This window comes from Mesorhizobium sp. CNPSo 4670 (assembly GCF_057784235.1).
Genome location: NZ_JBWJFQ010000025.1, coordinates 1 through 56,179, shown reverse-complemented (window position 1 = coordinate 56,179; position 56,179 = coordinate 1). Strand labels below are relative to the sequence as shown.

Here is a 56,179-nt window from a genome sequence, read left to right as displayed (position 1 = left end):
GTCCGTATCGATGAAGACTTCGACGCCGATCCACGCCTTCTGCCGGCCTCCAGCCGGCGCGATTTCAAAACCGTTTCGACCTGGGCCGACGAGTTCACCGACAAGCCAGTGACGGTCGTTTGCCAGAAAGGGCTGAAACTCTCGCAAGGTGTCGCCGCATGGCTGCGCCATGAGGGTATTTCCGCCGAAAGCCTCGACGGTGGGTTCGAAGCCTGGCGTGATGCAAAGGGACTTCTGCTTCGCACCGACACCTTGCCTTCGCGCGACGAAAAGGGCCGCACTGTGTGGGTGACGCGAGCCCGCCCGAAGGTGGATCGCATCGCCTGCCCCTGGCTGATCCGGCGTTTCGTCGATCCTCACGCGATCTTTCTGTTTGTCGAGCCGGCCGAAGTTCTTGCCGTAGCCGATCGCTTCCAGGCCGTGCCTTTCGACATCGACGATGTGTTCTGGAGCCATCGCGGCGAACGCTGCACCTTCGACACGATGATCGAGGAGTTCGGGCTGGAATCCGAGGCGCTCGATCGCCTTGCCCTGATCGTGCGCGCGGCCGACACCGCAAGCCTCGACCTTGTTCCCCAGGCTGCCGGCTTCCTGGCGGCTTCGCTTGGCCTGTCGCGCATGTTTCGCGACGACCTGGAACAGCTGGACGCAGGCATGCTGCTCTACGATGCGTTCTTTCGTTGGTGTCGTGACGCCACTGACGAAACGCACAACTGGCCCGGTGCAGGCGCGGGCAAATCGTCATGAGCACGCTTGTGTCGCAAGATACTGTGGTCCAGCCGCCGGTTGCACCGACCTTCACCGAAGCTATGAAGCTCTGGGCAAAAATCGGACTGCTCAGCTTCGGTGGGCCGGCCGGGCAGATCGCATTGATGCACAAGGAACTGGTCGAGGATCGGCGCTGGATCGGCGAGCAGCGTTTCCTGCATGCGCTGAACTATTGCATGCTGCTGCCTGGCCCCGAAGCGCAGCAACTCGCCATCTATATCGGTTGGCTGCTGCACAGGACGATCGGCGGCCTTGTCGCCGGCATCCTGTTCGTCGTGCCGGGCGCGCTCGTCATGCTCGTCCTGAGCAGCCTCTACGTGCTCTATGGCGACGTACCGCTCGTCGAGGCGCTGTTTTTCGGGGTGAAGGCGGCGGTGCTCGCCATTGTCATCCAGGCCGTGATCCGGATTGGACGGCGTGCCCTTAAGAACCGGGTCATGGTGTCGATCGCGGTCTCGGCTTTCATCGCCATCTATGCGTTGAATGTGCCGTTCCCGCTCATCATCCTGCTTGCGGGCCTGGCAGGATGGCTGGGAAACCGCATTGCGCCGGCGCTGTTTTCCATCTCGGCACATGGCAAGGACGGTGTTGCCGATATCAAGGGTGCGGTCGACCTGATGTTCGAGCGCGGCGAGTTGGCCCACCTCAGGCCGACGAGATGGCATGCGCCGCGCACGATTGCGATCTGGCTGCCGATCTGGTTCGGGCCTGTTCTGTTGATCTGGTGGCTGACCGGCTCTGCAAGCGTCTGGACCGAGATCGGCCGGTTCTTCAGTCTCATGGCGGTCGTCACCTTCGGCGGTGCCTACGCGGTGCTTGCCTATGTCGCGCAGGCAGCCGTCCAGTCCTTCGGCTGGCTCGCTCCCGGTGAAATGGTCGACGGTTTGGGGCTTGCCGAAACGACGCCGGGTCCGCTCATCCTGGTGTTGCAGTTCGTTGGCTTCATAGCAGCGTTCCGCCACCCCGGCTCGCTGGACCCGTTGCTTGCCGGATCGCTAGGGGCGCTGCTGACGTTGTGGGTTACGTTCACGCCCTGCTTCTTCTGGATATTCCTCGGCGCGCCCTATATCGAGGCCCTGCGCGGCAACAAGGCCTTGTCGGCGGCACTTGGCGCGATCACCGCCGCTGTTGTCGGGGTGATCATGAACCTGGCTCTGTGGTTCGCCTTGCACGTCATTTTCCGTGATGTGCACGCGATGGGCCTCGGCATGAATGTGCCGGTGTTTTCGTCGATCGACTGGCGCGCGGCTCTGCTTTCCTGCGCCACCATGATCGCCGTCCTGAAGCTTAGAATCGGCATGCTGCCGACGCTTGCTGGATCGGCCCTTGCCGGTGTCTTGCTGTTGGCGGCAAGTGGCTGACATGCACAACGGCAAAGGCATAAGGCGCGTCGCGTGAACCCGTTTCAATGTGACGCGCTTTAGAGGTCACTGCCTTTGTATTCCGCTTGCGAACCACCTAAGTGGTTTGAAACGGATTGGAACATGATGGCGCCACGACGCTCTTCCCTTGGCTTCCTCGGAATGTTCGGCCGCTCGGGCGACTTGAGGCAGCTCGATGCGGCATTGCGTGGCGCCGACCTTCATCCCGCCCTCGTGCCGGAGGGGGTAAAACTCACCATCGTCAATCTGATGAAGGATCGCTGGCCCGGCGAGCCGCCCACACAAGCTTATCCAGAAGTGGCGCGGCTGTTCAGCTATTGCATCGCTGGCCCGGAAGCCTTCGAGCGATCCAATGGACTTCAGAACAGGCTGGAGGCAGAGCGCCGGATCGAGGCTGCCCTTGAAACCGGCGACAGTTTCGATGCGCAAATCGTGCTGATGACGCTGCACGCCAAGCTGATCGATGCCGAAGTCGTCGAGCGCTATGGGCTGGTTAGCGAGTGATTGTTTTGCGGGGGCCTACCCACCCATGCTGCCACGCGGCAGCTTGATCATCTCGCCAAAGCGGGCGCGCAGCCTGTCGTCGATCAGCTTCGGCACATGGCGCGGAAAGCGCTCGGCAAGCACGCGTTTCTTTTCGATGATCGCCCGCTGCAGGATGTCGGGCCGGCCCTTTTCGTTCCATTCCTTGGGCGAAAAGCGGTCGCCGACGGCCGGATAGAAATATTCGGTCTGCATCAGCCGCAGCGTCTGCTCATTGCCGAGATAGTGGCCCGGACCCTTCAGGCAGACATCGGCGATGGTGTCGATCGACAGCGCCTCGTCGGTCACCTCGATGCCGCGCACGCAGCGCAGGCAGTGGCCGAGCATGTCATTGTCGATGATCAGGCTCTCCAGGCAGAAGCCGAGCAGCGAGGCATGCATGCCGGCCGATTCGTAAACCAGGTTGAGCCCGGCAAGGCCGGCCATCACATCGGTGATGCCCTTTTCATAGCCGGACTGGATGTCGGGCAGCTTCGAATCCGTCATGCCCGCGGCCGAGCCGCCCGGCAGGTCGTAGAATTGCGCCATCTGCGCGCAGGCCGAGGTCAGCACCGCCTGCTCGGCCGAACCGCCTGACATGGCGCCGGTCCTGAGATCCGACACGAACGGCCAGGTGCCGAAGATCGCCGGATGCCCCGGCTTGATGGCATTGACATAGATAAGGCCGACCAGCACTTCGGCCACTGCTTGCACCACCGCACCGGCAATCGCCGCCGGGGCCGTGGCACCGGCCTGTCCGGCCGACAGCAAGAGGATCGGGATGCCGCCTTCGACGCACGCTTCGAGCACGCCGCAGGCGTCCTCGGCGAACTTCATCGGCGGCACGACGAAGCAGTTGGAGTTCGAGACGAACGGCCGGGCGCGGAAATTCTCCTCGCCGCCGGCAATGGCATAGAGCATTTCGAGCGCCGGCTTCACGTTCTCGCGCACCGTGAACGAGGTGCCGACATGCTTCGACGTGCCCATCACGCAGGCGTACAGCGTGTTGAAATCCATATCGAGCGGGTCGGGAATGTCGCGCGGCACCATCGGCCGCTGGAAGAAATGGATGTTGTCGAGCCCCTCGACGAGGCGGGCGGCGTCATAGATGTCCTGCAGCAGCGACTCGCGGTATTCGCGCTTTTCGACATCGACCAGATGCACGGCGGCGCCCGCCGTGCCGTAATGCACGCGCTTGCCCTTGATCAGCATGTCGTGCTTGGGGTCCTGGCCGTGGAGCGTGAAATGCCGTGCCGCTTTCTTGATCGTGTCGAGCACGAGCGCGCGGGGGAAACGGATGCGGCCATCGTCGCCATAGCTGGCGCCGGCCTCGGTCAGCGCTTCGATGCAAGAGGGAATGGCATTGGCGAAGCCAACCGTTTCCAAGAGCGTCAACACGGCTTCGTGGATGCGTTCCTGGTCGTTCTCGGTCAGCGGCCCATAGCTGCCGCCTTCGAGGCCGGCGCGCACCGGCTTGATGTCGTCGGCCAACGGTGCTGCCCGCATGGCGCGGCGCGCTTCGCGCCCGCCGGAGCGGCGCGAACGCTGATCCGCCGCCGCTTCCTGCTTTTCAAGAACTGACATGGAGACACTCCACCTTTCCGAGAAGCAGGGCGCGGCGGTTGGTCCACCATCGGCTGCTCCTTCCCCTTTGTGCCCCGACTATGCCGCCGGCATTGGCACAGCCTATGAGCCAGACGGTCCGGCTGCATATGCCAGAGCTAATGGAGCCGGAGCCACGCTGTGCGGCTCCGGCAAGGGGGGCGGGCGGTGGATCAGGCGGCGGCCGGCCTGCGTCCGGCGGCGGTGGCCAGTTCGCGGATGCCCGGCTCGATGTGCTGCAGCGCGATCGAGGAAATGCCCAGCCGCATGAAACGCGAAGGCTTTTCAGTGCGATCGAAGAAACGATCGCCCGGCTCGATGATGACGCTGCGCGAGGCGGCTGCCTCGGCCAGTCCGCGCGAATCGGTGCCGCGCGGCCCTTCGAGCCACAGCGATGTGCCGCCGGCCGAATCGGTCGAACGCCATTCCGGCAGGAAAGCGGAAATCGCATGGACCAGGCGCTTGCGCCGCTCGTCGAAGGCGCTCGACAGCCGCCGCACAAGTGCCTCGTGATGGCCGAGCGACAGGAACAGCGCGACGGCGCGCTGGTTGTTGGCAGGCGGATGGCGCAGCATGAAGCGGCGCAGCGCCCGGAGTTCCGAGATCAGTCCGGCCGAGGCGACGATGTAGCCGAGCCGCAGGCCCGGAGCCAGCGTCTTCGACATCGAGCCGACATAGACGACGCGGCCGGAGCGGTCGAGGCTCTTCAAGGCCTGCTGCGGCGCCTCGTCGAGAAGCTGGCTGTCATAGCCGTCCTCGATGATGATCTGGTTGTAGCGGTTGGCCCGCGCCAGGAGATCCTGCCGCCGTTCCGCCGACAATGGTACCATGGTCGGGCAATGATGGCTGGGCGTGACGAAGACGAACCCGGAATCATTGGGAATAGAAGTGGTTACGATGCCGGACTGGTCGACCGGCACCGGCTGTATGTCGGCACCCGCAAGGCGGAAGATCGAGCGTGCGTCGGGGTAGCCAGGGTCCTCCATCGCCACCTTGGAGCCCTTGCTCATCAGCAGCGTTGCCAGCATGTAGAGCGCGTTCTGGGCGCCCAGCGTGACGATGATTTCGTCGGGATTGGCGAAGATGCCGCGCCGCGGCAGCAGCCGGGCCTGGATCTGTTCGATCAGCAGCGGATCGTCGCGATCGACCATGTCGGACGCCCAGTTGCGGATTTCGAGCACGGCAAGTGCCATGCGGTTGCACTCGCGCCACTCGGCGGTCGGGAACAGCGCAGGGTCGAACTGGCCGTAGACGAAGGGGTAGGACGACTTGATCCAGTTCTCGTGCTTGGCCGGCGGCGGCATGTCGCTGGCGGCGATCTTGCGGCGTGCCTTCCAGTCGATCTCGTTGGCCTGGTCGGGCGCCTTCTGGTGCGGCTTGGCCGGTGTCGCCAGCACATCGGGATTGACGAAATGGCCACGCCGCTCGCGTGCCACCAGGAAGCCCTGGTCGACGAGCTGCTGGAAGGCCAGCACCACGGTTCCGCGTGCCACGCCGAGTTTTTCGGCCAGGATCCGGCAGGAGGGAAGCGGCATCGAAGCGGCAATCTGGCGGTCGAGAATGGCGGCCACGATGGCTTGGCGGATCTGTGCCTGCAGGGTCTGGCCGGATTCGGCCGAAATCCGGAACAGGCCGGACCATATCGCCGTGTCGTTTCGCTGTGGCATGGAAGATGTTCCTCGATGGCCAACTTTTTTCGCTTGGCTGGACCAGTCGAATGTAACGGTGGCACAAGGGGTTGCGCCAATCAATTTTTCTGATCGTTGGGATTTATGCCAGTGATCCTTCGGCGGAAAATCCGGCACTCCGCCCATCTCGGGACGCGCCTGCATCGTCGCCGCGTGACGATTCGCGTCATCGCCGCGTATTGACCGTACAGAATTCGGCTCACTAGTTTTGGCGCGACGACACGCGCCGGAAACATCCGGTCTGATATGGTGCGTCGAAAACGCCAGGAGTCCCGCCAGTGGATCAGTCAGCCTTCCAGAAACAGCTCGCAGCCTTGCGCGATCATCGCGCCGCGGCGCCAGCCAGCATGCGCCAGGCCTTCGCCGCCGATCCGCAGCGGTTCAAGACATTCTCCGCCACCGATGGCGACCTGTTGCTCGACTGGTCGAAATGCGCGGTCGACGCGCTCACCATGGACCTGCTGGAGAAACTTGCCACGGCAGCCGATCTCGAAGGTCGCCGTGCGGCGATGTTCGCCGGCAAGAAGATCAACGTCACCGAAAACCGTGCCGTGCTGCACACGGCGCTGCGCAACCTGACCGGCAAGGGCGTCACCGTGGATGGCCAGGACGTCAAGGCGGACGTCACTGCCGTGCTCGACGCGATGGGCGCCTTTGCCGATGCCGTGCGCTCCGGCAAGGCAGCCGGCGCCACCGGCAAGAAAATCACCGACATCGTCAACATCGGCATCGGCGGTTCCGATCTCGGCCCGGCCATGGCGACGCTGGCGCTGGCCCCCTATCATGACGGGCCGCGCGCGCACTACGTCTCCAACATCGACGGCGCCCATATCCACGACACGCTGAAGGGCCTGTCGGCCGAAACCACGCTTTTCATCATCGCCTCCAAGACCTTTACCACCGTCGAGACGATGACCAACGCCGAGACGGCGCGCAAATGGGTGCAGAAGGCACTCGGCAAGGAAGCCGTCGGCAAGCATTTTGCCGCCGTCTCGACCGCGCTCGAGCTGGTGGCCAGGTTCGGCATCGAATCGGATCGCGTCTTCGGTTTCTGGGACTGGGTCGGCGGCCGCTATTCGGTCTGGGGGGCGATCGGCCTGCCGGTGATGATCGCGGTCGGGCCGCGGAATTTTCGCGCCTTCCTCGATGGGGCGCATGAGATGGACGAGCATTTCCGCACCGCGCCGGTGCAGGACAACCTGCCGGCGCTGCTGGGGCTGGTCGGGTGGTGGCATCGCGTGATCTGCGGATATCCCGCGCGTGCCGTCATTCCCTATGACCAGCGCCTGTCCCGGCTGCCGGCCTATCTTCAACAGCTCGATATGGAATCGAACGGCAAGAGCGTCACCCTCGAAGGCGTTGCGGTGACGACGCCGACCGGACCGCTGGTCTGGGGCGAGCCTGGCACCAACGGCCAGCATGCCTTCTTCCAGCTGTTGCATCAGGGCACCGATTTCATCCCGGTCGAATTCCTCGCTGCGGCCGTCGGCCACGAGCCAGACCTCAAGCATCAGCATGATCTGCTGCTCGCCAACTGCCTGGCGCAGTCGGAAGCGTTGATGAAGGGCCGCACGCCGGAGGAGGCGCGCGCCCAGATGCTGGCCAAGGGCATGAAGCCGGCCGAGGTCGACAAGATCGCCCCGCACCGCGTCTTCTCCGGCAACCGGCCCTCGCTGACCATCCTCTACCGCAAGCTCGACCCGCGCACCTTCGGCCGGCTGATCGCGCTCTACGAGCATCGCGTCTTCGTCGAAGGCACTTTGTTCAACATCAATTCCTTCGACCAGTGGGGCGTCGAGCTCGGCAAGGAACTGGCCACCGGCCTCTTGCCTGTCGTGGAGGGCAAGGAAAGTGCCGCGAAGCGGGATGCATCGACCGCTGGCCTGGTGGGATACATCCAGCATTTGCGTGGTTCGGAGTGAGTAGTTTGGCAGACATCAAGGGCATATTGTTCGACAAGGACGGGACGCTTGTTGACTTCAACGCGACCTGGCTCGGCATTGCCGACTTCATGGCCATGGATGCCGCCGAGGGCGATCGCTGGAAGGCCGATAGGCTGCTTTCGGCGGCGGGTTTCGATTTCGTCAACAAGCGGTTCAGGCCCGATTCGATCTTTGCCTCGGGCACCAACATGGATGTCGTCGAACTGTGGTTCCCGCGCCTGTCCGACGAGGACCAGATGCTGGCCGTCGCCCGCTTCAACGAAATCACGTCAGTGCAAGGCTCGTCGATGGCGGTGGCGCTGCCCGGCATCGTCGAAACGCTGACAGTGCTGCACAAGCGATCCTACCGGCTCGGCGTCGCTACCAACGATTCAACCAGCGGCGCGGAGAAGACGATGGTCACGCTTGGCGTCGCCCAGCTCTTCGACGCTGCCTATGGCTATGACGCGGTGGCCAATCCGAAGCCGGCGCCGGACACGATCTTCGCCTTCTGCGACCTGACCGGACTGAAGCCGGCGCAAATCGCCATGGTCGGCGACAATCGCCACGACCTGGAGATGGCGCGAGCCGGCGGCTGTGGGCTGGCGATCGGCGTGCTCTCCGGCACCGGCACACCTGAATCGCTGTCGTCGATCGCCGATATCGTGCTGGATTCGGTTGCCGATCTGCCGGATTTTCTGTCGGCGCGGGTCAAGGAAACGATCTAGCGGCCGGATATACCCTCCAAACGGAAGACACCGCTCTTCGGCGCGCTGTCTTTCGTCTGGCCGAAGTCCGGCACCTGGTATTCGGCAAGCAGGCGCAGCCGCGATCGCGGCAGGTAGGCGCGGCCCGGATCGCCGACAAGAACCTCGATACCGGCATCAAGGCAGCGGTCAAGGAAAGGCATGACGCGGTCGGCGACGTCCTGTCCATAAAAGACGTCGCCGGCGGTGACGACATCGACCGCATGCGGCGATCCGCAGGTAATATCCTGCGCCATGACCGTCATCGCAACGCCGTTCGCCGCGGCGTTGAGGCCGATCGCGGCAATGCCGTTACGATCGATCTCCGCGGCGATCACCACGCTCGCCCCGGCCTTTGCAGCGGCGATGCCGACGAGGCCGGAGCCGGCGCCGAGGCCGAGCACTCGGCGACCGGCCACGGTTTGCGGATGGTCGAGTATATAGCGCGCAAGCACCGCGCCACCGGCCCAGGCATAGGCCCAGTAGGGCGGCTGCGGCTCGGGTCCATCTTCGTCCGCCTCGACCGTGTCGTCATCGGCGTCGGAGTTCTGCTGCGGATCGGTAAGCCGCCTCAGGCCACTGGCCGGATGAGGCGTATAAAGCAGTATCTCGGGAAGCGACGGCACCGGGGCGATGCGCATGTTCGCCCTGATAAACTCAGTCGGGTCAGGACGGCAAGGTGCATCTACGGCGGCCAGGCCGTCGGCTGCCGTCATTCGCGCAGCGCCCGCCGCAGGATCTTGCCGACCGGCGTCTTCGGCAGCTCGGTCCGGAATTCGATGTATTTCGGCCGCTTGTAGCCGGTCAGGTTCTCGCGGCAATAGGCAGTGAGCGTCTCTGCGGTCAGCGCCGGGTCCTTCCTGACCACGAACAGCTTCGGCACTTCGCCCGAATGCTCGTCCGGCACGCCGATCGCCGCAACTTCGAGCACGCCCGGATGCATCGCCACCACTTCCTCGAGTTCGTTCGGATAGACATTGAAGCCCGAGACCAGGATCATGTCCTTCTTGCGGTCGACGATCTTGGTGTAGCCGCGCTCGTCCATGAAGCCCATGTCGCCGGATTTGAAATAGCCGTCCTTGGTTATCACCTTGGCGGTCTCATCCGGCCGGTTCCAGTAGCCCGCCATCACTTGCGGCCCCCGGATGCAGATTTCGCCGACCTCGCCAAGCGGCAGATTGTTGCCGTCGTCGTCGCGGATGGCGATCTCCGTCGACGGCAGCGGCAGGCCGATGGTGCCGGTGAAGTCGCTGGCGCTGAACTTGTTGGCGGTGGCCACCGGCGAGGTTTCCGACAGCCCGTAGCCTTCGGTCACCGGACAGCCGGTCAGCGCCTTCCAGCGTTCGGCGACGCCCTTCTGCACCGCCATGCCGCCGCCCAGCGTCAGCACCAGCGGCTTGAAGTCGAGCTTGCGGAAGTCCTCATTGTTGAGCAGGGTGTTGAACAGCGTGTTCAAGCCCGGAAAGATGTGGATCGGATACTTCTGGAGTTCCTTGACGAAGCCGGGAATATCGCGCGGGTTGGGAATGAGCACATTGCGCGCACCTTGCTGCATGCCCATCAGCGCGTTCACCGTCAGCGCGAAGATATGATAGAGCGGCAGGGCGCAGATAAAGTTCGGATGCGCCGGTTTCGGCTTGATCGTATAGGCGTCTTCCATCCACTGCGCGTTCTGCACGACATTGGCCAGCACGTTGCTGTGCAGCAGCGTTGCGCCCTTCGAGACGCCCGTGGTGCCGCCCGTATATTGCAGGAAGGCGACATCGTCGGCCGCCACCTTGGCTGGCTTGAAGGCCACGCCGCCGCCGGCCTTGACGGCCGCGTTGAACTTGACATGGCCGGGCAGCGACCATGCCGGCACCATCTTCTTCACCCGGCGCACGACGAAATTGACGATCGTGCCCTTCAGTCCGCCGAGCATGTCTCCCATCGCGGCGACCACGACATGCTTGACCGTCGTTCTGGAGATGACCGCCTGCAAGGTGCTGGCGAAGTTCTCCAGGATGACGATGGCTTGTGCACCGGAATCCTTGAGCTGGTGCTCCAGTTCGCGCGGTGTGTAGAGCGGATTGATGTTCACCACGACATAGCCGGCGCGCAAGACGGCCATCATCGCCACCGGGTATTGCAGCACGTTGGGCATCATGAGGGCGACGCGTGCGCCCTTTTGCAGTCCCTTCGATTGCAGGTATGCGCCGAAGGCCGCCGACAGCCGTTCGACATCGGCATAGCTGATGGACTTGTCCATGCAGGTAAAGGCGGGCTGGGCGGAAAATTGCTTGCAGGCGGCGACAAGGAAATCGCCGATCGAGCTGTAGGGCAAGGCGCCGATTTCAGCTGGTACGCTTTTCGGATAGCTTTTGAGCCATGGCTTTTCCGGCAGCCCGGCAGCCAGCGCCGTCAGCGCCTCCGGCAATCGCGAGGCCGCGGCCGGCTTCGCCGCCGGTGCGGCCTTCGCCGCTGCAGCCGTCGTCGCGGGCTTAGCCGCGGACGCCGGCTTTCCGACGGCAGGCTTGGCCTGGGCCTTGGCCGCCGGCTTTGCACTTGCCTTCACCGGCACAGGTGCCGCCCTCGGCTTGGCCGCGGCGGCTTTGGCAACGGGCGCTTTCGGCTTGACCAGGCCGACGGCTGCCTTGGGAGCCGCCTTGGCTTTCACCGGCGCCGTCGTCTTTGATGCTTTTGCCACCCGTTCCTCCCTGGATAGTTCTTGTTCGCCCGTGCCACGCTCGCCCCCGAATTCACAGAGACGTCCCCCACTGCCGCCAGGATGTGCTCTATGTATTGCCTCTATCGGCGGCCGTGCAAGTCTTGCCCCTGCGGCAAGGCGGCGAAAGATTTGCCGCCGAAAATCTTTCCCGCCGCCGATACTGCGGGCCGGTGTCATGCCGCATCCTCGGCCGGGCCAAGGCCTGCGCACGACCTGTATCGCCAGATCGGCGATCAATAAAAAAATGCGGTCGTTAACAATCCCGTGAATGGAAAAAACTGCTAATTTTTTCTGCCATTTAGCAAAATCGCGGATTTTTTTCCTGCTTCCCGAGGGGTAAGCAAACGGGGTGTTCCAAAGCCGGAAAAACGGTGCTTATATGCGCGCTTCGCGAGCCTGATAGAGGGGCTTGGAAGAACATCAGGGAGTGCTCAATGAAAAAGAAACTCGCTTTTGCGGCCGCGTTGCTGGCTGCAAGCGTTCTGAGCGGCATGGCCAGTGCGAAGACGCTTGTCTATTGCTCGGAAGCATCGCCGGCAAATTTTGATCCGGGTACGACGACGGGCGGCAACGACTTCGATGCCTCGTCGCGCACCGTCTATTCGCGCCTGGTCGAATTCAAGCATGGCGGTACCGAGGTCGAGCCCGGTCTCGCCGACAAGTGGGAAATCTCGGACGATGGCCTGGTCTATACTTTCCATCTGCATCCAGGTGTGAAGTTCCAGACCACCGACTACTTCAAGCCGACCCGCGACCTCAACGCCGACGACGTCGTCTTCTCCTTCGACCGTCAGTTCAACAAGGCGAACCCGTGGAACGGCGATAAATACCTGCCGAACCTGACCTGGGATTATTACACCGGCATGGACATGCCGAAATATGTCGCCAAGTGGGAAAAGGTCGACGATCTGACCGTCAAGCTGACCCTGACCGAGCCGAACGCGCCCATGCTTGCCAACCTCGGCATGGACTTCGCCTCGATCGTGTCGAAGGAATATGCCGAGCAGCTGGAGAAGTCCGGCAAGATGGCCGATTTCTCGACCAAGCCGATCGGCACCGGCCCGTTCCAGTTCGTCGATTACCAGCTGGATTCGGTTATCCGTTACGCGGCCCATCCGGATTATTTCAAGGGCAAGGAGAAGATCGACGATCTCGTCTTCGCCATCACCCCTGACGCGACCGCCCGCATCCAGAAGGTGCTCGCTGGCGAATGCGACATCGCGCCCTATCCGAATCCTGCCGATATCGGCACGATCAAGGCCAACCAGGACGTGACCCTGATGGATCAGGCCGGCCTGAACATCGGCTACATGAGCTACAACACCACCATCCCGCCGCTCGACAAGCCTGAGGTGCGCCATGCGCTCAACCAGGCCATCGACCGGGAAGCGCTGATCAAGTCGCTGTTCCAGGACGCCGGCGCCACGCCCGCCGAAAACCTGATCCCGCCGACCATGTGGTCGTGGGACAAGGATGTGAAGGCCGACGCCTATGATCCGGATGCGGCCAAGAAGGTTCTGTCCGCTGCCGGGCTCACGGAAATCCAGCTTTGGGCTTCCGATCGCGTTCGTCCTTACAACCCGAACTTCCAGCGCGCCGCCGAACTGATCCAGGCCGACTGGGCCAAGGTCGGCGTCAAGGCCGAGATCGTCAACTACGAGTGGACCAAGTATCGCTCGGAGGGCAAGAAGAAGGACCGTCCCGGCGCCTTCCAGATTGGCTGGACCGGTGACAATGGCGATCCGGACAACTTCTTCGCCACCCTGTTCGCCTGCTCCGCCATCGGCGTCTCGAACTACTCGAGTTGGTGCGACAAGGACTTCGAGGACCTGATCCAGAAGGCCAAGAAGACCAGCGACCAGGCCGAGCGCACCAAGCTCTATGAGCAGGCGCAGGTCGTCTTCCAGAAGCAGGCTCCGGCCTTCCTCCTGGCACACAGCCAAGTCTACGCAGTCGTGCGCAAGAATGTCAGCGGTTTCATGATGGACCCGCTCGGCATTCACCGCTTCGACGGCGTCGACAAAGCCGAATAAGATATTGAGTGGGGCGGCGCTGTAGAGCGCCGCCCCCTTCGCCATGCTCAAATATATTCTTCACAGAATTGCACTTTTGATCCCGACGCTTGTCGGCATCACTATCTGTGCCTTCGCCTTCGTCAGGCTGCTGCCTGGCGATCCCATCCTTGCCATGGCCGGCGAACACGGCGTGGCGCCGGCGCGTTACGAGGAGCTCAAGGAACAGTTCGGCTATAATCTGCCGATCTGGCAGCAATACGCGCGCTATGTCGGCGAGGTCGTGACCGGCGATTTCGGAGTCTCCATCTCGTCCAAGCGCCCGGTGATGGAAGAGTTCAAGATCCTCTTTCCGGCAACGATGGAACTGTCGTTCTTCGCCATGATTTTCGCCATGGCGCTTGGCATTCCGGCCGGCATCTTCGCGGCCGTCAAGCGCGGCTCCTGGTTCGATCAGTCGCTGATGGGCACGGCGCTCGTCGGCTATTCCATGCCGATCTTCTGGTGGGGCCTGCTGCTGATCATCTTCTTCTCCGGTTACCTCGGCTGGACGCCGGTCTCGGGCCGCATCGGCCTGCAGTTCTTCTTCAAGCCGATCACCGGCTTCATGACCATCGACACCCTGCTCTATGGCAAATGGGATGCTTTCCGCTCGGCGCTCAGCCACTTGGTCCTGCCGGCGATCGTGCTCGGTACCATTCCGCTGGCGGTGATTGCCCGCCAGACGCGTTCGGCCATGTTGGAAGTTCTCGGTGAGGATTACGTCCGCACGGCGCGCGCCAAGGGCCTGTCGCCGTCGCGGGTGATCGGCCTGCATGCCTTGCGCAATGCGCTCATCCCCGTGGTCACCACCATCGGCCTGCAGGTCGGCACGCTGCTTGCCGGCGCCATCCTCACCGAGACCATCTTCGCCTGGCCGGGCATCGGCAAGTGGATGGTCGATTCCATATTCAAGCGCGACTATGTCGTCGTGCAGTCAGGTCTGCTTTTGATCGCCCTCATCGTCATGGCCGTGAACCTCATCGTCGACGTGCTCTATGCCGTCATCAACCCGCGCATACGGGCATCGTGATGAGCCAGTCGACCGAAATCGCCCCAATGGCCGCCGGCAACCCTGACCGCCTGACCGGTTTCAGGACCTTCTGGCACTATTTCTCGGTCAATCGTGGCGCAGTGATCGGCCTGTTCGTCTTCATCCTGTTGGTGCTGGCGGCGCTGTTTGCGCCGCTGCTCGCGCCCTATGCGCCCGACATTCAGGACAAGACCGCGTTTCTGAGGCCGCCGGCCTGGCAGGCCGGCGGCAGCACCCAATTTCTGCTCGGCACCGATCCCGTCGGCCGCGACATCCTTTCGCGCCTGCTCTACGGCGCGCGCTTTTCGCTGCTCATCGGCGCGGTCGTGGTCACGCTGGCTCTTACAGGCGGCATTACGCTCGGTCTGTTGGCCGGCTATTTCCGCGGCTGGGTCGACGTCGCGATCATGCGCGTGATGGACCTTATCCTGGCGTTCCCGTCGCTGCTCCTGGCGCTCGTTCTGGTCACCATCCTTGGCCCCGGCCTGTTCAATGCGATGCTGGCCATCGCGCTTGTCCTGCAGCCGCATTTCGCGCGGCTGGTGCGCGCTGCGGTGATGGCGGAGAAGAGCCGCGAATATGTCGTGGCGGCGAAGGTCGCCGGCGCCGGCCATATCAGGCTGATGCTTCGCACCATTCTGCCGAATTGCCTGGGACCGCTGATCGTCCAGGGCACGCTGTCATTTTCCAACGCCATCCTCGAGGCGGCCGCTCTGGGCTTCCTCGGCCTCGGCGCCCAGCCGCCGACGCCCGAATGGGGAACGATGCTCGCTTCGGCGCGCGAGTTCATCCTGCGCGCCTGGTGGGTCGTGACTTTCCCCGGTCTTGCCATCCTCATCACTGTGCTTGCCATCAATCTGATCGGCGACGGTCTGCGCGACGCCCTCGATCCGAAACTGAGGAGGTCGTGATGGCGCTGCTCGATATCCAGAACCTCGTCGTCGAGTTCCAGACCGCTTCCGGTTCTTTCCGCGCCGTTGACGGTGTGTCGCTCCATGTCGACGAGCGCGAAGTGCTGGCGATCGTCGGCGAATCCGGTTCCGGCAAATCGGTGTCGATGCTGGCGGTCATGGGCCTTTTGCCATGGACGGCCACTGTCACCGCCGACCGCATGAGCTTCAATGGCCGCGATCTTCTGAAGTTGAGCCCTGCCGAGCGGCGCAAGATCGTCGGCAAGGACATGTCGATGATCTTCCAGGAGCCGATGGCCAGCCTCAATCCCTGCTTCACCGTCGGCTTCCAGATCGAAGAGGTGCTGCGTTTCCATATGGGTATGGACGCTGCGCAGCGCCGGGAGCGCGCCATCGAACTCTTGACGCAGGTCGGTATTGCCGAGCCGGCGGAACGGCTGAACTCGTTCCCTCACCAGATGTCGGGCGGCCAGTGCCAGCGCGTCATGATCGCCATCGCCATCGCTTGTAATCCGAAGCTGCTGATCGCCGACGAGCCGACCACCGCCCTCGACGTCACCATCCAGAAGCAGATACTCGATCTCCTGGTTTCGTTGCAGGCCAAATACGGCATGGGGCTGATCATGATCACCCACAATATGGGCGTCGTGGCAGAAACCGCCGACCGCGTCATCGTCCAGTACAAGGGCCGCAAGATGGAAGAGGCCGACGTGCTGTCGCTGTTTGAATCGCCGAAGAGCAACTACACGCGCGCGCTTTTGTCGGCGCTGCCGGAGAATGCCGTCGGCGACCGGCTGCCGACCGTTTCCGACATGATGTTCGAGCCGGCGCCTTCGGGAGCCGCCGCATGAGCATCAAGGTCGTCGAAGGCAAGAATATCGTCCGCGACTATCATGTCGGGGGCGGGCTGTTTCGCGCACAGCGCACAGTGCATGCGGTCAAGGGTGTCTCGTTCAGCGTCGACAAGGGCAAGACGCTCGCAATCGTCGGTGAAAGCGGCTGCGGTAAGTCGACGCTTGCCCGCATCATCACCCTGATCGATCCTGCGACTTCGGGTGAACTGTTCATCGACGGCAACAAGGTCGACATCGCCAAGGACGGGCTGAGCAAGGAGATGCGCCGCAAGGTGCAGATCGTTTTCCAGAACCCTTACGGGTCGCTCAACCCTCGCCAGAAGATCGGCGACGTGCTGGGCGAACCGCTGCTGATCAACACCGGCAAGCCGGCCGAGGAACGGCGCGACCTTGCCATGAAGATGCTGAAGAAGGTCGGTCTCGGACCCGAGCACTACAATCGCTATCCGCATATGTTTTCCGGCGGCCAGCGCCAGCGTATCGCCATCGCCCGTGCGCTGATGCTCAACCCCAGCCTCTTGGTGCTCGACGAGCCGGTCTCGGCTCTCGATCTGTCTGTGCAGGCGCAGGTGCTCAACCTGCTCGCCGACCTGCAGGACGAATTCCAGCTGACCTATGTCTTCATCAGCCACGACCTGTCGGTGGTGCGCTACATCGCCGACGACGTGATGGTGATGTATTTCGGCGAAGCGGTCGAATACGGCTCGCGCGAAGAGGTCTTCGCCGACCCCAAGCACAGCTACACCAAGACGCTGTTCGCCGCGACGCCGCGCGCCGACGTCGCTTCGATCAAGGCGAGGCTGGCAAAGAAGACGGCCGCCTGACCGGGCGTGTCGATATTCAGGTGAGGCCGGCCTGCGAATGGCGGCTTCCTGCGCTTCCGGTGCTCACGTACCTTAAGTACGCTCCGTTCCGGTTCTCGGAAGCCACCATTCTCGACTCGGCCTGACCTGAATCTCAACACACCCTGGGCCAAGCCGCTTACGACAGCTTGGCGATGATGGTGCGCAGCGCCTCGCCAAAGCGCCTGATCTCCTCAACCGTGTTGTAGTGGACCAGCGATGCGCGGATGGCGCCGCTGTCCATCGACAGGTTGAGCCGCTTCATCAGCCGCGGCGCGTACATGTGGCCGTCGCGGATGCCGATCTGCATGTCGGCCATTTCCTCGACGATCCGCTGCGGCGACAGTTTGCCGATGTTGAAGCAGAAGGTCGGGACGCGTTCGTTTATGCGGGCTTCCTCGGCGACGCCGTAGATCGTCGCGCCGCAATCCTTGAGCACGCCAAGCATCTCGCGCGCCAGCACCAGCTCATAGTCGCGGATGGCGCCCATGCCGGCGACGATGTTTTCGCGCCGCGAGCGGTTGTTGGATGGCGCCAGATTGCGGCCGATCAGTTCGAGATACTGCACGGCCGCATCCATGCCCGAGACGTTCTCGTAGATGAAGGTGCCGGCCTCGACCTTGTAGGGCGGCTCGTCGGGGATGAAATCCTCGCGGAAGGTCGGCAGCCGCTTCAGCGTCTCGAAGCGCCCCCACAGGAAGCCCATATGTGGCGAGAAGTTCTTGTAGCCGGAACAGACCAGATAATCGCAATCCCAGGCCTGCACGTCGATCAGCCCATGCGGCCCGTAGTGCACGCAGTCGAGGAACACCTCGGCGCCGGCGGCGCGGGCGATCTTGGCAACCGCTGCGACGTCGACGATCGAGCCGATCGAATGCGCTGTGACCGTGCAGGCGACCAGCCGGGTACGATCGGAAACCAGCGGGCGCAGATCGTCGACATGCAAATTGCCGTCTTCGCGCATGCGCCACCATTTGAACTTGGCGCCGGCGGACTCCAGCGCCAGCCATGTGGCGATGTTGGCGTCGTGGTCCATGTCGGTAATAACGATCTCGTCGCGCTCCTGAAGCATCTGGCCGATGCCGAGGCTGACCAGGCGGATGAACGAGGTGGCGTTCATGCCGAAGCAGATTTCGGCCGGGCTGGCGGCGTTTATCAGAAGTGCGACACTCTCGCGGGCGTCGGCGACCGACTGGTCGACGGTGACGCTGCGGCCATAGCGGCCACCGCGCTGCACGTTGTGCGAAACCAGATGGTTGGTCACCGCGTCGAGCACGCTTTGCGGGATCTGCGCGCCGGCGGCATTGTCCATGAAGATGAAATCGCCGGCCCGCTGCAAGGCTGGAAACATGGCGCGGATGGTATCGACGGGGAACGCGGCGGCGCTCGCATGGTCGGTTTGATGTTTGTTCAAGGTCGGCTCCTGCGAAGTTCTTGGCGGGTGGATTGATTTGCGAGGTCAGCGCGTCTTTTCGGTCTTGAAACGTTCTTCAAGCAAGCTGACGAGGCGGACCATCGGCCAGAGGAAGATGAGATAGACGAGTGCTGCGCCGATCAGCGGCGAGGGGTTGGCGTAGAGCGACTGCGCGTTGGTCGCTTCCTTCAACAGTTCCGGCAGCGCCACGGTCGAGGCAAGCGAAGTGTCCTTGAACATCGAGACGCAGTTGCTGGTCATCGGCGGGATGACCACGCGGATCGCCTGCGGCAGCACCACCTTGCGCAAGGTCAAAAGGAACGGCAGGCCGAGCGCCTGCGAGGCCTCGAACTGGCCGCGCGGAATGCTTTCGATGCCAGAGCGGAACACTTCGGCCGAGTAGGCCGACATAATGATGGCGAAGGCCGTCACGGCGGACGCCCAGGACGACAGGCGTATGCCGAGGAAGGGCAGCGCATAATAGATCAGGATCAGGACGACCAGCACCGGGAGGGCGCGGAAGATGTCGGTGTAGCCGACCGCAAGCCACCGCAACGGCTTCGGCGCATAAAGCCGTATCAGGCTGATCGCCAGGCCGATGGGGATGCCGATGCCGATGCTCAAGATGCCGAGCAGCAGCGTGTTCATGAAGCCGCGCAGCAGCGCCGGCAGGCTGGACATGATGACATCGGGATTGAAGAAGGTGTCGATCAGCGACATGGGAGCGTTCCCGAACCGTTTTGCGTCCAGTGACGCCAGAGCAAGACCCGAACACCGAAATCGGCTGCGCCGTACCAAACTACGGCTCCGGGAAGGGCACGAATGAAAACAGGACGTGCCGGCCTTTCGAGCCGGCACGCCTCTGGTCTGTCAGTCGCCGCTCAGGCCTTCGGCAGCGGCATTTCCTTGACGGTCGAAGAATCGGCGGGCGCGTCGCTGCCGAACCACTTCTTGTGGATCGCGGCCAGCGTGCCGTCCTTCTTCATCGCGGTCAGCGCGTCGTTCAGCTTGCCGAGCAGCGGGTGGTCCTTGGTCATCATCAGGCCGTACTGCTCGCCGGTCTTGATGCGCTCCTTGACTGTCAGGTCCTTCATTTTGGTGAAGGAGTACTGCATGCCAGGGATGTCGCTGACGGCCGCATCGACACGTCCGGCGCTGAGATCGAGCAGCAGGTTCTGCTGCGTGTCATAGCCCTTCACGTCGGCGAAGCCGTCGGCTTCCTGATGCCCCTTGACCCAGGTTTCGCCCGTCGAGCCGGACAGCACGCCAACGATCTTGCCCTTGAGGTCGGCTTCGGCCTTGATCGGGCTGTCGGTCTTGGTGGCGATGCCCATGTCGGAATCATAATAGGGCTGCGTGAACGACTGCGACTTCAGCCGCTCGGGCGTGATGGTGATCGACGAGATGGCGACATCGATGCGCTTCGAGGTGGTGGCTGCGAACAATGCCTGGAAGCCGAGGTCGGCGATATCCGTGGTCATGCCGATGCGCTTGGCTGCTTCGTTGACGATGTCGACTTCAAAGCCCTCGAACGTCCCGCTCTCGTTCTTGTACTCGAAGGGCGGGTTGGTCGGGTAGGCGCCGACATTGAGGACGTCGGCGGCATAGGCGGTAGCGGGGCCGGCGGCGATGCCTATGGCGGCGGCGAGAAGCATGAGATTGCGACGGTTCAGATTCATGGTATTCCCTCTGGGGTGTTCCCTCTGGTTGTTGATCGGGCGGGGTTGGCCCCGCACGGTTTCTTGCCGTCCCACCGTCGGCAGGGCGTCAATTCATGGCCGCGACCATGCGGTCGAGCGCGGTCGCTATCTCTTTGCGTTCACGGCACACGCACATCCGCAGGAAGGCCGTTGCCGAACTTCCGAACAGATGACCGGGCGCCAGGCCGACGCGCGCCGTCTCGAGAATCCTGGTGCAGGCGCGCCGTGCGTCGCTCTCGCCCTCCATGGCAAAGAAGGCATACATGCCGCCGCGCGGTTTCGTTGGCAGGATGACGCCTGGAATTTGCGCCAGCCGGTCATAGGCGAGGTCAAGGCCAGTCCTGATCCGCTGCCTGATCTCCTCGACCAGCGGCTCGCCCTGGCGGATCGCTGCAACCGCACCGGCCTGGATCGGCGCGGAGGTGCCGCTGTTGACATATTGCGTCATGGCGCCGAGCTGGTCGGCCACCCCGGACGGATGCGTCAGCCAGCCGATGCGCCAGCCGGTCATCGCCCAGGCCTTCGAGAAGCTGTTAACCGACAGCACCCTGTCGCCATCCTCGGCGATCTGCAGGATGGAGGGCGCAACATCGCCATCGAAATAGAGCCGGCCGTAGACCTCGTCGGAGATGATCCAGATGCCGGTGCGCCGGCTGAACTCGAGCAGCGCACGCATTTCCTCGGCAGAGGCGGTCCAGCCGGTCGGGTTGGACGGCGTCGACAGGAAGATCGCCCGCGTGCGGGCATCGCAGGAAGCGAACAGCCGGTCGAGGTCGAGATGCCAGTCGCCATTGAAGTCGAGCGAGAACGGCCGTGGCTCGCCGCCGATCAAGTGGATGGCGTTGTGGATGTTGGGCCATTGCGGCGCGACATAGACGACGTTGGTGCCGGTATCGACCAGCAGCTCCAGCGCCAGGTACAGCGCCTGCATGCCGCCCGGCGTGACCGTGGTGCGGGCGATCGGGATCGACCGGCCGTGGATGCGCGTCTGGTACTCCGACAGCGCCTCATTCAGGGGGCCATGGCCGCGCATGTTGGGAACGTAGAAGGTCAGGCCTTCATCGAAGGCAGCCTTGGCCGCATCGCGGATGAAAGCGGGCGTCACCATGTCGCCTTCGCCGTACCAGAGCGCGATGACGTCGCCGAGTTCGCGCGCCCGAACGGCGAGGTTGGCGATGTTCTCGGTATGCAGGTCACGGATTTGGGCGCGAATGCCGTCGAAGGCATAGCGCGCGCTGGACGACGACTGGGGCAGCATGAACGACAAGGACTGAAAACCCCTCCCACCCGGAACACCACGATGGACTGCCGCCGGCAAGCCCGTCCGGTATCGCAGTCGCCATCGATCTTGGAATGCTTATCCAAAGCGCGGCGCTTTTCAAGGCGAAAGTTTTAAGCTTAAAAAGTTTGACCGGCCTGTTGCCCGACCAATACGCCTTTTTGCGCTAGCTACGGCCGTCTCGCGCCAGCTCGGCCCGCGCGGCGGCGGTGCCGGCGGCAACGCCCGCGCCGAGAAACATCGTGTCGCTGGCCAGCACGAAGAAGCTGGCGCCGATGGCGGCCCATTGGGAGACGTCCTGCGGTTTTGCGCAGAAGATGCCTGATGTCCTGCCATGCGCAACCGTGACGCCGATGATCCTGCGGATTGCCTCGGTGAGCTTGTCGGCGCCTTTCGGTCCGATCGCATCGATCGACACCGAAAGATCGCCGGGGCCGACGAAGATCACGTCGACGCCATGTACGGCGGCGATCGCTTCGATGTTGGCCAGCCCTTCCGATGTCTCGACCTGGACCGCGACGACGATCATATTATTGGCGCCGGCGAGATATTCGGGAATGCGATAGCCGTAGCCGGCCGCACGGCCGGGCCCGACGCCACGCTCGCCCTGTGGCGGATAGCGCGAGGCTTTGACGGCCATCGCCGCCTGGGCGGCGGTCGAGACGCGTGGGATCAGGACGCCTTGCGCGCCGCTGTCCAGCGCCGCCTGGATGGCTTCCGGCGAATGGCCGGGAACGCGCACCATCGCCGGCACGCGATGCACGTCGGCCGCTCGCACCATGGTCTCGATCATGTCGCGCGAGATCTGGGCATGCTCCCAGTCGATGCAGAGAAAATCGAGGCCGGACTGCGCCATCACTTCGATCGCGACGGGGTGGGGAATAGCGGCAAAGGAACCAACGAGGTTCGTCTTGACGCTACACTTCTGGCGGAACTCGCTCATGCCCGTCCCCTTTCTCGCTCTGGCAGAATCCATATCCGCAAACGACCGTCAGGCGAAGCTATTTCAGGCTTGAAATATTTTCGCGCGGGCCTAGCGTGGACTCTCCCGCCACGAGTTCCGGACATGATCAAAGCGCATCCCCTGCACGGCCCGAACAAACTCAACCTCGGCGTCTTTTCGACCAATGCCGATGGCGGCCTTGCCATCACCGACGTTCCGGAACGCTGGGCGGCAAGCTGGCAGGACAATCTGACGGCGGCCCAGATCGCCGACCGCGCAGGGCTGGAATTCATGCTGCCGATCGCGCGCTGGCGCGGTTTTGGCGGCCGCAACAAGGTGCGCGAATGGTCGTTCGAGACCTTCACCTGGGCGGCGGCACTCGCCATGGCCACCGAACGGATCGGCCTGTTCATGACCGTGCATGTGCCGCTCGTGCATCCGCTCTACGCCGCCAAGGCGCTGGCGACCGTCGACCATATCAGCCAGGGCCGCGCCGGCCTCAACATTGTCTGCGGCTGGAACCCGAAGGAATTCGGCATGTTCGGCACGCCGCTGGTCGAAAAGGGCTACGACCAGGCGGCCGAATGGATCGAGATCCTCGAACGGCTTTATGCTTCGAGCGAGCCTCTAGACTATGAAGGCACCTATTATCGCCTCAAGGAAGCGGTCAGCCGTCCGGCCAGCCTGCAAGTTCCGCGCCCGGTGACGATGAACGCCGCTTTCGGCGGGCCGGGCCGCGATTTCGCCGCCGCCAGATGCGACTACCTGTTCACGACCTTTTCCGAGATGAGCGATGCCGGCAAGCACGTCGCCGACATACGCGAACGCGCCGACAAGGTGGGCCGTGATGTCGGCGTCTACACGGTGGCGCATGTCGTTTGCCGCCCGACGATGGAAGAGGCGCAGGCCTACTACGCGCGCTATGCTGTTGATATGGCTGACCACGACGCGGTCGATGCCCACATGGCCGGCAAGAAGGAATTCTCGCAATCGCACGACCCGCATGCCTATGACCGCTACCGGCAGCGTTTCGCCGGCGGCGCCGGCACCTATCCGCTGATTGGAACGCCGGAAACGATCGCCGCCGACATGGTCGCCATTGCCGAGCAGGGCTATCAGGGGATCGCGCTGTCCTTCGTCAACTACACGCAGGAACTGCCCTATTTCTGCGACCATGTGCTGCCGATTTTGAGGCAGGCGGGCTATCGAGGATAACTCAATCCGGAATAACCAATCGGTTAATCCGGAATGACCAATCGGTTAGTCCGGAATAACGGCTGTGGCCTGGATCTCGACCTTGGCGCGGTCCTCCACCAGCGCCATCACCTGCATGGCGGCCATTGCCGGAAAATGCCGGCCGATCACCTCGCGGTAGGCCTCGCCGATGCCCCGGAGGTTGGCGCGGTATTCGGCCTTGTCGGTGAAGTACCAGGTCATTGAGGTGATATGCTGCGGCCCGGCCCCGGCTTCCGCAAGCACCGCCACGATGTTCTCAAGCGTCTGCCGCACCTGGCCGACGAAATCGTCGGTCTCGAACTGGCACTGCCCGTTCCAGCCGACCTGTCCGCCGACGAAGACGAGCTTGCCGCGCGCCGCGACGCCATTGGCGTAGCCGACTGGTTTTGCCCAGCCTTCCGGCTGCAGAATCTCGTGCATTCAAAACCTCCCGGTAGTCCAAAAACCAAGTCTCAAAATCGAATGCCCGTCAATTTCCTGCCGTCAGGCCGCGCCCATCACCTGTCGCGCAATCACCACCTTCTGCACGTCCGAGGCACCCTCGTAGATGCGCAGCGCGCGGATCTCGCGATACAGACTTTCGACGATATGGCCTTTGCGAACGCCGTCGCCGCCATGCAGCTGTACGGCCTTGTCGATGACCTCTTGCGCCTTGTCGGTGGCGAACAGCTTGGCCATCGCCGCCTCGCGGGTGACGCGCGCGGCACCCATATCCTTGGTCCAGGCGGCGCGGTAGACCAAAAGCGCCGCCGCATCGACGTCGAGTGCCATGTCGGCGATATGGCCCTGCACCATCTGCAACTCGGCCATCGGCGCGCCGAACAGTTTGCGCTCGGCCACCCTTTTGATGCTTTCATCCAGCGCGCGGCGGGCAAAGCCGAGCGCTGCCGCACCGACTGTCGAACGGAACACGTCAAGCACAGACATGGCGATGCGGAAGCCGTCGCCTGATTTGCCGATCAGCGCCGAGGCGGGGAGGCGAACCTGCTCGAACGACAGCCGCGCCAGCGGATGCGGCGCGATCACTTCGAGACGCTCGGCGATGCCAAGGCCTTTGGCATCGCCCGGCACCAGAAAGGCGGAAAGCCCCTTGGCGCCCGGCGCTTCGCCGGTGCGGGCAAAGACGACGTAGAGATCGGCGATGCCGCCATTGGAGATCCAGGTCTTTTCACCAGACAGAACATAGGCGTCGCCGCCGCGGGTCGCCGTCATTTCGGTGTTGGCGACGTCCGAGCCGGAGCGCGGTTCCGACAGGGCGAAGGCGGAAATCGCCTTGCCGGCACGTGTCTTTGCCAGCCATTGTTGCTGCTCGGGCGAGCCGAACAGGCTGAGCGCGCCGGTGCCCAGCCCTTGCATGGCGAAGGCGAAATCGGCCAGGCCGTCATGGCGGGCGAGCGTCTCGCGCGTGATGCACAGCGTGCGCACGTCGAGGGGGCCGGGATTGTCCGTGTCTACAGCCGTCGGCTTCAGCCAGCCGTCCCTGCCGAGCTTGCCCACCAGATCGCGGCAGGCGGCATCGACGTCATGATGGTCGACCGGCAGGTTTTTCGCGCACCATGTCTCCAGCCGCTCGGCCAGTTGGCGATGGCGGTCTCCGAAGAACGGCCAGGAGAGGAAACTCTTGTCAGCCATCAATTGCCCTCGAACACCGGCTTTTCCTTGGCCACGAACGCCTTGTAGGCGCGTTCGAAATCGCGGGTCTGCATGCAGATCGCTTGCGCCTGCGCTTCGGCCTCGATCGCCTGGTCGAGACCCATCGACCATTCCTGGTTGAGCTGCGTCTTGGTGATGCCGTGGGCAAAGGTCGGGCCGGAGACGATGCGCGCCGCCATATCGAGCGCGTCGGCCTCAAGCGAAGCGGCATCGACCAACCGGTTGTAGAACCCCCAGCGCTCGCCCTCCGCTGCCGTCATGGTGCGGCCGGTGTAGAGCAGCTCGGCGGCACGGCCCTGGCCAATGATGCGCGGCAGGATCGCGCAGGCGCCCATGTCGCAGCCGGCGAGGCCGACGCGGGTGAACAGGAATGCGGTCTTGGCCTCCGGCGTGGCGATGCGGATGTCGGAACTCATGGCGATGATGGCGCCGGCGCCGACCGCAACGCCGTCGACCGCTGCAATGATCGGCTTACCGCAATTCAGCATTGCCTTGACGAAATCGCCAGTCATGCGGGTGAAGGCGAGAAGCTCTTTCATGTCCATCTTGACCAGCGGCCCGATGATGTCGTGGACATCGCCGCCGGAACAGAAATTGCCGCCATTGGACAGGAACACCACGGCGTCGATGTCGTCGGCATAGACGAGGTCGCGGAATGTGTCGCGCAACTCGGCATAGGAGTCGAAGGTCAGCGGGTTCTTGCGCTCAGGCCGGTCGAGCCGAACCTTGGCGATCCTGCCCTCGACTTGCCAGAGGAAATGCTTCGGCTCGAGGCCGGCCATCCCGGTCATTCACGTCCCTCCCAGTTGCTGCGGAACGAGGTCAGCATGCCGGTCAGCCGGCGCGCGTCGTCCTCGCTGACCTTGCCCAGCAATTCACCGATCCAGCCTTCATGCGCGGCGGCGATGATATCGAAGGACTTCACACCGTCCTCGGTCAGCCGCACCATCGAGGTGCGGCGGTCGCCATTGCGGCGAGCACGGGCGACAAGTCCCTCTGATACGAGCCGATCGACGATGCCAGTGACATTGCCGTTCGATACCAAAAGAAAGCGCGACAGGTCGCTCATCAGCATGCCTTCCGGCGCGCGATAGAGTGCCGCCATCACGTCGAAGCGCGGCAGCGTCGTGTTGAAGTCCTTCTTCAGGCGCTCGCGCAGTTCGGCCTCGATCGTGCGCGAGGCACGCAGCAGGCGTATCCACAGACGCAGCCGGTCCTTGCCGGGTCCGGTCGGCGCGGGCAGGGGGCCGGCTACCATGTTTCGCCTCCTGAAATGGAAATCGCCTGTCCGGTGATCGACGCCGCGGCATCGCCACACAGCCAAAGTACGGCGGCGGCAACTTCTTGCGGCTGGATGAAGCGGCCTTGCGGGTTGGTCGAGGCAAGGCTCGACCGTGCCTGCTCGGCTGAACGGCCGGTCTTGTCGATGATACGCTGGATGGACTCCTCCAGCATCTCGGTCTCGACGAAACCCGGACACACCGCGTTGACGGTGATGCCGGATTTGGCGGTCTCGGCCGCCAGCGCCCGCATCAGGCCGACGACGCCATGCTTGGCGGCAACATAGGGCGCGACGTAGGCGTAGCCTTTCAGGCCGGCGGTCGAGGCGACGAATACGATCCGACCTGTCTTCCGAGCAGCCATGCCTGCCAATGCCGGCTTCACCGTCAGGAAGGCACCGGTCAAATTGACATCGAGCGTCCGCTGCCAGTCGGCAAGAGTGGTCTTGTGCGCCGGTGTGCTGCCGGCCATGCCGGCATTGGCGACGACGATGTCGAACGGGCCGCGCGCGGCTTCGGCAGTCTCGTAAAGCGACGCCATTGTCGCCTCATCGGTGACGTCGGCGGCAATGTCGAAGATGCGGTCGCTTTCGCTAGCCACCTTGGCGATTTCCGCCTGGCGGCGGCCGCAAATGGTCACGTCGATGCCTGCACCCGCCAGCGCCAGCGCGATGGCCCGGCCGACGCCGGAGCCCCCACCGGTGACCAGCGCATGCTTGCCGGCAATCGTTGCGGCGGCGCTCATACTTTCAGCCCCGCCGCGGCGTCGCGCTCGGCCAGCCGGTAGAGCTGGTCGCGCCCGGGCAGATAGGGATCCGGCCATTTGACGCCACGGTCGCCGAGCGTCACCGCCGCATGCAGCGTCCAGTAGGGATCGGTGAGATGCGGCCGTGCCAGTGCCACGAGATCGGCGCGGCCGGCCATCAGGATCGAATTGACATGGTCCGGCTCGTAAATGTTGCCGACCGCCATCGTCGCCATGCCGACCTCATTGCGGATGCGGTCGGAAAACGGTGTCTGGAACATGCGGCCGTAGACCGGCTTTGCCAATGCCGAGGTCTGGCCGGCCGAGACGTCGCAGATGTCGACACCGGCCTCATGCAGCAGCCGTGCGATCTCGACCGCGTCGGCTGGAGTGACGCCCTCGATGCCGACCCAGTCATTGGCCGAAATGCGCATCGAGATCGGCTTCTCCGCTGGCCAGGCGGCGCGTACCGCGCGAAAGATTTCGAGGGGATAGCGCATGCGGTTTTCGAGTGAGCCGCCATAGGCGTCGGTGCGACGGTTGGTGACCGGCGTGATGAAGGACGACAGGAGATAGCCGTGCGCGGCATGGATCTCGAGCATGTCGAATCCGCAACGATCGGCCATTTCGGCCGAGGCCACGAATTCGTCGCGCACTTTGTCCATGTCGGAGCGGTCCATGGCCTTCGGCACCTGGTTCTGCGGCGACCACGCAACGGCCGATGCCGCCATCACAGGCCAGTTGCCAGAGGGCAGCGGGACATCGGTACCCTCCCAGCCGAGCCGGGTCGAGCCCTTGGCTCCGGAATGGCCGATCTGGGCGCAGATCTTCGCTTCTGTCTCGGCGTGGACGAAATCAACCAGCCGTTTCCACGCCACCTCATGTTCTGGCGCATAGAACCCGGGACAGCCTGGTGTGATGCGGCCCTCGGGACTGACGCAGGTCATCTCGATATAGATGAGGCCGGCGCCGCCCTTGGCGCGTTCGGCATAGTGGGTGAAATGCCAGTCGGTCGGGCAGCCGTCGACGGCCCTGTACTGCGCCATCGGCGAGACGACGATGCGGTTCTGCAGTGTCATGTCGCGCAGCTTGAATGGCGCGAACATCGGCGCGCGGCGCAGGCTGTTGCCACCAGCGCCCGCCTGGCGCTGGAACCATTCCTCCGCGCCGCCCAGCCATGCGGCATCGCGCAGCCGCAAATTCTCGTGGCTGATGCGTTGCGAGCGGGTCAAAAGCGAATAGTTGAACTGCACCGGATCGAGGCCGAGATAGCGCTCGACCTCCTCGAACCATTCGAGCGAATTGCGTGCCGCCGATTGCAGCTTCAGCACCTCGGTGCGGCGGGCATCCTCATATTTGCGGAACGCGGCGTCGAGGTCCGGCTCGGACTCGACATACTCTGCCAGCGCCACCGCACTTTCCAGCGCCAGCTTGGTACCGGAGCCGATCGAGAAATGCGCCGATGCGGCAGCATCGCCCATCAGCGCCAGGTTCTTGTAGGACCAGCGTTCGCACAGCACGCGCGGGAAATTGATCCAGGCCGAACCACGAATATGGTTGGCATTGGTCATCAGTGCATGGCCGCCAAGATGCTTGGCAAAAATGCGCTCGCAGACGGCGATCGATACCTGCTGCGACATCGTGCCGAAGCCGAAAGCGGCCCAAGTCTGTTCGCTGCACTCGACGATGAAGGTCGCGGTGTCACTGTCGAACTGGTAGGCGTGCGCCCACACCCAGCCATGCTCGGTTTTCTCGAAGATGAAGGTGAAAGCGTCGTCGAATTTCTGGTTGGTGCCGAGCCAGACGAACTTGCATTTGCGGGTGTCGATGTCGGGCTTGAAGATGTCGACGAAGGTGTTGCGCGCTTTGGAATTCAGGCCATCGGCGGCAACGACCAGATCATGCGTCTCCATATAGGGCCGGGGATCGGCGATGTCGGTTTCGAACATCAGCTTGACGCCGAGTTCGCGCGCGCGCCGCTGCAGCAGGACCAGCAGCCGCTTGCGGCCTATGCCGCAGAAACCGTGTCCGGTCGAAACCGTGCGCACACCGTCATGGATGACGGCGATGTCGTCCCAGTAGGCAAAATGCTTCTTGATCCAGACGGCGCTGACCGGATCGTTCTTCGACAAATTGTCGAGCGTCTCGGCCGACAGCACGACACCCCAGCCGAATGTGTCGTCGGCGCGGTTGCGCTCGAACACCGTCACCTCGTGCGCGGCGTCCCTCAGCTTCATCGAGATGGCAAAGTAGAGGCCGGCTGGTCCGCCGCCGAGAACCGCAACCTTCATTTGTGCGATCTCCTCTTCGCTCGCTGGCTCCAGTATCGCGCCGGCGGCAAATTATTTCAAGCTTAAAGTTTTATATCGAAATGATTGTCCGGATATCACGAAGGCGCGCTTGCGTGACCTCGCGCAAGCGCGCCGCCCCGATTATTTTTCCGGGTTCTTCGGGCTCCACAGCACGGTCTCGGCGCCTTTCTCGTAAGCCATCCCCGAGGGGTAGCTGATCGCTTCTAGTTGCAGACCCCACGGCGCCTGGAAATAGAGAATGGTCTGGCCGGCGGCCGGCCCTTCGGAAACCGGTATCGGCCCCATGCGCGTCTTGACGCCCTTGGCGTCGAGATAGGCTTTGGCGGCGGCGACGTCATCGACATAGAAGGCGATGTGGAAGCCGCCTATGTCGCTGTTCTTCGGTGTCAGATCCTTCTGGTCGGGCGCGGTGTATTTGAACAGTTCGATGTTCGATCCGGTGCCGCAGCGAACCGTGGTAATCTGCTCGATCACCGCCTTCTTGTCGACGCCCAGCACATCCTGCATGAAGGTGCCCTTGTCGTCGGCGAACGGACCGAACGACATAGCCTTCTTGCAGCCGACCACCTCGGTGAAGAAGTCGACCGCCTGTTTCATGTCGGGAACCGTGATGCCGGTGTGATCGTGGCCGCGCATGCCGGGGATCGAACTGGCGGTGGCAATGCCGGCGCTGCCAAGGATAGCGGCGGTGAGCGCGGCGTTTCGAAGTATCGTCTTCATATCAGTCCTCCTCCATGGGCGGGGCCTGGTCATTTGCCCGTCGCACGTCCGAGGCCCGCTTTTCGGCGTGCGTATGGATTCATGTCGCCTTGGCGGCGGAAGAAATGTCCAGCCAGCCGGCATCGATTTCGGGCAGCGGAATGGCTGCTATCAGGTCGCGCGTGTAGCTTTGCTGCGGATGTTCGAACAAGGCGTCGGTGGCGCTCGCTTCAACGATCACACCTTCGCGCATGACGATCACTTGCCGGCATAGCCTCCGAATGACAGACAGATCGTGGCTGATGAAGGCGACGGTCAGGCCCATCTCGGCCGCAAGCTTCTCCAGAAGGGTGAGGATCTGCGCCTGGGTCGACACGTCGAGGCCGGAGACAATCTCGTCGGCCAGCACGAATTTCGGCGCCAGCGCCAACGCGCGCGCAATACCGACGCGCTGGCGCTGGCCGCCCGACAGTTCGTGGCGATAGCGGCTGGCGAAGCTTTGCGGCAGGCCGACGCGCAGCAAGGCCTCGGCGACGCGGGCCTTCAGATTGTCGCCAAGGCCATTCTGCTTCAGCGGCGCAGCGATGATGCTGGCAATGGTGCGGCGCGGGTTGAGCGACGACATCGGATCCTGGAAGATCATCTGCAGGTTGCGGCGCAGTGGCCTGAGTTCCGGCTCCGGCAGATGCGTGATGTCACGGCCCTCGAAGCTGATGCTGCCGGCGCTGGGTTCCAAGAGGCGCACCAGGGCGCGGCCGAGGGTCGACTTGCCCGATCCGGATTCGCCGACGATGCCGGTCACCGAGCCCCTGGGCAGGTCGAAGTCCAGGCCTTTCAGGATCTCAGCCAGCGGCGCGCGGCCGATCAGCGGCTTCCGTGTCATGTCGGGCAGCGCGACCTTCAGCCCGCGCACCTTGAACAGCGGCTCAGCCATGGGGCCGCCTCCAGGTCTGGTCGGCGGCGGTGATCTCCGCGGCAAGCCCGGCCAGGACCGCCTCGTCCACCGGCCTCAGCGAGGCGAAGGGGTCGGTGTAGCGCGGCGTGGCAGCCATCAGCGCCAGCGTATAGGGGTGCTGTGGGCTGGCGAAGAGAGCTGCAGTCTCGGCCTCCTCCACCACCTTGCCGGCATAGAGCACCGAGACCTTCTGGCTGATCTTGGCGACGACGCCGAGATCGTGGGTAACGAACAGGATCGCAGTGCCGTGCTCGCGTTGCAACTGCACGATCAGCCGCAGGATCTGTTTCTGCACCGTGACATCGAGTGCGGTCGTGGGCTCGTCGGCGACGATCAGCCGTGGTTCGGCGGCGAAGGCGGCGGCGATCAGCACGCGCTGGCGCATGCCGCCGGAAAGCTCGTGCGGGTAGCTCTTCAGCACGCGATCGGGGTCGCGGATCTGCACCTCGTCGAGCAACTGGCGAATTCGGGCATCGGCCCTCTCACCGCTCCAGCCCAGGATCCGCACCAGCCGGTCGGTCATCTGCGAACCGATGCGGCGTGACGGGTTGAGCGCGGTCAGCGGATCCTGCGGGATCAGCGCCGTGCGTGCGCCGATCAGCGTGCGCCTTGCCTTTGGCTGCAGCCTGCCGAGGTCTTCGCCCTCAAGCAGCATATCTCCCTCGACAATGCGCACGCTCGACGGCAAGACGCCAAGCACCGCTTTGCCGATCATCGTCTTGCCGGCGCCGCTCTCGCCAACCAGCGCGCGGACCTCGCCCGGTTGCACGGAAAGCGACACCGAGCGCAGCACGCGCTGGCCGTTCGGCAGCACGGCGCTTAAGTCCCTGATGTCGAGACAAGCGCTCATCGCAGCACCGGGTCGAAACGCGTCTTCAACGCCTCGCCGAACTGGCTGAACGACAGCACCGTCAGGATCAGCGTGATCAGCGGAAACACCAGCACCCACCAGGCCTGGTGGATGGAAATCCGGCCCTCGGCGATGATACCGCCCCAGGTCGGATCGTCGGTCGAGATCGACAGATTGACGAAGGACAGGATCGCCTCGACGATGACGGCGATGCCCATTTCCAACGACAGCAGCGCCACGATCGACGGCACCACATTGGGCAACACTTCACGCAGCATGATGCCGATGCGGCCATAGCCGGCAATGCGGGCATTCTCGACAAAGTCCATGCGCGACTGGCCCATGGTCTCGGCCCGGATCACCCGGCAGAAACGGGTCCAGTCGATGACGGCGATGGCGATGATGACGGAGCTGAGCCCGGTGCCGAGCACGGCGACCAGAAGGATGGCGAACAGCACCGGCGGGAAGGCCATCCAGACGTCGACGATGCGCGAGATGATGCGGTCGGCCCAGCCGCCGAAATAGCCTGATATCAACCCGAGCGTCGAGCCGACCAGGCACGCTGCGATGGCTGCCGCGAAGGCGACAATAAAGGCGATTCGACCGCCGAAGATCAGCCGCGACAACAGATCGCGGCCGAGGCTGTCGGTGCCGAGCCAATAGCCGGGCTCGGCGCCGCTCATCCAGAACGGCGGCAGCCGCTCCAGCATCAGGTCCTGCGCCAGCGGATCCTGCGGCGCGATCAGCGGCGCGAAGATTGCGGCCAGCAGCGCCAGCAGCAGCCAGCCGCCGGCCAGCCACAAGCGGGGGGATACGCCACGCCTCGGAGCGCGCGCCTCATCCATGGCGCAGCCTCGGATTGAGCAGCGCATACATCATGTCGACGGTGAGGTTGATCAATACGAACAGCAGCGCAAAGACCAGCACGATGCCTTGGATCAGCGGCAGATCGCGATTGATGACGGCATCGATCGCCATATTGCCGAGGCCTTCATAGGAGAACAACCGCTCGACGATGACCGTGCCGCCGATCAGGAAGGTGAACTGTACGCCGATCAGGGTCAGCGTTGGCAGGGCGGCGTTCTTCAGCGCTTCGCGCAGGATGACCTGCGTTTCCGAAAACCCTTTGACCCGCGCCAGCACGACATAGTCGAGGTCGAGCACTTCCTTCAGCGACTGTTTCAACAGCTGCGAGATGATCGCCGCCAGCGGCAGTGCCAGCGCAACCGCCGGCATCAGCATGTGTTTGAGGAGATCCCAGGTGAGATCGAAGCGCAGCCGAATGATGCTCTCGGCAAGATAAAACTGGGTGACGAAGGGCAGGTCGAGCTGCGGCGACACCCGGCCGGAAATGTCGAAGATCGGCACCAGCACGCCGAACAGCAGGATCAGCACCAGGCCCCACAGGAAGTCTGGAATGGAAAGTGCTGCACCGCTGGCGATGTCGATGCCGGCCTCGACCGCCGTGCCGCGTTCGCGCGCACCGAGGATCGCGGTCGTGCCGCCGATCGCCACCGCCATCGCAAGGGCAACGATGGCAAGCTCCAGCGTCGCCGGCAGCCGGTTGAAGACAAGACCCAGCACATCCTGCCGCAGCGAGATCGAGGTGCCGAAATCGCCCCTGACAACGCCGGACAGCCAGATGAAGAATTGCTGCACGATGGTCTTGTCGAGCCCGTAGAGCGCGCGCAACCGGGCGATGTCGGCTTCCGTGGCGCCGGGCGGCAGCATCATCGCGATCGGATCGCCCGGAGCAACGCGGATCACGACAAAGACGACGACGGCCACGCCGAACAGCGTCACCAGCATCGTCAAAAGACGGATCAGGAATCTTTGCAGAAGCATGTAAATCTTTGCAGGAGCCCGCTGGCTCGTATGCCGGATAGAAATGCGCGCCGTCTCGATGGACGGCGCGCGGCAATCCCAGGCCGCTATCAGGCCGGGGTCATCAGGGCCGGCAGCAACGCGCCGGAGACATGCTGGACCACGTTGACACCCTTGGCATGCACGATCGGCTGCGCATACTGCATCAGCGGCAGCACGTAGGCCTGCTCGGCGATGTATTTGTCGACCGCCTTCCAGCCGGCAATGCGCTTGGCCTCGTCCTTCTCGCCCCACAGCGGGTTGATCATGTCGATCAGGTCCTGGCTGTCCCACACCGAATGCGGGCTCGGGCCATACATGGCAAAGCCGGTCGAGGTGGTCGGATCGCCGATGGCATTGCCCCAATTGTAGAAGGCGGCCGGCGCCAGCTTGTCGGCGGCGCGCAGTTCGTAGTGCTTGGCGATCTCGTAGACCTCGATCGTCGCCTCGATGCCGACCTTGCGCCACATGCCGACGATCGCCTGGATCATCTCGTAGTCCTTGGGCTTGAAGCCCTTGGTCGTCTGTATGGTGAACTTGACCGGCTTTTCCGGCGAATAGCCGGAGGCGGCGAGCAATTCCTTGGCTTTTTCCGGATTGTGCTCGACCTTGATCGACGCGTCGTAGGCCGTGTATTCCGGCGTCTCAAGCGTGTCGATCGGCTGGCCGTAGCCGCGCAGCAGGCGGTCGACCAGCAGCTTCTTGTCGATCGACATGACGGCTGCCTGGCGGACGTTCTTGTCCAGCATCGCTTCGATGTCATTGAAGAAGATCATGCCGATGTCGGAGACGTTCTTGCAGGTGCCGGCGAGCCCGTCCTTGGCGATCAGCCGGTCATACTCCTCATAAGGGATTTCGAGCGTCACCTGCGAGGAGCCGGACTCGATTTCGGCGACGCGGCTCGCGGCATCGGCAACAAACTTGATCGTCACATTCTCGAAGGCCGGCTTGCCGCCCCAGTAGTGCGGACTGGCCTTCAGCCGCAGGAAGGCGTTCCGTTCGAATTTTTCCACCATGTAGGGGCCGGTGCCGATCGGCGCCTTCTCAAAGCCTTCCGCACCGACTTTCTCGTAATAGGCCTTGGGCATGATGTAGCCGGTCAGGAACGACATCCATTTGAAATACACCGGGTCGAACTGCACGACGTCGCCGGTGATCTTGTTGCCGTCGATCTTGAAGTTGTTGACGTTCTTCCAGACGAACTGGATCGGGTTGCCGGTCTTTTCGTCACCAGCCCGCTGCAGCGACCAGACCACGTCCTCGGCGGTGAACGGCGAGCCGTCATGCCAGGTGACGCCTTCGCGCACCGTCATCATGATCTTCGTGCGGTCGTCGTTCCAGCCCCATTCGGTGAGCAGGCCCGGCGCAAAGGAGAGGTCCGGCTTTTGCGGGATGAACTGGTCGAACACCGACTGGTAGAGACCCTGGATCGTCGGGTTGACGGCCGATGGTCCGGTGGTCGGATCCCAGGACGGCAGGTTGACGTTATAGGCGATGGTCAGTTCGCCGGCGGCCGCCTTGGCCATCTGTGGCAGGCCGATGGCGGCCGCACCGAGTGCCGCGGCACTGTATCCGAGCAATTCGCGTCTGTTGATTGTCATGGTCGTTCCCCTTGTTGGTTTATTGTCTTTGCGCGGCAATCTCAGTTCATCGGTTCAGGCTCTTTGGGCAGCAGCGCCTTGCCCTACTTCACCCGGAAAATCCCAGGGCTCCTACCTCCCGCCAAGTTGTTGCGCGAGCATGTAGCCTGAGGCCGCACCGGTGCCGGCGCCCGGCCATGTCGCGGCTCCCGTGAGATGCAGATTGCCGATTGGCGTGTTCCAGCCGGCAAAACCGCGCGCCGGTCGAAACAGGAAATTCTGCGCCAGATGGTGGCTGCCGCAGACCTGGTCGCCGCCGACGAGGTTCGGATTCTCGCGCTCTAGATCGATGGGCGAAAACACCGCCGGGCCGAGGATCTTGTTGCGCAGGCCGGGTGCGTAGCTCTCGATGATGTCGAGAACGCGCTCGGCGTAGACTTCCTTGACCTGGTCCCAATGCGCGGGCGCGATCTTGCCGGCCGCATCGCCGAGGATTTCGGCGGGCAGCATGCGCACCTGCACCCACAGCACGTGTTTGCCTGCGGGTGCTCGTGTCGGGTCGATCGCCGTCGGCTGGCCGACGACCAGCACAGGCTCGTCCGGCAGCATGCCTGCCATCGCCTGCTGATAGGTGCGCGACATGGCGTCGAGCGAGGGAGACAGATGCACATAGGCAAACTGCCGCAACTCGGCGCCGGCGCGCCAGTCCGGCAGGTCGTCGAGCGCCAGATGGATCATCATCGTGCCGGGTGCGTGGCGAAACTTTTTCATCGCCGTGTCGAAGCCGGCGTCACCCGAACCATTGGACAGCAGCTTGCCGGTCAGCGCGCTTGGCGCCACGCAGGCGATGACTGCCTTGGTCGCGGTATGCGTCTCGCCGGACGCGAGCCGCACGCCGGTCGCCTTGCCGGCGGAAACCGTGATCTCGGCCACCTCGGCACCGGTGACGACCTTGCCGCCTGCAGACATCACCATGCCCGACAGGGCCCGGATGATGGTATCTGCCCCGCCCTTGCCCAGCACCATGCCGAAACTCTGGTTGGCCATCGATTCCAGATAGGGGAACACCGCACCGCCGGCGATGTCGGGCGCGAAGTCGAGATGCATGCCCCAGGTGGCGAGCGTCGCCCGCACATGGGCTGACTCGAAATTTTCCTCCAGCCACGCGCGAGGAGACGACAGCAACAGCCGGCCGGTATCGAGCGCGCCGGACATACCCTTCTTGCGCCACAGGTTCCATGCCGTGCCGGCCAGGGCGCGAGCGGTCATCGGCGATCCCAGAAGCCGGAACAGGTGTTCGGCCTCTGCGGGAAAGGCGGCAACCAGCCTGCGCCATGTCGCGGCATCGGCGGCTGAAAAGGCAGCCATGCGCGCCGCGGTCTTTTCCAGGTCGCTGCTGACGCCGAACCAGCGTCCGTCCTGGAAGGCACTTGCGAAACAGTCGCCGGCCGGTGCGAACTCCAGTCCTTTCCGGTTCAATTCATTTGCATATTTCCGGTGGAACGCCGAGCCGGCAAACAAGCTCAGATTCATCGCGCCGAAATCGTGGCGGAAACCCGGAAGGGTGAATTCGCGGGTCTGGACGGCGCCGCCGATTGTTGCACTGCGCTCGAAAATCCCGGTTTTCCAGCCTTTGAGCGCCAAATGCGCGGCGCATGCCAGACTGTTGTGGCCCGCCCCGACAAAGATGGCGTCGAACTCGCTCACGCCCCGGTCCCATTTCCTTTATGCTTAAAGATAATTGCAGATGCATATGTTTTCGTCTAGTAGGATATTAAGGGCCGAGACGAGCCTTGATCATCATCACGAAAGAGGGAACACAGACCATGGACACCCAAAAACTCCTCGGCGAAGTCGCCGGCCAGCTTCTTTCAGGCGCCATCAAGGTGGTCGACCTGTCGGCGCCGCTCGGACCCGATACGCCGTTGATCAAGCTGCCGCCGGAGCTCGCCGTCGACACGCCGAAGGTCGAAATCCATAGCATCTCCCGGTATGACAAGAACGGCCCGTGGTGGGCGTGGAATTGGCTGAAGCTCGGTGAACATTCGGGCACGCATTTCGACGCACCGCAGCATTGGATCACCGGCAAGGATTATCCAGACGGCGCCACCGACACCATTCCGGCACAGAACTTCGTCGGCCCTGTCAATGTCATCGACTGCTCGAAGGAAGCCGCCGCCGACCACGATTTCCTGCTCACAGTCGACCACGTCAAGGCATGGGAAGCCAAGCATGGCGCCATCAATGCCGGTGAATGGGTGGTGATGCGTACCGACTGGTACAAGCGCAACGGCTCCGAAGCCGAGTTCCTCAACGCCAACGAGACCGGCCCACATACGCCGGGTCCGACGGCGGAAACCATCCAGTTCCTGATCAGCAAGGACATCAAGGGCTGGGGCAGCGAGACGATCGGCACTGACGCCGGCAAGGCCGGTGGCATGGAGCCGCCATTCCCGGCGCATACGCTGATACACAAGGCCAACCGTTATGGGCTTGCCAGCCTCTGCAACCTCGATCAGTTGCCGCCGAAGGGTGCGATCCTGATCGCGGCCCCGCTCAAGATCGAACATGGCACCGGCAGCCCGATCCGCGCGCTGGCGCTTGTTCCGAAGGGCTAAGCGAAAGCGTTTGACGTGAGTCCGCCGGATCACATCATCGTCGGCAGCGGCATCAACGCGTTGGTCTGCGCGGCGATGCTTGGCGGCAAGGGGGCGAAGGTGCTCGTCCTCGAGCGCAATGACCGCATCGGCGGCTGCATGCGCACCGAGGAGATCACCGCGCCCGGCTTCGTCCATGACGTGATGGCAACGACCTTCGTGCTGTTCATCACCTCACCGGCCTTTGCAGCGCTGGGCGCCGACCTTGCCCGGCACGGGCTGGAGTTCTGCCACACCGGCACGCCGACCGGCGTCCTGCGGCCGGACGGCAGCCATGCCGTGCTCAGCACCGATCGAGCCGCCAACATCGCGGCGCTCAATGCCATCGCAGCCGGCGATGGCGACCGTCATGCAGACGATGTCGGTGGCATCGAACGCAATGCCGGTCTGTTGTTCGGCCTGCTCGGGGGCAGCCTGTGGTCCTATCCGACGGCGAAGCTTTTGGCCGGTGACGGCTGGCGGCGCGGCCCGCGCGGCCTTGCCGCCTTTCTCGGCGAAGCGCTGGTGCCGGCGCGCAGCTGGCTCGAAAGCACCTACCAGTCCGAAACCATCCGCGCGCTGTGGGCGCCCTGGGTGCTGCATGCAGGACTCGGACCTGAAGATGCCTTCTCCGGCCAGATCGCCAAGGTCATCGCCTTTGCGCTGGAGGCGGCCGGCGCGCCGATCGTCAAGGGCGGGGCGAAGAACCTGCTGTCAGCCTTCGAGGCGCTCATCATCGAGCGTGGTGGCGTCATCGCCACCGAAGCGGACGTTGCCGCCATCATCCTGGCTGGAGGCCGGGCCACCGGCGTGCGGCTGGCTTCGGGCGAAACGGTCAATGCGAAGAAGAGCGTCATTTGCTCCGTCACGCCGACGCAACTCTACGGCCGGCTGCTCGGCGCCGATGCTCCAAGGGGCGATGCCGAGGCGACGCGAAAATACCGTTACGGCAAAGGCAATTTCCAGATCCACTACGCCCTGGACAGACCGCCGGCATGGCGCGGCGAAGGTCTGGACAAGGTCGCGTTGCTGCACCTGACGCCGGGACTGGATGGCGTGTCGAAAGCCTGCAACGAGGCGGCGCGCGGCATGCTACCAGAGGTTCCGACCATTTGCGCGGGCCAGCCGCATGCGCTCGATCCCTCGCGCTGCCCGCCGGGTAAGGCGATCCTGTGGCTGCAACTGCCCGAGGCGCCGCGCTACATCAAGGGCGATGCCGCCGGCAAGCTGGGGACACCGGCCGATGGCCAATGGACCGAGGCGCTGCGCGAAGCTTATGCCGACCGCGTCGAGGTCATCCTCGCCAGCCATATCGACGGCTTCAAGGACAGCGTCATCGCGCGCCGCGCTTATTCGCCGGCCGATCTCGAAGCGATGAACATCAATCTGGTTGGCGGCGACCCTTATGGCGGCTCGTCGACCATCGACCAGTCGTTCCTGTGGCGGCCGTTCAAGACCAGCCGCAACCACCAGACCGGCATCAAGGGCCTCCACCATATCGGCGCCTCGACCCATCCGGGTGCGGGCCTCGGCGGCGGCTCCGGCTTTCTCCTGGCGGGGAGGCTGTGATGGAACAGAAGGTGGCGGAAAAGCGCCAGCGCATTTCCACCTTGGGGCAGATCGGCCTGCAGCAATTCGCGCCGTATCTGATGAACCGCATCATGGGCCGCTACAACGCCACTTTGCGCGACGATTTCCGCAAACAGGGGCTGACCATTCCGCAGGTCCGCACGCTGGCCGTGCTGTCGGTCACCGACGGCATCACCGTCAACGACCTCTCGGTCTATACGGTGATCGAGCAGTCGACCTTGAGCCGGACGCTCGACACGCTGGAGGGCCAGGGCCTGGTGCGGCGCGAGCAGGGTGTCACCGACAGCCGCATCCGCCATGTGTTCCTGACCGACGATGGCCGCGCCGAGTTCACCCGCGCCTGGCCGGCCATGCATGACGCGTTCGAGGCGATGTTCAACGATATCGACGACGCCGAATATTCCGCGCTCATCGCCACACTTTTGAAGATGCTCAAAAACATTCGCAAGCACGACATCTAGACCTACGCGCCGCCAGCGCTGGCGGTAACGGAAGGGAGAAAGAAATGGCCGAACGGTCTTTTGCCAAGGAAGTCGAAAAGCTGCGGCTCGGCGCCGGTGAGGAATTTGCCGGCGAAGGCATTCTCGCCATTACCAAGGCGCTGCTGCAATGCGGCGTCGGCTATGTCGGCGGCTATCAGGGCGCGCCGATCAGCCACCTGATGGACGTGCTGGCCGACGCGCAGGACATTCTGGGCGAGCTCGGCGTGCATTTCGAAGCCAGCGCTTCGGAAGCCACCGCCACCGCCATGCTGGCCGCATCGGTGCATTACCCGATCCGCGGGGCGGCGACCTTCAAGTCGACCGTCGGCACCAATGTCGCCTCCGATGCGCTCGCCAATCTGGCGTCCGGCGGCGTCACCGGCGGTGCGCTGATCATTGTCGGCGAGGACTACGGCGAGGGCTCCTCGATCATGCAGGAGCGCAGCCATGCCTTTGCCATGAAGAGCCAGGTCTGGCTGCTCGACCCGCGCCCCAATCTGCCGTCGATCGTCAAGGCGGTGGAGGACGGCTTCGAGCTGTCGGAGATTTCCAACACGCCGGTCATGCTGCAGGTCCGCATCCGCTGCTGCCATGTCCATGGCCATTTCATCGCCAAGGACAACAAGCGGCCGCCGATGACGGTGGCCGATGCGCTCGACGCTCCGCGCCGCGACACCGGCCGCATCGTGTTGCCGCCCGCCTCCTTCCTGCACGAGAAGGAGAAGGTGCAGAAGCGCTGGCCGGCAGCGGTGGATTTCATCCGCAAGAACAAGATCAACGAGATGTTCGGCTCGGATCACGGCTCGGTCGGCATCGTCATGCAGGGCGGCATGTACAATTCGGTCATCCGCGCGCTGCAGCGGCTCGGCCTGGCCGACACCTATGGCGATACCGACGTGCCGCTTTACGTGCTCAATGCCGTCTATCCGTTGATCGACGATGAGTTTCTGTCCTTCTGCGAGGGCAAGCAGTCCGTGCTGGTCGTCGAGGAAGGCCAGCCCAACTACATCGAGCAGGCCTTTGCGGCGATGCTGCACAAGGCCGGGCGCGGCACCAGGCTGGTCGGCAAGGAGCATCTGCCGATGGCTGGTGAATACACCGGCCAGGTCATGCTCGACGGCATCGGCGCCTTCCTGCGCGCCGAGGCGCCGCATCTGTTGCCGGGCGAGGTGCGCGCGCCCAACAAGGTCGGCGACGGCGTGGATACCGCCGACCTGATCAACGTCGTGCCGGGCCGTCCGCCGGGCTTCTGCATCGGCTGCCCGGAACGGCCGATCTTTGCCGCCACCAAGCTGGTCGAGCAGGAACTCGGCAAGCACCACATCGCTTCCGACATCGGCTGCCACCTGTTCTCGATCATGCCGCCTTTCGAGCTCGGCGCCACCACCATGGGCTACGGGCTGGGGCCGGCCTCGGCCTCGGCCTTCAATTCGCCAGACGCCAAGCGCCGCTCGATCTCCTTCGTCGGCGATGGCGGCTTCTGGCACAACGGCCTGACCTCCTCGATCGGCAATGCCGTGTTCAACAAGAATGATGGCGTCATCGTCATCGTCGACAATTTTTACTCCGCCGCCACTGGAGGGCAGGATATTCTGTCGTCGCGCGCGGGCAACAAGACCAAGTCGACGAAGCATCCGATCACCGAAGCGGTGAAAGGCATGGGTGTCAAATGGCTGCGCCACATCGACCGCACCTACGACGTGACCAAAATGCAGGACACGCTGCGCGAGGCGCTGACGACGGAGGAGAAGGGGCCGAAGGTTATCGTCGCCTCGTCCGAATGCATGCTCAACCGGCAGCGCCGCGAAAAGCCCCTTGTCGACAAGGCGATCAAGGGTGGCGAGCGCGTGGTGAAGCCGAAGTTCGGCATCGACGAGGACATCTGCACCGGTGACCATGCCTGCATGCGACTGTCCGGTTGCCCGTCGCTGTCGGTCAAGTCGCTCGACGACCCGCTGCGCGACGATCCGGTGGCCCATATCGACCAGAGCTGCGTCGGTTGCGGCAATTGCGGCGAGGTCGCCGATGCGGCGGTGCTCTGCCCATCCTTCTATCGCGCCGATGTCGTGCACAATCCGGGCCGCTGGGACCGCTTGCTCGAAGCGGCGCGGCGCGCCACCATCAGCCTATTGCAGCGCCGCCGCGAAAGCCGGCGCCTGACCTTCGCCGATGCTTGACGCTGTCCCGCCTTTTCGCCCCCGAGCCGGCGCTCACGACGACGAGCGCGTCATCAAGCTCGCCGTGCTGGCGGTCGGCGGCCAGGGGGGCGGCGTGCTGGCCGACTGGATCACCGACGTCGCCGAGCGCAATGGCTACGTTGCGCAATCGACCTCGGTCGCCGGCGTCGCCCAGCGCACCGGCGCCACCATCTACTATGTGGAGATGGCCCGCGACACCGGCCGGCTGCCGGTCTTCGCGCTGTCGCCCTCGCAAGGCGACGTCGACATCCTGATCGCGGCGGAACTGATGGAGGCCGGCCGCGCCATCATCCGCGGCTTCGTCACGCCTGAGCGCACGACGCTGATCGCGTCGTCGCACCGCATCGCCGCCGTCTCGGAAAAGATCGAACCGGGCGACGGCCGTGCGTCCTCCTCGAAAGTGCATGCGACGGCGGAAGCCGCCTCGAAGCGTTTCATCGCTTTCGACATGGAGAAGATCGCCGCCGACAACGGCTCGATGATCTCGGCCAGCCTGCTTGGCGCGCTGGCCGGGTCCGACGCGCTGCCGTTCACGCGCGGAAGCTACGAGCAGGCGATCAGCGCTGGCGGTCGCGGCGCGAAGGCCAGCCTCGCCGCCTTCGGCGCCGCTTTTGACCGTGCGCGCGGCACGGCGGCACCCGCGCAAAAGCCGGCTGAGCCGGCGATTGTTGGATCCGCCCCGGGCGCAGGGCATGTGAGCGGGCCGCAAAACCTGCTGCTAGGCTGGCAGGCCTTGGCCGCCCGCGTCGATGTGATGCCCGAGGCGGTGCGCGACATGGCGCTCAGGGGCCTGAGAAAGGTCGTCGACTATCAGGACATCGCCTACGGGCGCGAATATCTCGACAGGCTGGAGAAGGCCATCGCGCTGGACGGGCCGGATCGCGGATATGAATTGTCGGTCGCTGCCGCAAAGCATCTGGCAAACGCCATGTGCTACGACGACATGATCCGTGTCGCCGATCTCAAGACGCGCTCGACGCGCGACCGGCGGGTGCGCCGCGAGGTCGGCGTCAAGGACGGTTCGATCCTGCTGGTGACCGAATATTTCCATCCGCGCACCGAGGAATTCTGCGGTACCTTGCCGGCTAGGCTTGGCAGCTACATCGAGAGCCGGCCGAAGCTCGCCGGCTTTCTCGCCCGCCGCATCAACCATGGCCGCCGCATCCGCACCGATAGTTTCGCCGGCTTTGCCGCGCTCTGGTTCATCGGCGGCTTGCGCCGCTGGCGCCGCAGCCTGCTGCGTCACCAGGTGGAGACTGCGCATCTCGAACGCTGGTACGCGCTGGCACTCGGCTACGTGCCGGTGGACTACGCGTTGGCCGTCGAAATCCTCAACTGCCGCCGGCTGATCAAGGGCTACAGCGACACCCATCTCCGCGCCCAGTCGAAATTCGACCGGGTGCTGTCGGCGCTCGATCTGGTCAAGGGTCGCCCGGACGCCGCCGACTGGATTCGCCGCCTGCGCGAGATGGCGTTGAAGGACGAGAAGGGTGACATGCTTGATGGCGCGCTGAAGACCGTGGCGACGCTCTGAAGCGAGTTGCATCACACGACGAGCCCTCGCATCGGCTTCACCGCGGCCGAATCGGGAAACACCTTGTCGCCGAGGGCCGCGGCCGAAAGGCCGAACTGATCGGCAAGCAACCCTTTCAGCACGGCCCTGACATCACTGGTCGGCGCCAGGTCGCGTTGCTCGTAGAGTTGAGCCGGCTTCAACCCCGGCCAGTCGGCGATGACGCGCCCGCCCTTGATCGCGCCGCCGGCCAGCAGCACCACGGTGCCGGTGCCGTGATCGGTGCCGACGGTGCCGTTGACCTGCGCTGTGCGTCCGAACTCGGTGATGGTGACGATCGCGGTGTCCTTCCAGCGCTCGCCCAAGCCCTTCTCGAATTCCTCGAAGACGCCGTCGAGGCCGCCGAGCAAGGTGGCGAGCCGGCCGGTCGCACCGCCTTCATTGACATGCGTGTCCCAGCCATCGAAGGCCAGGGCTGCGACGCGCGGCCCGTCGTCGGCCGCGATCAGCCTGGCGGCGCCTCGTGCCGCCTGCCGCATCCCCGCCGCACTGTCGAGGCCGCCCTTCGGCTTCATTGTCTTGCCCATCTTGTCGTCCACGGCCATCCGGTCGGCGTCGAGCCCCTTTTGCAGCGCCACCGCGAGAACCGGGTCGCGGTGCTGGTAGAGATCGAGAACGCGCGACGCGAGCCCGTCGCCGGGCGTCGGCAGCGATAGCGGCGCCCAGCCAAGCACCGGCGCCGCCCCACGGATCACCAGTGGTGTCGACGGCCCGACGGCCAGACCGCCAAGCGTTGCCACACGGTCGCCCGCTGGCAGGCTTCCCAGCGCCCGATTGAGCCAGCCGGTCGTGGCATGGCCGGGACCGGCAAAGCCGCTTTCCAGCACATCCTGTCCATCGAAATGCGAGCGCTCGCGATAGCCGGTCGCGGCCGCATGCACGACCGCCGCCTGGTTATTCCCATACAGCCGCGCAAAAACCGGCATCGCCGGGTTGAGCGCGAAGAAGCCGTCGAGCGGCAGCGCCGCATGCGGACCGCTTAGCGACAAGGCGATGTCGCCATGCAGGCCGGCATAGTCGGGATCGCCGACCGGACCGACCGCCGAGAGCCCGTCCAGTGCGCCGCGCAGCACGATGACGATCAGGCGCGGATCGCGATTGTCGGCGGCACGGGCAAAGCGGGGCATGTAGGCCCAGGCAAACAGCGCGCCGCCGGTCATCAATATCGCGCGGCGGGAGGGATCCGGTGTTTCGCACAGCAGGCTCATGATTTCGTCTCCACGGCAGCGATCTTCGCTGGAACTATCTGCGCTGGAATTCGGGAGCCATCAGCAACAGCGCCAGCCCTTGCTGCTTGGATTCGGCCCTTGCGATCGCTTGCCTCGTCTCCGGTGAGGCGGCAGGGCCGATCAGCGCATCGAGCATGTCGTTGGGATTGCCGATATCCCTAGCCTGCCGCGCTGCCTGCCACGCGATGTCGAGGCGGATCTTCATGCCCTCCGCCGATGCCCAGCCGTCGGCCCCGTCGGGAAAGCCGTTCGGTCCCGGTGGTTGCCACAGCGGCTCGCCCAGCGCGTTGAGCCAGCCGAGCGACTGGCCGGGGTCGTTGGCCGGACCGGGGCCGGTCGCCCTTCGGATGGCGACGACATAGTCGAAGGGCGAACGCATCTTCGCCAAAGGCGTCGACCACGCCTCCGGCATGGCGATGAGGGCGGCGGCCAGCGCCCGCAGATTGCCGTCGGTCTTGGCGAAGACCTTGGCGAGGCGGGCGATTGCAGACGGCGGCGGCGTGTCGGCGATGAAATGGCGGGCCAGCTTGGTGGCGATATGCAGGGCCGTTGCCGGGTGGCGGGCGATATCGTTGAGCGCGGCCTCTGCCTGTCCCATGCCGCCGGCAGGATAGGTCTTGCCGAGCAGCACTGCATCCCCCGGCTCATGTGCGTTTGCGTTGAAGACAAAATTGCCGGGCTCGCCCAGCCGCCCATCGCGCCCGGCCATCGTCCAGCCTGTGAGGATGCGTGCGAAACTGGTGACATCGGCCTGGCTGTAGCCGCTGCCGACGCCGAGCGTGTGCAGTTCCAGGATTTCACGGGCGAGGTTTTCATTGAGCCCGCGCTTGCGATTGCTGCCCGCACGAGAGTCCGGCCCGACCGACTGCTGGTTGTCGAGATTGAGCAGCATCGCCGGATGATGCTCCACCGCCAGCAGCATGTCGGCAAAGCGGCCGAGCACGAAAGGGCGGATGGCCTCCCGCTCGAAGGCACCGGCGCTGGCTTCAATGAGGATGTCCTTCGCCACCGAAACACAGAAATGGTTCGACCAGAAACAGACGAGCCGTTCGACGAAGCCGGCCTTCGCCCAAATGGCCTTGTCGAAGCGCGCCTGTGCTTCCGCCCGGAACAATGTCGCCTCGACCTGCGGCACGACGGGTTTGTCGGTCGGCGCAGGCGCGGGGTGGGCTGGCGTGATCTGGGCGGGCAGGGCCTGTGCGGGCACAGCTTGGGCGCTCGCCGTCGCTGGCTGAGCTGCCGCGGCGGCCATGCGCTCGCGCTGGAGCTGGAAATTTGCCGCCATGCTGACCTGGATGGCCGGCGTGCTGCCCAGCAAGTCGGCATAGGCCGGATCTTCGAGCGAGATCATGGCGATGTCGGCTTGCCGCAGTTCCGCCCTGAGATAGCCGCGCGGGTCGCCGGCCAGCATCTCGCGGTCGCCGGGCCTTGCACCAAGCCCGAAGCGGTTGAATGCGACGAGTACCGGATCTGGCGGCAGGGAATTGGAGGCCGGGACAGTCAAGTCAGCTCTCCATCGCCTGAGCCTCAAGCGCCTGGCGCATGAGGCTCGTTCGAGCCGTTTCGTGCATAGTCAACAGGGGAGGAGGCCGGCACGGAGTGGCCGACCCCCGACGAGCATCCTACCAGTGATGCCGGCGGTGCCAGAAATGGTGCCGATGCCAGGCGTAGAAGGCCGGGCCATGCCGATAGATGTAACGAGGGTAGACCACCACACGATTGGGCACGCAGCGTCCCCAGGGATTGGGATGCCAGCCCGGACCGCAGCCCCAGGCGGCATGCTCGACCAGCGCCGGCGCGGCAAGCGGCGCCATTGGCATCGCCGAGGATGCCGCAGCCGTCGCAACCGTTCCGGTCACGGCCAGAGCCGCGGTGAGCACGTATTTTGTCAAATAATTCATGGCCATACTCCGAAGTGTCCGAGGTTGAAAACCTGCACGCACATGGTCCGGCAGGTCCTGCCCTTCTCCTGTTAAACGGCGTCGTCGGCGTTTTCCGTCGGTCGTCACGGCGATTTTTTTGGCACCGCCGACAGTTGCGACCCAGCGCGTCTGATGAGCCCTTCCGCCAGCACGCGGCGGCCCTCGGCGGAACTTGCCGCCGCGAACGCGACGATGCGCTGCTCAAGCCGCATGCGCACGGTGACGTCGGCATTGCGCGCCCGCTCCAGCGCCGCCGACAGGGCCGTCGCGTCCAGAACCGGCTGTCGCAGCAGGTCTGCCGCCTCGCGCCTGGCTTGCTGGCCGTCGAGGATGACCTGACGGGATTCGCGGCGAACGTCGCGCAGCGCCTCGCGGAACACCGTGCGATCCTGCTCGGGAAGCCGGCCGCCGGCAGTCTCCAGCGAGTAGCTCTGACCTGACTTGCCGCTTCTTATCCAGACGGCCCCGCCGGCAAGCGCTCCGGCCAGGAAGACGTTGAGCACCACCGACAGGATGACAAGGTTTCGGCTCATGCTCATAGGTCTTCCTCGATCGTGTCGCGGTCCGGGCCGGCGTCGCCGAACGCCGTCGCATTGGCATCCAGCACATAGCGGTCCGGCTGGACCTCGGGCGTGACGATGCTCACCAGGGCCAATCCGGCGACAGCGCCGGCCAGGCCAATGCCGGCAAGCCCCAGTCCAAGCCACCAGAACCGCTGACGCCGGCGCTGGGCGAGGTACCGGCCGGCGGCCTGCAGGATGCTGCCGTGCTGGGCCCTGTCGGGGGCGTCGACGCGGTAGCTGTCCAGCAGGGCGTCAAGTCTCCCGGCATGCTGCAAAATGGCCTGGCCAGCCTCGCTCGGCGCAAAGATCGCGGCGGCCACCCGTTCAGCCTCCGGCCATCGCCGCAAGTCACCGCCATAGGCCGCAGCCAGGGCCGCAAAGCGCTTGGCATCCATTGCCATTTCGTTCCTGGACCCTTCAGCCATGGTGTTCCCCTTGCCCATCGGCGCCGCTTGCCCGGTTCTCACTCATCGGCCCCATCCCTGGCCAGGATCGTCTGCAGCGACCGCCGGCCGCGCGAAAGCAGGCTCTCCAGGGCGTCGACGCTGATCTCCAGGGTCGCTGCCGCCTCGACGTTGGACATCTCCTGGTAATAGACCAGGACGATCGCTTCGCGCTGGCGCGGCGCTATGCCTTGCAGCGCTCGTTCGACCCGTTCCGCGTCTTCCTGCGGATGGGCATCGGGAAGTGCGGCCGGGTCGACCATTTCCGGCAGGTCGTCGGTCACCCATTCGCGCTTGCGGCGCAGCCGGTCGTAACAGAGGTTCAGCGTCACCCGGTGGATCCAGCTGTCGAAGCGCGCATTGCCGCGCCGCCAGCCCGAGGCATGGCGCCAGATCCGCACGAAGGTCTCCTGCGCGACATCCTCGGCCTCCGCAGCATCGCCGAGCATGCGCACGGCAAGCGCCAGGATGCGCGGCAGTTTGCGCGCGACGAGCGTCTGCACTGCTGCCGGATCGCCGGCGCCGACGCGGCGAACCAGCTCCTCGTCCGGATCGGCGCTCATCAGCCGGCGCACTCCCGATGTTCATCGCACGTCATTGCCTCTTGGTCATTGCTCCTGCTTGGGAGCGGTTTTGTGGCCCGGCAACTCGTCGGCCGTCAGGACGCCGTCGGAATTCTTGTCCAGCCTGGCAAAGCGCTTGGCGAAGAACGCATCGAGTTCGGCGCGGTCGATGAAGCCGTCATGGTTGGAATCGAGACGCGCGAAGGATTTGACGGGGTCGCCCTTGATGTTGCGCTTGGCCTGAAAGGCTTCCCATTCCAGCAGGCTGATCTTGCCGTCGCCATCCGTGTCGGCAGCCATGATCGCCTTTTCGCGCCGCTTCTGGAATTTGGCCAGCGTGATGTCGGACCTGGCCTTTGGCGTGGCTGGCGCGGCAATCGGCGGCGTCGCGGCAGGCGGCTGCGTCGCCGTCTGGGCGAGAGCCGCTACGGTCAGCAGGCTCAAGGCAGCGGCAAGTATCGGACGGCGTATCATGCGTTGGCGTCTCCGGTTGGCGCGTCGGCCACGGCCTGTGCCGAGGTTACGCTTCGACCGTTAAACGCCGCGACGACGGAAATCCGTCGGTCGCGCGACTCCGTTTCGGAGGCATTTCTTGGATAAAAGGGCTTTGTCGGCGGCCGCAATGATGTGCCAAACCCGGCGCCTCTGCGCTGGACGTGAACCATGCCAGATTGGTGCCGGGCCAAGCGAAACCGCGTCGGCAGGGACCTAGTCTGATTGGTCGGCCGCGACCAGCTGGTCCGGCTTGAAGCCGGCATGTTGCGGGGTCCACACGTCACCCTCGCGGTTGAACCAATGGCACATGAATATGCCTGAGGCCGCGCCGTCGCTGATGGTCATTTTCGGGCCTCCGGACTTCAGCCTGACGACGTCTCCGGTCTTGAAATTGTTGGGCATTTTCGACCTCCATTCAGAGGCTTAGAGTGTCACACCAAACCAGGGCCTCGACAATGGCCGATATGCCTCGCCGGCGCCGCAAGCCTTTGCTCCAGCGGCGGTTCGGCCTTAACCTTTCCGTAAATATTTGGCTGCTACGTGGACCGCGATGGCCTCGTGGCGGAGCGGCTACGCTGGAGACTGCAAATCTCTGAAGCCTCGGTTCGATCCCGAGGCGAGGCCTCCATCCTCACTTACGTGTCCGACAAAGCAGCGAGAGGCCGGAGCACGGGCTTTAGTCCGGTGACGACGCCATTGATTGCTGCTTGAAGGGATGGTGCCGCTTAGGTGACTCGAACACCTGACCCCATCATTACGAATGATGTGCTCTACCAACTGAGCTAAAGCGGCCCAGGAGGCCAGAGCCTCCAAGATGCGGGGGTGATAGACTCAACCGGCGGCGAATTCAAGATGCGACTTGGCAATTCATGCAAGGGTCTATGTGGCCGTCGAAAGCCGTCCGTCGCGTTTGCTCGCCAATCCGGCGCGACGTCAGGCGTGCGGTTCGCTCCCTCCTGCTGGTCAAAATTGCTGAAACACGCTGATTTCGTTGCCGGAACAGCGTCAGAATGGACTTTGCACACCCTGACAAGGCAGAATGCGCCGCTCGCCCGTTGATTGATTGGTCGCCTGCGGCTAACGATCATGGCAAGGTTGGGCAAACGTGCAGAGGGATCCGCTTGGACGCAATCGAAAAGGCGATCCGGAATGCCTTCGAGAAAGGCAATGCCGAGGACCGCGCGTTCCGCGAAAGGGTCTATCGATCGGCTTTTGCCGCGCTCGACCGTGCGCTTCAGGCCAATCCTGACGTGACGGTGGAAGTCGCGATCAAGCGCCGCAAGGCGATACAGGCGAAAATCACCGAAATCGAATCCGAGTATCTGCCGGCGGTGCCGGATGTCGGCCCGCAGGGCGATGCGCCGGCGGTCGAGCTTGGCGGGGACCCGGCTCCTGCGGTCGAGGTGGGTGCGGACCCCGCTCCTGCGGTTGAGACCGGGCAACCGGCATCACCCGTCGTTGTCGTCGACGAGCCCGTGCAATCCGCCTCCGATGCGCCTCGCTCGCGTGTGCTGCCAGTCGTTCCCGACATCATGCCGGACGCCGGCCTTCCCGGCGCGCCGGCCATCGACATGTCTGCTCCCGACTCGGCCGACGCCGCGACGGAAGTGGCGCCCGATCGCGATGAACGGCGCATAAGGGGGCGTCGCCTGCCGCTGACCGCCATCTTCCTGACCGTGACGCTGCTCGCCGCTGTCGGCATTGGCCTGTTCTTCGCCGTGCAGACCGGCGTGTTCAAGACGCAGGCGCAGCTCGACACCGCCCCGCCCGAAGCGCCGCCGACCGTCGAAGGCGACGATTTCACACCGGCCGATGGTGACGCCGGCCCGGCAAAGCCCGGTGCCGCGGACCAGTCGCGTGACTGGATCAACGTGTTTTTGCCGACCGACGCGTCGCATGTCAGCGCCCCGTCGGATGCCAAGGCCGAAGTGATGAAGGACGACACCGGGTCGTTCCTGCGCATCCGTTCCGGCGCCTCCGGCTCGGCGATCAGCTTCGATGTCGGGCAAGGCGTGCTGGAACAGCTCGCCGGCAAGCATGCCGTGTTCGACATCATTGCCCGCTCCGAGGAAGGCAAGGAGACGCAGATTTCCGTCGACTGCAACTTCGGCGAACTGGGCGACTGCGGCCGCAAGCGCTACGCGGTCGGCCAGCAGCAGAACGAATATCTGTTCGACGTGCAGTTTCCCAAGAAGCACCCGGGCTCGGCCGGCACGATCGCCGTCAATTCCGACTTCGACAAGCAAGGCAAGGCGGCGGACATCTACGAGATTCGGGTCTCGGTCGAGCCGTAAGCGCATCCGTGCAGGACAAGTGGCCTAGAGCCGGATGATTTCAGGTCGAATCGACCTGAAATCTGAATCCGCCTCTAAATCAAAGAGATAGAGCATGATGTCGTCCGAAAACCGCTTCACACTTTTCGGCATCATGCTCTAGCGATCGAGCAGCGCCTGCAGCGTCTCGATGCGGTCGGCCTCATTTGCCGGCTTGTCCCAGCGCAGCCGCGAAATGCGGGGAAAGCGCATGGCAACGCCGGATTTGTGCCGGGTCGAGCGGTTGAGGCCCTCGAAGGCGACTTCCAGCACCAGGCCGTTGTCGCGATCTGCCCGTACCGAGCGCACCGGTCCGAAGCGTTCGACGGTGTTGTCGCGGACATATTTGTCGATCTGCTTCAGCTCTTCGTCGGTGAAGCCGAAATAGGCCTTGCCGACCGGCACCAGTTCCTCCTCGCCTTCGCCGCCGGACCAGACGCCGAAGGTGTAGTCCGAATAGAAGCTCGAACGCTTGCCGTGGCCACGCTGGGCATACATCAGCACGGCATCCACCGTGTGCGGATCGCGCTTCCATTTGAACCACGGGCCTTTCGGCCGGCCGGCGACATAGGGCGAGTCCCAGCGCTTCAGCATGACGCCCTCGATGATCGGATGCGGCGGCGCCCGGCGCAGCTCCTCCAGCGCCTGCCAGTCGGCGAAGTAGACGAATGGCGAAAGATCGAAACGGCTCGGGTCGAGCGTTCCGACAAAGGTCTCCAGACGGCCGCGCCGCTCGCGAAACGGCAGCGCGCGCAAATCCTCGCCGCCGATCTGCAGCACGTCGTAGCAGCGCATAAAGGCTGGATATTGCTGCTGCATCTTCGGCGTCACCGTCTTGCGGTTCAGCCTCTGCTGCAGGTCCGAGAAGGTGCCGGTCGCCAGCCGGGGATCGCCGACCAGCAGTTCGCCGTCCAGTGTTGCGGAAAAATGCATGGCGTCGGCGAGATCCGGAAAGGCGCCGGAGACATCGTCGCCGGTGCGCGAATAGAGCCGGCGGATACCGCCTTCGGCGACCGCCTGGACGCGGATGCCGTCCCACTTCCATTCGGCCGCGTAGTCCGCGGGGTCGAGCTTTTCGAGATCGCCGTCGCCGACCGGGTTCGACAGCATGACCGGGCGAAACAGGGCCATCGCCGTATTCCTTGGCTTTTCGGCCTTGCCTTCCAGCCAGGCGAACAGCGCCGTGTAAGGCGGCGACAGCCCATGCCAAAGCTCCTCGATCTCGGTGACGTCGACCTTGCCGAAATCCGCCAGCGCCTGTTTGGCCAGCCGTGCCGAAACGCCGATGCGCAGGCCGCCGGTGACCAGCTTGATGATGGCAAAGCGCGCCGAGATGCCGGCGCTGTCGAGCAGTCCGGCCAGCACCTTGGGTCCGTCGGAGCGGCTTGCCGCTTGCAGCTTGGCGACGACCTCGCCGAGCGTCGGCTCGCGGTTCGGAATGTTTCCGGGCGTCTGCGGCCAGACCAGCGACACCGTTTCGGCAAGATCGCCGACATAGTCGTAGGAATAGCCGAACAGCACCGGGTCCATGCGCTCCGTGACCAGGGTGCGCAGCATCGCCGGCTTGACCGCGGCGATGTTGAGATCGCCGGTGATGGCAGCCAGCGCCAGGCCACGGTCGGGATCCCCCACACTGCGGAAATAGTCGGTCAGCAAGGTCAGCTTGCCGTTACGCGACGGCGTCAGCACCAGGCGATCGAGGAGTTCGGCGAAGCGGTTCATGCCCTCAATCGCCCTCGTCCTCGTAGCCGACCAGATGCAGCGGCCGCGCGGCGATGCCCTCGAGCTCGCACCAGCGCACCAGCGCTTCCTCGCGGCCATGCGTCACCCAGATTTCCTCGGCTCCGGTCTGCTTGATGGTGGCGGTCAGTTCCTCCCAGTCGGCGTGGTCCGAGATGATCAGCGGCAGTTCCACGCCGCCTTGCTTGGCGCGTTGGCGGATGCGCATCCAGCCCGACGCGAAGCACGAGATCGGATCGGGAAAGCGCCGCGCCCAGCGGTCGGCGAAAGCCGAAGGCGGACCGACCACGATGGCGCCCGCGAAATCTTGCTTGCCGCCCTCCACCGTTGCCGGTTCGAGCGTTCCGAGCTCGATGCCCTGGCTCTGGTAATACTCGCTGAGCCTGGCCAGCGCGCCATGGATGTAGATCGGCCTGTCGTAGCCGGCGTCGCGCAACAGCCGCATCACCCGCTGCGCCTTTCCCAGCGCATAGGCGCCGACCAGATGCGAGCGTTCGGGAAACTGCGCCGCCGATTTCAGCAGGCGGGCGATCTCTTCCGTGTCGGGTGGATGGCGAAACACCGGCAGGCCGAAAGTCGCCTCGGTGATGAACACATCGCACGGGATCGGCTCGAACGGCGCGCAGGTCGCGTCTTTCTGCCGCTTGTAGTCGCCGGAAGCGACGATGCGCGTGCCCTGGTGCTCGACCGCGATCTGTGCCGAGCCAAGCACATGGCCGGCTGGATGGAAGCTGATGCTGACACGGTCGAGGACAATCGTCTCGCCGAGCTGTGCGGCTTGCGTTGTGTCGGCAAAACCCTCGCCATAGCGCAGGCCCATGATGTCGAGCGTCTGCCGTGTCGCCAGCACCGAGCGGTGGCCGGAACGCGCATGATCGGAATGGCCATGCGTGATCAGCGCCCGGTTCACCGGCCGCACCGGGTCGATGAAGAAATCGCCTGGCGGGCAATACAGGCCCTCGGGCCGGGGATGGAGCAGGTCTGAGGCGCGCATGATCCCCAAGATAGGATATAATTCCGCTGCGGGAAGCCTGTTGTATGTGACTGCAGACTCCCGCATACAGCACCGCCGGCTCCATCCGCCGACAGGATTCTTCGCCATGAAACCGCTTCAGGCCTCGTCCGGCGACTTGACCGCCGATCGCCGTGCCGATTATGCCGAGATGCTGCATGCTGACGGCGATCATGCTGCGGCGGCGGAATTGCTGCTCGGTGCCCTGGAACTGAAGCCGCAATGGGCGATGGGCTGGTTTCGCCTCGGCGAAATGCAGCAGGCCGCGGGGGCTGCCGACCTCGCCGCGCAGGCTTGGGCGATGTCGCTGCAACTCGATCCGACGGATCGTCAAGGCGCCGCACTGCACCTGCAATTGATCGGCAAGGCGCCGGAGACCGGCGCGCTGCCTAGCGCCTTCGTCGAGACGCTGTTCGACCACTATGCCGACAGCTTCGATGAATCACTGGTCAACAGGCTGGGGTACCGGCTGCCCGAACTGCTCGATCAGGCCATTCGGTCGACAAGGCCGGGCCGCTTCCCGCTGGCGCTCGATCTTGGCTGCGGCACCGGGCTGATGGGGCAAAGGCTGCGGCCGATCGCCGATCGGCTGGAGGGATATGACATTTCGGCCAGGATGCTGAAGCAGGCGCGGGCAAAAGGCATCTACGATTTCCTCGGCAAGGCCGATCTGCGGGATTTTTCCTGTGCCGGCCCGAAAGCCGATCTGGTGGCGATGGCCGATGTCTTCATCTATGTCGGCGCGCTCGACGGCGTGGTGAAGACGGTTGCCGGCTTGCTCGCCGGCGATGGCCTGTTCGCCTTTTCCGTCGAGAGCTTGGTTGGCAATGGCGATTTTGTGTTGCTGCCATCGCGCCGCTACGCGCATTCGGAACATTATGTGCGTGAAATCCTGGCTGCCAACGGGTTTTCGATCCTGTGGCTGGAAACGACCGTGATCCGCCAGGACCGCCGGGAACCCGTCAACGGGTTGGTCGTTGTGGCAGGCAAGCTACCGGGATGAGGCGGCAATCCCCTCCAGTCGCGCCCGCAGATAATCCGTGCTGCGAAAAAGTCTGATTTGCATGCGCGACTGATATTTGCGATCTGGTCGCATCAAGGCGGGATATCAGGAGGAACAGAGTCGATGCGCTGGAACATGATTGTCTTGGCATCTTGCCTGGTGACCGCCGGCTGCGCGGGCAGTTCGATGGCCGAGAGGCAGGACGCCGACATCCAGTCCTCCCTGCAGTATGACAGCGTGCCCTGCGGCCAGCTGCTGGCGCAGCGCAACGCGCTGGCACAGCAGCACAATTTGTCGACGAAGGCGAAGCCCACCTTCTCCAATCCGGCGATGGGCTTCGGCCCGTTCATGCCGGATGTGCGCTCCAAGGCCAAGCAGGACGCCGACAAGGCGACCGGCGAGATGGATGCCATGAACCGGTCGATCGATCGTCGCGATTGCGGCAAGCCAGACCAGCAGAAGAAACTGCTGCCTGGCTAGGATCGGGCGGGCGCCGCTCTCTTTGTTTTGACGCACTCCCCTGAGGGAAAGCGCTACCCGCTTTTCCCGGGAAAACCGTTTCACGCATTTCCTGGAATTGCTTAGAGCGGGATGAGTTGGGGCTGAATCGACGACGGATTCCCTTAGGCGAGCAAATCTGATTCAACCTTCTTGCTGGGCAAGGAGGCCAGCCAGGATGGGCAAGCCTTATTCGATGGATCTTCGCGAACGGGTTGTTGCGTCGGTTGAGCGGGAGGGCCTGTCGCGGCGGCAGGCTGCAGTGCGCTTTGAGGTTGGGATCAGCACCGTCATCCGCTGGGTAAGCCGCTTGCGCGAGACGAGCAGCCTTGCGCCCGGCAAGATGGGTGGGCACAGGCCAAAGAAGATTGCCGGAGAGCATC

52 protein-coding genes and 2 tRNA genes (1 of these 54 cut by a window edge) are annotated in these 56,179 nt (G+C 64.1%); 21 read left to right on the top strand and 33 right to left on the bottom strand.

Annotated features, from left to right (window positions below; all coding sequences use genetic code 11):
• The 3 genes from AC0ZT5_RS30165 to AC0ZT5_RS30155 form a co-directional block, all read left to right on the top strand.
• Positions 1–747 carry the 3' portion of a chromate resistance protein ChrB domain-containing protein gene (locus AC0ZT5_RS30165; protein WP_488499408.1) on the top strand. The gene continues 78 nt to the left of window position 1, outside the view, so 747 of the gene's 825 nt are visible here — the last part of the coding sequence; the start codon falls outside the window, past its left edge; its stop codon occupies positions 745–747.
• On the top strand, positions 744–2,129 hold the full coding sequence (chrA, locus tag AC0ZT5_RS30160; RefSeq protein ID WP_488499407.1) for a chromate efflux transporter: 1,386 nt from the start codon (positions 744–746) through the stop codon (positions 2,127–2,129). Before AC0ZT5_RS30165 ends, chrA begins: the two co-directional genes overlap by 4 nt.
• A 123-nt stretch (positions 2,130–2,252) precedes the next feature.
• Positions 2,253–2,654 carry a hypothetical protein gene (locus AC0ZT5_RS30155; protein ID WP_488499406.1) on the top strand — a complete coding sequence of 134 codons (402 nt, stop codon included), beginning with the start codon at positions 2,253–2,255 and terminating at the stop codon, positions 2,652–2,654.
• A gap of 15 nt (positions 2,655–2,669) precedes the next feature.
• Here AC0ZT5_RS30155 and AC0ZT5_RS30150 read toward each other — a convergent pair whose 3' ends face one another.
• Positions 2,670–4,256, bottom strand: coding sequence for a trimethylamine methyltransferase family protein (locus AC0ZT5_RS30150; protein ID WP_488499405.1), 1,587 nt, complete (start codon positions 4,254–4,256; stop codon positions 2,670–2,672).
• Positions 4,257–4,447: 191 nt separating this feature from the next.
• On the bottom strand, positions 4,448–5,941 hold the full coding sequence (gene pdxR, locus AC0ZT5_RS30145) for a MocR-like pyridoxine biosynthesis transcription factor PdxR (RefSeq protein ID WP_488499404.1): 1,494 nt from the start codon (positions 5,939–5,941) through the stop codon (positions 4,448–4,450).
• 299 nt (positions 5,942–6,240) lie between these two features.
• Here pdxR and pgi point away from each other — a divergent pair, with 299 nt between their 5' ends.
• Positions 6,241–7,884 carry a glucose-6-phosphate isomerase gene (gene pgi / locus AC0ZT5_RS30140; protein ID WP_488499403.1) on the top strand — a complete coding sequence of 548 codons (1,644 nt, stop codon included), beginning with the start codon at positions 6,241–6,243 and terminating at the stop codon, positions 7,882–7,884.
• Positions 7,885–7,889: 5 nt separating this feature from the next.
• Positions 7,890–8,612: an HAD family hydrolase gene (locus AC0ZT5_RS30135; protein ID WP_478351191.1), complete on the top strand. Its 723-nt coding sequence runs from the start codon at positions 7,890–7,892 to the stop codon at positions 8,610–8,612.
• On the opposite strand, the gene AC0ZT5_RS30130 is transcribed toward AC0ZT5_RS30135, so the two are convergent.
• Together AC0ZT5_RS30130 and AC0ZT5_RS30125 are read right to left on the bottom strand one after the other, a co-directional pair.
• On the bottom strand, positions 8,609–9,346 hold the full coding sequence (locus AC0ZT5_RS30130; RefSeq protein ID WP_488499402.1) for a class I SAM-dependent methyltransferase: 738 nt from the start codon (positions 9,344–9,346) through the stop codon (positions 8,609–8,611). The genes AC0ZT5_RS30135 and AC0ZT5_RS30130 overlap by 4 nt on opposite strands.
• On the bottom strand, positions 9,343–11,316 hold the full coding sequence (locus AC0ZT5_RS30125; RefSeq protein ID WP_488499401.1) for a long-chain-fatty-acid--CoA ligase: 1,974 nt from the start codon (positions 11,314–11,316) through the stop codon (positions 9,343–9,345). Before AC0ZT5_RS30125 ends, AC0ZT5_RS30130 begins: the two co-directional genes overlap by 4 nt.
• 455 nt (positions 11,317–11,771) lie before the next feature.
• On the opposite strand from AC0ZT5_RS30125, the gene AC0ZT5_RS30120 reads away from it, so the two are divergent.
• From AC0ZT5_RS30120 to AC0ZT5_RS30100, 5 genes are read left to right on the top strand one after another with little or no spacing between them, the layout of a single operon-like run.
• A complete protein-coding gene (locus AC0ZT5_RS30120; RefSeq protein ID WP_488499400.1) occupies positions 11,772–13,370 on the top strand; it encodes an ABC transporter substrate-binding protein in 1,599 nt (532 codons plus the stop codon).
• A 43-nt stretch (positions 13,371–13,413) separates the two neighbouring features.
• Complete coding sequence (locus tag AC0ZT5_RS30115) at positions 13,414–14,421, top strand: ABC transporter permease subunit (protein WP_457152480.1); 1,008 nt, start codon at positions 13,414–13,416, stop codon at positions 14,419–14,421.
• A 26-nt stretch (positions 14,422–14,447) separates the two neighbouring features.
• Entirely contained in the window at positions 14,448–15,332 is an 885-nt protein-coding gene (locus AC0ZT5_RS30110) for an ABC transporter permease subunit (protein WP_457152483.1), read from the top strand.
• Entirely contained in the window at positions 15,332–16,183 is an 852-nt protein-coding gene (locus tag AC0ZT5_RS30105; protein WP_488499399.1) for an ABC transporter ATP-binding protein, read from the top strand. The genes AC0ZT5_RS30110 and AC0ZT5_RS30105 overlap by 1 nt, the downstream gene beginning before the upstream one ends.
• The gene (locus tag AC0ZT5_RS30100; RefSeq protein ID WP_488499398.1) at positions 16,180–17,010 is read left to right on the top strand and encodes a dipeptide ABC transporter ATP-binding protein; all 831 of its coding nucleotides are present in this window, start codon (positions 16,180–16,182) and stop codon (positions 17,008–17,010) included. The genes AC0ZT5_RS30105 and AC0ZT5_RS30100 overlap by 4 nt, the downstream gene beginning before the upstream one ends.
• A gap of 157 nt (positions 17,011–17,167) precedes the next feature.
• Here the strand turns inward: AC0ZT5_RS30100 and AC0ZT5_RS30095 are convergent, their stop codons facing one another.
• The 5 genes from AC0ZT5_RS30095 to AC0ZT5_RS30075 form a co-directional block, all read right to left on the bottom strand.
• A complete protein-coding gene (locus tag AC0ZT5_RS30095) occupies positions 17,168–18,442 on the bottom strand; it encodes a cysteine desulfurase-like protein (protein ID WP_488499397.1) in 1,275 nt (424 codons plus the stop codon).
• Positions 18,443–18,487: 45 nt separating this feature from the next.
• Entirely contained in the window at positions 18,488–19,162 is a 675-nt protein-coding gene (locus AC0ZT5_RS30090; protein WP_488499396.1) for an amino acid ABC transporter permease, read from the bottom strand.
• A 161-nt stretch (positions 19,163–19,323) separates the two neighbouring features.
• The gene (locus AC0ZT5_RS30085) at positions 19,324–20,121 is read right to left on the bottom strand and encodes an ABC transporter substrate-binding protein (protein ID WP_457152476.1); all 798 of its coding nucleotides are present in this window, start codon (positions 20,119–20,121) and stop codon (positions 19,324–19,326) included.
• Between the two features lie 88 nt (positions 20,122–20,209).
• Positions 20,210–21,400: a pyridoxal phosphate-dependent aminotransferase gene (locus AC0ZT5_RS30080; protein WP_488499436.1), complete on the bottom strand. Its 1,191-nt coding sequence runs from the start codon at positions 21,398–21,400 to the stop codon at positions 20,210–20,212.
• 187 nt (positions 21,401–21,587) lie between these two features.
• Positions 21,588–22,364, bottom strand: coding sequence for an HpcH/HpaI aldolase family protein (locus AC0ZT5_RS30075; protein WP_488499395.1), 777 nt, complete (start codon positions 22,362–22,364; stop codon positions 21,588–21,590).
• Positions 22,365–22,487: 123 nt separating this feature from the next.
• Here AC0ZT5_RS30075 and AC0ZT5_RS30070 point away from each other — a divergent pair, with 123 nt between their 5' ends.
• Positions 22,488–23,579 (top strand): LLM class flavin-dependent oxidoreductase, encoded by a 1,092-nt coding sequence (locus AC0ZT5_RS30070; RefSeq protein WP_488499394.1) that lies wholly within the window; start codon positions 22,488–22,490, stop codon positions 23,577–23,579.
• A 45-nt stretch (positions 23,580–23,624) separates the two neighbouring features.
• On the opposite strand, the gene AC0ZT5_RS30065 is transcribed toward AC0ZT5_RS30070, so the two are convergent.
• From AC0ZT5_RS30065 to AC0ZT5_RS30005, 13 genes are all read right to left on the bottom strand, one after another.
• Positions 23,625–24,020 carry a RidA family protein gene (locus tag AC0ZT5_RS30065; protein ID WP_488499393.1) on the bottom strand — a complete coding sequence of 132 codons (396 nt, stop codon included), beginning with the start codon at positions 24,018–24,020 and terminating at the stop codon, positions 23,625–23,627.
• Between the two features lie 63 nt (positions 24,021–24,083).
• Positions 24,084–25,232: an acyl-CoA dehydrogenase family protein gene (locus AC0ZT5_RS30060; protein ID WP_488499392.1), complete on the bottom strand. Its 1,149-nt coding sequence runs from the start codon at positions 25,230–25,232 to the stop codon at positions 24,084–24,086.
• Entirely contained in the window at positions 25,232–26,044 is an 813-nt protein-coding gene (locus tag AC0ZT5_RS30055) for an enoyl-CoA hydratase family protein (protein ID WP_488499391.1), read from the bottom strand. Before AC0ZT5_RS30055 ends, AC0ZT5_RS30060 begins: the two co-directional genes overlap by 1 nt.
• The gene (locus tag AC0ZT5_RS30050; RefSeq protein WP_488499390.1) at positions 26,041–26,511 is read right to left on the bottom strand and encodes a MarR family winged helix-turn-helix transcriptional regulator; all 471 of its coding nucleotides are present in this window, start codon (positions 26,509–26,511) and stop codon (positions 26,041–26,043) included. The genes AC0ZT5_RS30055 and AC0ZT5_RS30050 overlap by 4 nt, the downstream gene beginning before the upstream one ends.
• Positions 26,505–27,278 (bottom strand): SDR family NAD(P)-dependent oxidoreductase, encoded by a 774-nt coding sequence (locus tag AC0ZT5_RS30045; protein WP_488499389.1) that lies wholly within the window; start codon positions 27,276–27,278, stop codon positions 26,505–26,507. Before AC0ZT5_RS30045 ends, AC0ZT5_RS30050 begins: the two co-directional genes overlap by 7 nt.
• Positions 27,275–29,569 (bottom strand): bifunctional salicylyl-CoA 5-hydroxylase/oxidoreductase, encoded by a 2,295-nt coding sequence (locus AC0ZT5_RS30040; protein ID WP_488499388.1) that lies wholly within the window; start codon positions 29,567–29,569, stop codon positions 27,275–27,277. The genes AC0ZT5_RS30045 and AC0ZT5_RS30040 overlap by 4 nt, the downstream gene beginning before the upstream one ends.
• 141 nt (positions 29,570–29,710) lie before the next feature.
• On the bottom strand, positions 29,711–30,310 hold the full coding sequence (locus AC0ZT5_RS30035; RefSeq protein ID WP_488499387.1) for a VOC family protein: 600 nt from the start codon (positions 30,308–30,310) through the stop codon (positions 29,711–29,713).
• Between the two features lie 79 nt (positions 30,311–30,389).
• Complete coding sequence (locus tag AC0ZT5_RS30030; RefSeq protein ID WP_488499386.1) at positions 30,390–31,223, bottom strand: ATP-binding cassette domain-containing protein; 834 nt, start codon at positions 31,221–31,223, stop codon at positions 30,390–30,392.
• Entirely contained in the window at positions 31,216–32,094 is an 879-nt protein-coding gene (locus tag AC0ZT5_RS30025) for an ABC transporter ATP-binding protein (RefSeq protein WP_488499385.1), read from the bottom strand. The genes AC0ZT5_RS30030 and AC0ZT5_RS30025 overlap by 8 nt, the downstream gene beginning before the upstream one ends.
• Positions 32,091–32,939 carry an ABC transporter permease gene (locus AC0ZT5_RS30020; RefSeq protein WP_488499384.1) on the bottom strand — a complete coding sequence of 283 codons (849 nt, stop codon included), beginning with the start codon at positions 32,937–32,939 and terminating at the stop codon, positions 32,091–32,093. The genes AC0ZT5_RS30025 and AC0ZT5_RS30020 overlap by 4 nt, the downstream gene beginning before the upstream one ends.
• Positions 32,932–33,939, bottom strand: a complete 1,008-nt coding sequence (locus AC0ZT5_RS30015) for an ABC transporter permease (protein ID WP_488499383.1) — start codon at positions 33,937–33,939, stop codon at positions 32,932–32,934. The genes AC0ZT5_RS30020 and AC0ZT5_RS30015 overlap by 8 nt, the downstream gene beginning before the upstream one ends.
• 89 nt (positions 33,940–34,028) lie before the next feature.
• On the bottom strand, positions 34,029–35,558 hold the full coding sequence (locus tag AC0ZT5_RS30010; protein WP_488499382.1) for an ABC transporter substrate-binding protein: 1,530 nt from the start codon (positions 35,556–35,558) through the stop codon (positions 34,029–34,031).
• A 111-nt stretch (positions 35,559–35,669) separates the two neighbouring features.
• A complete protein-coding gene (locus AC0ZT5_RS30005; RefSeq protein ID WP_488499381.1) occupies positions 35,670–37,244 on the bottom strand; it encodes a phytoene desaturase family protein in 1,575 nt (524 codons plus the stop codon).
• 119 nt (positions 37,245–37,363) lie between these two features.
• Here AC0ZT5_RS30005 and AC0ZT5_RS30000 point away from each other — a divergent pair, with 119 nt between their 5' ends.
• Genes AC0ZT5_RS30000 through AC0ZT5_RS29980 form a run of 5 tightly spaced genes read left to right on the top strand, consistent with a single transcriptional unit; the run spans position 37,364 to position 43,977 of the window.
• Positions 37,364–38,155: a cyclase family protein gene (locus AC0ZT5_RS30000; RefSeq protein ID WP_488499380.1), complete on the top strand. Its 792-nt coding sequence runs from the start codon at positions 37,364–37,366 to the stop codon at positions 38,153–38,155.
• A gap of 15 nt (positions 38,156–38,170) precedes the next feature.
• Complete coding sequence (locus AC0ZT5_RS29995) at positions 38,171–39,742, top strand: phytoene desaturase family protein (protein WP_488499379.1); 1,572 nt, start codon at positions 38,171–38,173, stop codon at positions 39,740–39,742.
• A complete protein-coding gene (locus AC0ZT5_RS29990; RefSeq protein WP_095082552.1) occupies positions 39,742–40,224 on the top strand; it encodes a MarR family winged helix-turn-helix transcriptional regulator in 483 nt (160 codons plus the stop codon). The genes AC0ZT5_RS29995 and AC0ZT5_RS29990 overlap by 1 nt, the downstream gene beginning before the upstream one ends.
• A gap of 44 nt (positions 40,225–40,268) precedes the next feature.
• Positions 40,269–42,422: a thiamine pyrophosphate-dependent enzyme gene (locus AC0ZT5_RS29985; protein WP_488499378.1), complete on the top strand. Its 2,154-nt coding sequence runs from the start codon at positions 40,269–40,271 to the stop codon at positions 42,420–42,422.
• A complete protein-coding gene (locus AC0ZT5_RS29980) occupies positions 42,415–43,977 on the top strand; it encodes an indolepyruvate oxidoreductase subunit beta family protein (RefSeq protein WP_488499377.1) in 1,563 nt (520 codons plus the stop codon). Before AC0ZT5_RS29985 ends, AC0ZT5_RS29980 begins: the two co-directional genes overlap by 8 nt.
• Before the next feature lie 11 nt (positions 43,978–43,988).
• On the opposite strand, the gene AC0ZT5_RS29975 is transcribed toward AC0ZT5_RS29980, so the two are convergent.
• The 8 genes from AC0ZT5_RS29975 to AC0ZT5_RS29940 all read right to left on the bottom strand — a co-directional run bounded on the left by AC0ZT5_RS29975 (position 43,989) and on the right by AC0ZT5_RS29940 (position 49,633).
• On the bottom strand, positions 43,989–45,224 hold the full coding sequence (locus AC0ZT5_RS29975; RefSeq protein ID WP_488499376.1) for a DUF1501 domain-containing protein: 1,236 nt from the start codon (positions 45,222–45,224) through the stop codon (positions 43,989–43,991).
• A gap of 34 nt (positions 45,225–45,258) precedes the next feature.
• Positions 45,259–46,749, bottom strand: coding sequence for a DUF1800 domain-containing protein (locus AC0ZT5_RS29970; RefSeq protein WP_488499375.1), 1,491 nt, complete (start codon positions 46,747–46,749; stop codon positions 45,259–45,261).
• A 118-nt stretch (positions 46,750–46,867) separates the two neighbouring features.
• Entirely contained in the window at positions 46,868–47,146 is a 279-nt protein-coding gene (locus tag AC0ZT5_RS29965) for a GCG_CRPN prefix-to-repeats domain-containing protein (protein WP_488499374.1), read from the bottom strand.
• A 104-nt stretch (positions 47,147–47,250) separates the two neighbouring features.
• The gene (locus tag AC0ZT5_RS29960) at positions 47,251–47,706 is read right to left on the bottom strand and encodes a periplasmic heavy metal sensor (protein ID WP_488499373.1); all 456 of its coding nucleotides are present in this window, start codon (positions 47,704–47,706) and stop codon (positions 47,251–47,253) included.
• Positions 47,703–48,125 carry a hypothetical protein gene (locus tag AC0ZT5_RS29955; protein ID WP_488499372.1) on the bottom strand — a complete coding sequence of 141 codons (423 nt, stop codon included), beginning with the start codon at positions 48,123–48,125 and terminating at the stop codon, positions 47,703–47,705. Before AC0ZT5_RS29955 ends, AC0ZT5_RS29960 begins: the two co-directional genes overlap by 4 nt.
• A gap of 68 nt (positions 48,126–48,193) precedes the next feature.
• A complete protein-coding gene (locus tag AC0ZT5_RS29950; RefSeq protein ID WP_488499371.1) occupies positions 48,194–48,736 on the bottom strand; it encodes an RNA polymerase sigma factor in 543 nt (180 codons plus the stop codon).
• Between the two features lie 45 nt (positions 48,737–48,781).
• A complete protein-coding gene (locus AC0ZT5_RS29945; protein ID WP_488499370.1) occupies positions 48,782–49,210 on the bottom strand; it encodes an EF-hand domain-containing protein in 429 nt (142 codons plus the stop codon).
• A 234-nt stretch (positions 49,211–49,444) separates the two neighbouring features.
• Positions 49,445–49,633 carry a YodC family protein gene (locus AC0ZT5_RS29940; protein ID WP_095082538.1) on the bottom strand — a complete coding sequence of 63 codons (189 nt, stop codon included), beginning with the start codon at positions 49,631–49,633 and terminating at the stop codon, positions 49,445–49,447.
• Positions 49,634–49,783: 150 nt separating this feature from the next.
• Here AC0ZT5_RS29940 and AC0ZT5_RS29935 point away from each other — a divergent pair.
• Positions 49,784–49,859 (top strand) — tRNA-Cys (locus AC0ZT5_RS29935).
• Between the two features lie 88 nt (positions 49,860–49,947).
• Here AC0ZT5_RS29935 and AC0ZT5_RS29930 read toward each other — a convergent pair.
• A tRNA-Thr gene (locus AC0ZT5_RS29930) sits at positions 49,948–50,023 on the bottom strand.
• Between the two features lie 329 nt (positions 50,024–50,352).
• On the opposite strand from AC0ZT5_RS29930, the gene AC0ZT5_RS29925 reads away from it, so the two are divergent.
• Positions 50,353–51,525, top strand: coding sequence for a hypothetical protein (locus AC0ZT5_RS29925; RefSeq protein ID WP_488499369.1), 1,173 nt, complete (start codon positions 50,353–50,355; stop codon positions 51,523–51,525).
• Positions 51,526–51,663: 138 nt separating this feature from the next.
• Here AC0ZT5_RS29925 and AC0ZT5_RS29920 read toward each other — a convergent pair whose 3' ends face one another.
• Entirely contained in the window at positions 51,664–53,265 is a 1,602-nt protein-coding gene (locus tag AC0ZT5_RS29920; RefSeq protein ID WP_488499368.1) for a cisplatin damage response ATP-dependent DNA ligase, read from the bottom strand.
• Positions 53,266–53,269: 4 nt separating this feature from the next.
• Positions 53,270–54,277: a ligase-associated DNA damage response exonuclease gene (locus AC0ZT5_RS29915; protein ID WP_488499367.1), complete on the bottom strand. Its 1,008-nt coding sequence runs from the start codon at positions 54,275–54,277 to the stop codon at positions 53,270–53,272.
• A 106-nt stretch (positions 54,278–54,383) separates the two neighbouring features.
• On the opposite strand from AC0ZT5_RS29915, the gene AC0ZT5_RS29910 reads away from it, so the two are divergent.
• The 3 genes from AC0ZT5_RS29910 to AC0ZT5_RS29900 form a co-directional block, all read left to right on the top strand.
• Entirely contained in the window at positions 54,384–55,298 is a 915-nt protein-coding gene (locus AC0ZT5_RS29910; RefSeq protein WP_488499366.1) for a class I SAM-dependent DNA methyltransferase, read from the top strand.
• A 123-nt stretch (positions 55,299–55,421) separates the two neighbouring features.
• Complete coding sequence (locus AC0ZT5_RS29905; protein WP_184877448.1) at positions 55,422–55,778, top strand: hypothetical protein; 357 nt, start codon at positions 55,422–55,424, stop codon at positions 55,776–55,778.
• A 196-nt stretch (positions 55,779–55,974) separates the two neighbouring features.
• A partial coding sequence (locus AC0ZT5_RS29900; protein WP_488499365.1) for an IS630 transposase-related protein occupies positions 55,975–56,179 on the top strand: 205 nt, incomplete at its 3' end.

Bases quoted from the DNA above. Each gene is read 5' to 3' on its own strand.
- chrA (WP_488499407.1), top strand. From the start codon at position 744: ATGAGCACGCTTGTGTCGCAAGATACTGTGGTCCAGCCGCCGGTTGCA.
- AC0ZT5_RS30155 (WP_488499406.1), top strand. From the start codon at position 2,253: ATGATGGCGCCACGACGCTCTTCCCTTGGCTTCCTCGGAATGTTCGGC.
- AC0ZT5_RS30150 (WP_488499405.1), bottom strand. From the start codon at position 4,256: ATGTCAGTTCTTGAAAAGCAGGAAGCGGCGGCGGATCAGCGTTCGCGC.
- pdxR (WP_488499404.1), bottom strand. From the start codon at position 5,941: ATGCCACAGCGAAACGACACGGCGATATGGTCCGGCCTGTTCCGGATT.
- AC0ZT5_RS30130 (WP_488499402.1), bottom strand. From the start codon at position 9,346: ATGACGGCAGCCGACGGCCTGGCCGCCGTAGATGCACCTTGCCGTCCT.
- AC0ZT5_RS30120 (WP_488499400.1), top strand. From the start codon at position 11,772: ATGAAAAAGAAACTCGCTTTTGCGGCCGCGTTGCTGGCTGCAAGCGTT.
- AC0ZT5_RS30115 (WP_457152480.1), top strand. From the start codon at position 13,414: ATGCTCAAATATATTCTTCACAGAATTGCACTTTTGATCCCGACGCTT.
- AC0ZT5_RS30110 (WP_457152483.1), top strand. From the start codon at position 14,448: ATGGCCGCCGGCAACCCTGACCGCCTGACCGGTTTCAGGACCTTCTGG.
- AC0ZT5_RS30105 (WP_488499399.1), top strand. From the start codon at position 15,332: ATGGCGCTGCTCGATATCCAGAACCTCGTCGTCGAGTTCCAGACCGCT.
- AC0ZT5_RS30100 (WP_488499398.1), top strand. From the start codon at position 16,180: ATGAGCATCAAGGTCGTCGAAGGCAAGAATATCGTCCGCGACTATCAT.
- AC0ZT5_RS30090 (WP_488499396.1), bottom strand. From the start codon at position 19,162: ATGTCGCTGATCGACACCTTCTTCAATCCCGATGTCATCATGTCCAGC.
- AC0ZT5_RS30085 (WP_457152476.1), bottom strand. From the start codon at position 20,121: ATGAATCTGAACCGTCGCAATCTCATGCTTCTCGCCGCCGCCATAGGC.
- AC0ZT5_RS30080 (WP_488499436.1), bottom strand. From the start codon at position 21,400: ATGCTGCCCCAGTCGTCGTCCAGCGCGCGCTATGCCTTCGACGGCATT.
- AC0ZT5_RS30075 (WP_488499395.1), bottom strand. From the start codon at position 22,364: ATGAGCGAGTTCCGCCAGAAGTGTAGCGTCAAGACGAACCTCGTTGGT.
- AC0ZT5_RS30070 (WP_488499394.1), top strand. From the start codon at position 22,488: ATGATCAAAGCGCATCCCCTGCACGGCCCGAACAAACTCAACCTCGGC.
- AC0ZT5_RS30065 (WP_488499393.1), bottom strand. From the start codon at position 24,020: ATGCACGAGATTCTGCAGCCGGAAGGCTGGGCAAAACCAGTCGGCTAC.
- AC0ZT5_RS30060 (WP_488499392.1), bottom strand. From the start codon at position 25,232: ATGGCTGACAAGAGTTTCCTCTCCTGGCCGTTCTTCGGAGACCGCCAT.
- AC0ZT5_RS30055 (WP_488499391.1), bottom strand. From the start codon at position 26,044: ATGACCGGGATGGCCGGCCTCGAGCCGAAGCATTTCCTCTGGCAAGTC.
- AC0ZT5_RS30050 (WP_488499390.1), bottom strand. From the start codon at position 26,511: ATGGTAGCCGGCCCCCTGCCCGCGCCGACCGGACCCGGCAAGGACCGG.
- AC0ZT5_RS30045 (WP_488499389.1), bottom strand. From the start codon at position 27,278: ATGAGCGCCGCCGCAACGATTGCCGGCAAGCATGCGCTGGTCACCGGT.
- AC0ZT5_RS30040 (WP_488499388.1), bottom strand. From the start codon at position 29,569: ATGAAGGTTGCGGTTCTCGGCGGCGGACCAGCCGGCCTCTACTTTGCC.
- AC0ZT5_RS30035 (WP_488499387.1), bottom strand. From the start codon at position 30,310: ATGAAGACGATACTTCGAAACGCCGCGCTCACCGCCGCTATCCTTGGC.
- AC0ZT5_RS30030 (WP_488499386.1), bottom strand. From the start codon at position 31,223: ATGGCTGAGCCGCTGTTCAAGGTGCGCGGGCTGAAGGTCGCGCTGCCC.
- AC0ZT5_RS30025 (WP_488499385.1), bottom strand. From the start codon at position 32,094: ATGAGCGCTTGTCTCGACATCAGGGACTTAAGCGCCGTGCTGCCGAAC.
- AC0ZT5_RS30020 (WP_488499384.1), bottom strand. From the start codon at position 32,939: ATGGATGAGGCGCGCGCTCCGAGGCGTGGCGTATCCCCCCGCTTGTGG.
- AC0ZT5_RS30015 (WP_488499383.1), bottom strand. From the start codon at position 33,939: ATGCTTCTGCAAAGATTCCTGATCCGTCTTTTGACGATGCTGGTGACG.
- AC0ZT5_RS30010 (WP_488499382.1), bottom strand. From the start codon at position 35,558: ATGACAATCAACAGACGCGAATTGCTCGGATACAGTGCCGCGGCACTC.
- AC0ZT5_RS30000 (WP_488499380.1), top strand. From the start codon at position 37,364: ATGGACACCCAAAAACTCCTCGGCGAAGTCGCCGGCCAGCTTCTTTCA.
- AC0ZT5_RS29990 (WP_095082552.1), top strand. From the start codon at position 39,742: ATGGAACAGAAGGTGGCGGAAAAGCGCCAGCGCATTTCCACCTTGGGG.
- AC0ZT5_RS29985 (WP_488499378.1), top strand. From the start codon at position 40,269: ATGGCCGAACGGTCTTTTGCCAAGGAAGTCGAAAAGCTGCGGCTCGGC.
- AC0ZT5_RS29980 (WP_488499377.1), top strand. From the start codon at position 42,415: ATGCTTGACGCTGTCCCGCCTTTTCGCCCCCGAGCCGGCGCTCACGAC.
- AC0ZT5_RS29975 (WP_488499376.1), bottom strand. From the start codon at position 45,224: ATGAGCCTGCTGTGCGAAACACCGGATCCCTCCCGCCGCGCGATATTG.
- AC0ZT5_RS29965 (WP_488499374.1), bottom strand. From the start codon at position 47,146: ATGAATTATTTGACAAAATACGTGCTCACCGCGGCTCTGGCCGTGACC.
- AC0ZT5_RS29960 (WP_488499373.1), bottom strand. From the start codon at position 47,706: ATGAGCATGAGCCGAAACCTTGTCATCCTGTCGGTGGTGCTCAACGTC.
- AC0ZT5_RS29955 (WP_488499372.1), bottom strand. From the start codon at position 48,125: ATGGATGCCAAGCGCTTTGCGGCCCTGGCTGCGGCCTATGGCGGTGAC.
- AC0ZT5_RS29950 (WP_488499371.1), bottom strand. From the start codon at position 48,736: ATGAGCGCCGATCCGGACGAGGAGCTGGTTCGCCGCGTCGGCGCCGGC.
- AC0ZT5_RS29945 (WP_488499370.1), bottom strand. From the start codon at position 49,210: ATGATACGCCGTCCGATACTTGCCGCTGCCTTGAGCCTGCTGACCGTA.
- AC0ZT5_RS29940 (WP_095082538.1), bottom strand. From the start codon at position 49,633: ATGCCCAACAATTTCAAGACCGGAGACGTCGTCAGGCTGAAGTCCGGA.
- AC0ZT5_RS29920 (WP_488499368.1), bottom strand. From the start codon at position 53,265: ATGAACCGCTTCGCCGAACTCCTCGATCGCCTGGTGCTGACGCCGTCG.
- AC0ZT5_RS29915 (WP_488499367.1), bottom strand. From the start codon at position 54,277: ATGCGCGCCTCAGACCTGCTCCATCCCCGGCCCGAGGGCCTGTATTGC.
- AC0ZT5_RS29910 (WP_488499366.1), top strand. From the start codon at position 54,384: ATGAAACCGCTTCAGGCCTCGTCCGGCGACTTGACCGCCGATCGCCGT.
- AC0ZT5_RS29905 (WP_184877448.1), top strand. From the start codon at position 55,422: ATGCGCTGGAACATGATTGTCTTGGCATCTTGCCTGGTGACCGCCGGC.